The sequence below is a fragment of the Wolbachia endosymbiont of Oryzaephilus surinamensis genome (assembly GCF_025617515.1).
Classification (GTDB): domain Bacteria; phylum Pseudomonadota; class Alphaproteobacteria; order Rickettsiales; family Anaplasmataceae; genus Wolbachia.
In genome coordinates this window covers 1-57671 of the sequence record NZ_CP092526.1, presented here as the reverse complement: position 1 = coordinate 57671, position 57671 = coordinate 1, and the positions used below count along the sequence as shown (strand labels likewise).

The window sequence follows — 57671 nt, the reverse complement described above, 5'->3', positions numbered from 1 at the left end:
GCTTTGCTATTTTAAGGCCTCCAGCTTCACTATTATTTGTGATAACACACACAGTTTCAGCAGGGAAATTCTGATCTTGACATGCTTCTATTAAAGCCTGCATGTTTGATCCTCTACCTGAAATTAGTATTCCGAGTTTTATCTTTTTCATTTTAGTGCAGCCGTAAGAATGGATATTAATAAAATAGCTCAAAAGGAAAGTTTATTTTAGAATAAATACTATTGTGTAGCAATATTTTACACTGCTGAATAACATGGAATTAAAGAAATCATTCAGTTTGAAGTAACTTTAACATTTCATTTTAGGAATATTATACAATTTATGGTAAATAAATGCATATTTTTATGGCTGCGTTATTATTTATTTAACAAAGTATTAGTATAATTTACTACACTGAATTAAATGGAGAAAATTCAATGAATAAATTACCAAGCAATGCAAAAACAAGCAAGTCTCAGGTTACTCAGTGGGAGGTAATAAAAAATTGTGAATATTCTGATAATTGTTTATCAAAAGTAGTAACTTTATACGTCATTAAAATGGCAGAATTATCAGATATTTATACGAGTAATGAACCTGAAATTAATACTATACTTACAAGAATAAGCATAACAAGTGAAAATGCATTTTTAAATAAGGTTGTTGATATTGAAATTATGGAGGGCATTTTTCCGTACAAATTCAACAGCAAGAAGAAAAATAACATATCAAGGCTAGAAGATTTGTACAATTATTTATGTTCTACTGTTATTGATAGCCTTCCAAAAGAAATGCTTGAAAGCCTAAGAAGAGAATACAGAGACGCTGTTAACTTATTTAAAGCAATTACTTAACTAGGTGTAACATTTTTAAGACTTTACCTTCTATTTCAGAAATGCCACTTTCAAGATCTTTATCTATCAAACATATGGTAGATAAATATGTTTTCTGCTTCTTTTCAACATTGATAGTTAAAGTTCCAGGAGTAATCGTAACCGAGTTAGCAAATAATGCAATGGTCTTATCATTATGTCCTATGCATTCTCTTACAATAACAATTGGCTCAACTGTAGATTTGAATCGTAGCACCTTTTTTGTTACATAAATACTTGAAAAAATAATTTGGTAAATTAGCCAAGGTATATAACTTATAAGCTGATAAAGTGACAGCCTACCACTATCATTTAGAATTTGACTAAGGGCACTTTCAGCATCAATTAACCTTTTAAAGATAATCAATGTGAACACAGAAGAAAATACTCCACAGAGAATAAAAAAAGGCTCAAAATAACCAGACAATGTAATCCATAGAGAAGACAAAATCACAAATGATAGAGAAAAAAACTTAATATTTTGCCTGACTTTCATGATTTGGAGTATAACTTAAATGATTTTTTAGAAAAATAAAAAGTTCTTGATTTTTGTGTCAAAGAACATAATAACCAAGTTATTTTAATAAGTAGTGGAGATTATGACGCTTGATGATTTTCTAAAAATGCTTGAAGAAATAAATGATACTTCAGGTTTAAGCAAGAACAACATAGTTGAACGAATAAAAATAAAATTAGAAAGAATTGATTTACGGAGGTGGGAAGATAGTGGATTTAATATCAATCATATATTCACTACACATAGTGATCTAGATCCTGTAGAAACTACATTGTTGCATTTTGCTGCTAAGAGTGGCTATGAGAACATAGTAATAGCTCTAATTGAATATGGAGCATATGTTGATGCATGGGACAGCGATGGATGCACTCCTTTACATTTTGCTGCTGAATGGAACCACAAAGGCATATTAGATATTTTAATTGAAAGTGGAGCAAATGTTAATGCGTGGGACAATGATGTATGTACACCTTTACATCTTGCTGCCGAAGGTGGGAATGAAAGTGTAGTAAGAGCTCTAATTGCATGTGGAGCAGATGTTAACGCGCAGAACAATGATGGACACACTCCTCTACATTTTGCTACTAAGAGTGGCTATGAGAACATAGTAATAGCTCTAATTGAACACGGAGCATACGTCGATGCGTGGGATAATTATAGAAGCACTCCCTTGCATTTTGCTGCTGAAAGTGATAATGAAAACATAGTAAGAACTCTGATTGAACATGGAGCATGTGTTAATGTGTGGGATAGTTGTGGACGCACTCCTTTGCATTTTGCTAGCGATCATGAAAGTATAAGAGATATTTTAATTGAAAGTGGGGCATATGTTAGTAAACAGAACAATAATAGATATGCTCCTTTACACTTTGCTATTGAATGGGGCTGCAAAGATGTGATAAGTTCTTTGTCAGGTAATGCTAGTCCTAGGGCTGAAATGGCAGTAGGAAGAGTGGAACAAATTACACTTGCAGGAAGATTGGAGCTTTTTTAACCAAACTTGCATTTACTGAGATAATTGTTTTGTTATGAATTAAACCAAAAGTTCTGTAATATATTGAAGCTTAAAGATATCTTTAGATATGGAAGTTATTGCAGAAAATAGAAAAGCAAGGTTTGAATACTTTATCTTAGAAGAATTTGAAGCAGGTATGATCCTCTTAAGTAGTGAAGTGAAATCACTAAGGGAAAGAAAAGCAAACATTTCTGATGCTTACGTTACTGAAAAAAAAGGTGAAATATGGCTAAACAATATGCATATCGCAGAGTATAAAGCTGCAAACCAAAAGAATCACAAGCCAAAAAGAGAACGAAAATTGCTTTTGCATAAAAAAGAGATAAATAAGCTAATTGGTCAAATCAAAACCTCTGGAATAACTGTTGTGCCACTTTCTATCTATTTTAATGATAAAGGGTTGGCAAAAACTAAAATTGCCATTGTGAAAGGAAAAAAACTCTATGATAAGAGAGCAACCATAAAGCAGAGAGAGTGGGAACGTGAGAAAAGTAGATTGTCTAAGAATAATTTGTAGTAAAATATGTCTTTAAGTCCAGTTATTTTTAGCATCGGTCCTGTTTCTATATATTGGTACTCTTTAGCATATGTTTTGGGTATAGTTTTTGCATATTGGTATTTACATAAGCTAGACAATCAAAAAATATTTACTAAGAATTTTTACGATTCGTTATTAACAGCCGTTATTATAGGCATTATCCTTGGAGGTAGGCTTGGGTACGTATTGATATATGATCCAGTTCTCTATATAAGCAATCCTATCGAAATACTAAAGACCTGGGAAGGAGGTATGTCATTTCATGGCGGTGCTATAGGAGTTTTGCTTGCAGTAATAATCTCCTGTAGAAGACATAACATTCCTATATTTTACACACTGGATCTAATTTCTTGTGGAGTTCCGATAGGTTTACTTCTAGGCCGCATAGGTAATTTTATAAATGGAGAGTTATTTGGCAGGGTTACAACTATGCCGTGGGGTATGGTATTTCCAGAAAGTGGTGATAATTTATTGCGCCATCCAAGCCAACTTTATGAGGCATTTTTTGAAGGAGCGCTACTTTTCGTAGTTGTAAATTCACTATTTTACTTGAACAAAATGAGATTGTATTATGGTGCAACAACTGGAGTTGCAGTTATGTTGTATGGAGTAGCACGTTTTATGGTTGAATTTTTCCGCGAGCCAGACTATCAAATTGGCTATTTATGGTTCAATTTAACTATGGGACAGTTGCTTTCTATACCTATGATTTTGTTGGGAATGCTTATATATTTAGGTGCGTTGAATTTTAGGTTTAATACAAAATCTATTCAATAGACAAGAGGTAAGTTGAATAAAAAAATATAGTAGAAGTTTATCTACTACATAGCATGTACAACTGTACGAACTTTTCGTGTTGCAGAGAATAAACGTGAGGGCACAAACCTTTTGTTGCATAGCTATGAAACAAACTTAGTAGCTACTGACCAAATTCATTATTAAGTAGATATTCATTTTTCAACAAAATCCCCTTGATTTAGAAGCTACTCTATTAAAACATATTTTTAAACTTTTGCCAAAACCCTGGTTTATTATCATTAACCTTTGTGAAGGCTATGTTTAAACTGTATCTTGGATCGTTTGGCACATCATATCTAATATTCAGTATTGAAACTTCGTTTTTATTATGAACAGAAACATCGTCATATGATAACTTTGTCGTGTAGCACTTTATATGCTTTTGCTTATCATATACTATATCACCTGATTCCCCTTCTAGTTCTACAAATTTAGTTTTTTTCTGACATTCTTTTATTTTTATTAGATCCTTGTCTAGTGATATTGAAACCGGTAGTGTATTACCAGCATACTCTTTAGCTAAAAGCTCACTTTGAGGATACATTTTTATTTCCCTTCCAAAATGTGAGTCTATAAAATTATTGCTCCAAAATTTGTCTCCAGAATGTACATATTTGTCAGTAGCATACGGTACACCACCATAATTGCATTGAACTTTGTAATCTCCAACACCATTATTTTGAAAAAAATCATGAATGGCAGCGTAACTATCAGCAGCATCATTTATGTAATCCATTACCTACCCCTTAAAACCTTTTAATTTATTATATCACAAGAAATTAAATCTATCAATAAAAAGACTTTTTTTGATATCAAGTATCTAGGAAGCATATTGATAGGATTGTGACATTCGTATTTCCCAGTTCTTCACATACTGCTGGACTAATTCAGGATAATTTTCAATAATTAATAAATTTTCAGCGTTTCCCTTTTCAGCTGTCTTACTGAGGTTAAACGATCCTGTGATGACTTTTTGATTATCAACAATTATTACCTTATTATGAGCAATTTTTGGCTTATTATCGATCCAAATCGGTATTCCATTTGAAAACAATTCGCTTATGACACTATATTTTGAATGGAGTTGTGATTTATCTAAGACGACTTTAACATCAACACCACGCTCTTTGGCGTTAATCAAAGATTTTGCAACTGTTCCAAGAGTAAATGTATATTCTTGAACTAAGATAGATTCTTTAGATTGGTCTATCTCGCTGATTATCGGTACAGCACAGTCTTCTTCAGGTGAGAAGCAAACTGTTGCTTTTGGGCAAGGCGAGAATGTAGGACCCACATAGTAATACAGAGAAAAACATGCCGACAAAAATAAAAGATATAAAAGCCTCACAAACCACACCTAAATACACGGCGGTAGTCTACATCATAGTTTAATCATCTGTCAACCCATATTCCTTCCACTTCTCTGTAACTTTCTTTATTATTTCCTCGCTCATTTCAATTTTTCTTCCCCATTCTCGTTTGGTTTCAGGTGGAAGTTTGTTTGTTGCATCAAACCCTATTTTACCTCCGAGACCACTTTCAGGGGAAGCAAAATCTAAATAATCAATTGGGGCATTCTCTATCGTAATTGTATCACGCACAGGGTCCATTCTTGTTGACATTGCCCACATCACCTCTTTCCAATCACGTATATTTATATCATAATCAACAACTATAATAAATTTCGTGTATAAGAACTGTTTGAGAAAAGATAGTGTGCCCATAACAATTCTTTTTGCATGCCCTGGATAAGCCTTTTTTATCGACACTACCGCTATTCTATATGAACAACCTTCTGGGGGCAGATAAAAATCTACTATTTCCGGAAACTGATTGATAAGAATCGGCACAAAAATTTCGTTGAGTGCTTCACCAAGAATTGATGGTTCATCTGGTGGCTTGCCAGTGAAAGTGCTGAGATAAATTGGATCTTTGCGCATTGTAATTGCAGTAATGTTAAACTCAGGAAACTGTTCAACAGCATTATAGTAACCGGTATGGTCTCCATATGGCCCTTCATCTTGGTAATTATCCAAACTTACATATCCTTCCAAAACAATTTCTGCATGAGCTGGAACCTGAAGAGGAATAGTTTTACAATTTACAAGCTCAAGTGGTTTTTTTCGCAGCAGCCCGGCAAATTGGTATTCTGATAAAGTCTCCGGCACCGGAGTTACCGCAGCAATAATTGTTGCAGGATCGCTACCAATCACAGCAGCCGCAGGAAACTTCATATTTTGTCCCCTCTCCTTCCACCGTTTATGGTGACCTGCACCACCACGATGTGCAAGCCAGCGCATGAGAGTCGTTTTTTTATTCACAACCTGCATACGATATATTCCAAGATTGAAATTATCTTGCTTGTCTGCTGTTGGTCCTTTTGTTACCACAAGTGGCCAAGTGATAAGCGGTGCAGGCTCGTTTGGCCAGCATGTCTGAATAGGTAGCAAACTAAGATCCACCTCATCCCCAGTTAGCACCACCTCTTGACATGGGGCTTTGCTCACAACTTTGCTCCGCATCGACAATACAACTTTTAGTAGAGGAAACATTTTCACAGCATCTTTGAAGGTTTTTGGTGGCTCAGGTGATCGCAAAAATGCTAGAAGTTTACCCAGATCCCTTAATTCATCAGAATTTATACCAAGTCCGAATGCAATTCTCTCAATAGTACCAAATAAATTCACTAAAACGGGAATTGAATTTTTGCCATTTTCTGTGACAACATTTTCAAAGATGATAGCTGGTCCCTTGTTTGACAAAACCCTACGATGAATTTCTGTCATTTCAAGAATAGTTGAAACTTCTTTTTTAATTCTAATTAGATCTTTTTTTTCTTCTAATGCTCTGATGAAGTCGCGTAAGTTATTGTACATATTTTAAAAATTTTAAGCCTTTTAAGAAGTGCTTTTCCCAGCACAACTCATTCACTTATTATTATAGAGGCTCTAGAAAAATTATTCTCCAATTCGCTTTTTAAGTTTTTATATTCAGCAGTCTTTAATTCTTCATTGGTAATAAAGCTTTTCTTTATGGTTATTAAATTGCTAAATTCGGTTCCATCATTTTGATATTTACAGAACCTATTTACATATAACCAAGGAGAATTTATTTCAAAATTCAAATTTTCACAATTTTTAATTTTGATATCTTTTATTATCATATGGCTTTCCTTAGTTTTAGGAACACCAATAAAAAGATCTGACACTTGGTCAGAAGCTGTATTGACAACATCATTAAGCCAATTATCTCCTAAATTCAAAGCAGGTCCTAGATTTGTCTTAAAAATCTTATTTTTTTGCTGAAACTCATATTTGATTGTAAGATCTTCTACATTACGTAAAGTAAGGTCAGGCAATTCTAAGAACTTCTTTTCTTCTTCATCAAGATATACTCCACTAATCATACGAAAAACAGAATCCCTTAATTGCTCATTTGAATAATACAATCCAACCCCTGTTAAGCCTAAGGCTGCTTCCCCTTGCACGGTAAGCTGGCCATATTCATTTACAACATTATCTTCTATAGTTAATTCACTATGGGATATCACTTTTGAATTTTCACCTTGTACAGCAGGAATTTTTATGTAATCCGCTTCCTCAGAATCGAGTACTAAAGCGTTTCTATCAGCAATGTCTGGAAAAATACCCTGTGCCATACTGACGGTATTAGTTGGATCAATCCAATATATTTTCCCACCTCTATTTGTTACTCTGAGCATCACATGATTAAAATTACCCATATTAGGTAATGCTTCAGAGTTAGAAGTATTAGTAGTTCCTCTCATAACTAAAATAGGTTGAACTTTGTAACCAAGTTCTTGTAAAATAGCAGCTGTGCTGGCAGAAAAGTCCTTGCAATCCCCAACTTGAGAATCAGCAATTTTCTCTAAATCTCTCGGGAAATATTTTCCTGACACTGTACGCCAGTCTCCCATGTACTGAACTTTTTCATTCAATAAAGAAGTAACTGCATTAATTTTCTCCTCATCGGTACTCTCATTGGCAGCAAATTCTGCTATAGCTTCAAAAGTTGCAGGAAGCGGCTGATTGATGACGCTATGATATCCAGGAGCTAATTTTTTAGCTAAATCCTCCCATTCAGATAAGCTTGAAAGTGATACCCAAGTGTTGTGTTTTATGTTCAATATTCCATTATGTGGTTCATTTGTTGTGTTTTCATAAACTGCTCTCTTTAAAGCAATGCTTATAGAATGTACATCATCCTTTTTTTCCTCAGCAATTTCTAATACGCTTCTTGGATCATTAACTTTAATCTCTAGAGGCAATTCAGAATTGATTTTAGTATTTTCTGCTTGTAAATAATCCCCATAATACGAAAAGCTCAAGCCATAAAAATTATCAACGGGAACCTTTTTGTTAACTTGCTTATATCTTAAATATACTTCCGTACCAATTTCTATTTTAGGGAATGAGATGGTTACTTGCCTTAACTGATCGAAACCTTTGCTAGGGCTAGCCAGCGGTTTATCCTCCATCATGTCTTCAGTTACTATATATTCTTCTCCGTTGTAAGTTGTTTTAGCCTCTAAAACAGTAAAATCTGCACTATCATCATTGTAAACAAGACTGTATAGAGAGAACCTATCACGTCCGGATTCCTTGAGTATTTTTGCTTGTAGTTCTACTTCCGTTTCGTAGGTACCATCTCTATTAACATTAATGTTAACATTAGAAAACTTAACCTCGACAGAAGCATCTTCGTACTTACTCCACCTTGCTTCAGCTGTCGAAGCTACAAAAAATGCTAACATTGCTAAGTTAAAGACAGCTTTTAAAAACCTCATTTTTTACTTACATTTATTGAAAAATCATTCTATTATATCCGAACAACACTATCGGAAATGTAAGACTTAGTGTGTTCATATTACTTAGCGACGCGCTTACCGATATTATATGCAGCGATTACAAGATAATCAACTTTTTTGCTTACAATTTGCTAGAAATAGTGGTAAAGACTATCTAAATCTTTATAAATGCCTTACTCTGCAAAATTTTTCATCACCAAATCTTATGATGAACTTTACAAAAATATCTTAAATTTCATTTTATAAAGTTTGCATTTCTTGATAAAAATGTTTTAACATTAAGCATTTCTTTAATATTTGTATTCTTTAACTAAGTATATGTCTAAGATACCATTTTTATTGATTTTTATACTTGCAGTAGCAAGTTTACCAGTAATAAACAATTGGCTTTCACACCGCAGTCAGAACTTAAATGATGATTATATAGGTGAGAGATTGGATAATTACATCAGTAAAAATTTTGATAGAGTTCTAAAAGCTCTCCAGGAAGAGTCAGCTAAAAATAGTTATGCTAATGCAACCAAAAATAAAATTTCTCAGCATAAAAATGAAATATTCGACTCCACTTATCCTTACTCGGGAAATGAAAATAGCAATATCATAGCTGTAGGTTTTTTTGACTATTCTTGTGGATATTGCAAAGCTATAAAGAACGATGTAAAACAATTGATCAATGATGGCAAAGTTAAGTATATCTTTAGGGATGCTCCAATACTTGGTAACAATTCTTTAAAGGCAGCAAAAGGTGCTTTAGCAACTTATTTTATCGATAAAGAAAAGTACTTAGATTTTCACTATGCTGCACTAGATCACAGAGGAGAATTTTCAGACGAAACTATATTAGATATAGTAAAAAATATAGGGATCAACGAGAACGATTTTAATAACTCTATGAAAAATAATGCAGACAAAATTGAGCAAATGATAAACAACAGCAAACTTTTAGTAAGGGATCTAGGAGTAGGCGGTACACCTTTTTTGATAATAGGAGATAGTCTTTTTGTAGGAAAAACTGATTTGAATATATTACGCAAAAAAGTGGATGAGTTAAAAGATTAATAAATTCCCTGCTTGACAGCATAAGAGAGTTTAAGTATAGTTAAGATATAGTAAGTAACAATATGTATAGGCTACATATTAGTTCAAGAAAAGTAGGTGATGTTTGCTTGCAACACAGCACGACCTTAAGTAATTAGCCTTCCTAGGCTGATTAATCTATTAAAATACAATCATTATTTTGGAGTTATAACATGAGAGATTCTAACTATGTAAGAGAGCCAATTGCTCTTTTTCAACAAATCAAAGAAAATAAAAAATCAAGTGATTTATTGCATAATCTAAAGAGCGCTCATCCTGAAAAGCTAAAAATAGGAGCTGCTATAAAGACAGGGGATTGCTTTTTTGACTCTGTGGCTCAAGGATTGAATGAATTAAACATAAAACCTGATTATCGTTTTACTGCAAAATCATTAAGAAAAGACTGCGCAGATTATGCTAGAGCAAACAAAAAGCCAGATCAGTGGGTTTATAAAGCGGTAATAAGAGATGCCGGAGAGTATTTCGTACCTCAAAAAGATCCGGATGGAGAAGTAATAAGCGAAAATGGACTTAATAAGCAAGACAAGGCGAAGTCTTTTTTCAAATATTTAGAGTATATTACTAATACACATACAGCTGACGCACCTATATGGGGTCGTCCAAACATTGAAGGTAGAATGATATGCGACAAGTACAAAGTGGAACTTTATATTTATTCAATAGAGGAAGATAGTCAAAAAGTTACGGTAACTAAAATTACAGCACATGATGATGATCCAGAAGTTTTTATACAAGATATAAATCTCAATCAACTAGAGATAGATAGTAGCAAAAAAACTGTAGGAGTAGTGAATTACATGAGGCATTTTGTGCCACTTCTTAGCAAAATCCCTTCTGATATAACAGAAAATCAATCAGTTTCTAATGAAGAAATCTTTGGTGAGGTTACAGAAGCTTCTGCTTCTGATCAATCAGAGCAAGAAGAACAATATAATATCAGAACTAGCAAATCAGCAATTGTGCAAGATCATGAAACACAAAAAGAGAGAATTAATACCAGCGCTAGTGAGCCAATTCATACAGATACAGTAATTACTATTTCTCATCAACAAGGGCAAGAAACACAACAAGAGGAAATAGAAAAGAAATTAATCAATAGTTACAGAAGAGAAGCTATTTATAGCATAGCTGCTGTAATAACAGCTATAGCATTCACAGCATCTGCTATAGCTGCTGTTTTTACTCAACCAATGCCTTTAGCATGTTTTGCTGGAGTGGCTTTAGTTGTTGCATGTATTTGTGCATATCAGTTAACGCAGAGTCATCAAGACATTAACGAACTGAAAGGTAAGGTAGGAGAAAACAACACCTTTACTTTTTTAGAAGAAACGGGATTTAAAATTTATAGCCTGATTGATAAAGCAGCTTCAAAAATTTAAGATCTTTCCTACTTCATCTATATCAACTCAATTTTATTTTTACAGGAGGACATATGTCATTTACAGAAATTAGATTTACAGAAATTAGATTTCCAGAAAATATATCTTATGGCTCTACTGGAGGACCGGAATTTTCGACTGACGTTGTAACAACTCATAATGGTTGTGAGCAGCGCAATATCAATTGGTCTCGTGCACGTGCCAGGTATAACATAGCTTATGGAGTCAGGTCAAACGAGCAGCTAACAGAACTCATAACATTTTTTCAGGCACGAAAAGGTAAAGCAATAGGATTTCGTTTTAAGGATTGGTCAGACTTTACAGTTATCAATCAAGAAATTGGCATAGGAGACGATAAAAAAACGATCTTTCAACTGATGAAAACTTACATAAGTGGAAAAGACAAGCATATACGAACTATTAAAAAGCCAGTGCATGATACAATAAAAATTTACCTAGATGGTGAAAAGACAGAAAAATATTCAGTGAATTATTCAACTGGAGAAATAGCATTTATGAAACCACCAGCAAAAGGCACAATAATCACCGCAAGCTTCGAATTTGATGTACCAGTACGATTTGATACAGATTACCTAAACGCTTCTATTGATAACTATGGCAGCAATAGCTGGAACAATATTCCCTTGGTGGAAGTGAAATAAAGTTAAAGTATGCTCCATAAAAGTTAAGCGATACTGAGGCTCATATTTAAATGAGCCTTGCACATTTTAAAGTCTATCGCCCATTACAATGTTCCACACTCGAAATTTAAGGAAATTCTAATGTAGTGTTTTCTCTTTCTTGTAAAATAGAAAGTTTTAATAATTCTTTTAGAACTAACTTTACAAGTGTTGTACCATTTTCCTTAAAGAGGTAGTCCATCCTATTGGTTTTCTGTATGTGATTGACAAAATTTCTAGCTTCCTCATTAAAAGCCTCGATTGTGTTGATACAAGATAATACTAAATCCGAGCTATTTATTGCTAAAATTCCATTTACGAAAATATCTAATTTTGTTTTATCTTCAGTCAAATCTTCAGCTAACCTATTTCTAATATCATCATTCTCAAACAAAATGTACTCTAGGTACGAAGCAGACTCAATAAGTATAAAGTCTTCTAAAGGTACTGATTCTAAACATTCGTCAATATAAGTAAGTATTCCAAACTCAGTAATACACCCTTCTTTTCTCACAACATAGCACTTAGGAAGACCACGATACATTGATAGCAAAGAAAAAAGACGTATTATACTTGTACCTCTATCTTTCATTTCCTCGAGAAGCTTTCTATCATTTATTAGTTTGTGCAAAATGTAATCCGTAGCAGGACCTGGTTTACGAAAACGAAACATATTATTTTCTGCAAAAATAGCCTCAGCTAATTCGATAGACTTTTTATCCTCATCTATAAAAGCCTTTTTGTCTCTATTTAACCGTATGATTTTAGCCTTGCTATCGCTGCGTAGTCTAGTTTGCCCTATTAGCCTCTCAAATATTTCTGTCTTCATATATATCTTAATATAGTTAATATTAATATTAACTATATTAACTATATTAAGAAAAATAAATGAAAATGTTAATAAATATTATACTTTTATAAAAAAATAAAAGTCTTTTTATATTTGTATAAGTATATAAAAGGTTTGATTGTTGTAAGTTATCTAAGTGCTAGAGTCTAATTAATAAGTCTGCTTGAAGCCGCTCAGTGTTTGTACAGTTGTACCTGCGCAACTTGCTTCAAAATTTCTGCTTGTTGCTGAGCATGGATATTAGCATAACCACATGCAGGAGATGCAGCAGCAGGTCTTGCAATGCACTTAGGTCTTTTTGCTTGAGCATTGAGGCCAGACAATACCTCTTCTATCAATGGGTTGACAAAGAACCATCCTCCCATATTTTTTGGTTCCTCTTGACACCATATAATTTCAGCGTTCTTATATTTTTCGAGTTCATTGTTTAGTTTATCGGCCGGGAATGGATAAAATTGTTCTAAACGCACTACTGCTATATCGTTTATTTTTTGTGCTTCAAGCATTTCAATTATGTCGTAATAAACTTTACCACTACATATTACAACTTTACGTATTTTATCACTTGCAACTAAACCTGTTCTACACTCTGGAATTACCGTAAGAAATTTTCCTTCAAAGTCAGAAAGGTTAGAAACTGCGCTTTTATGACGCAATAGTGATTTAGGTGTAAACACCACTAAAGGCTTACGAAAATCTCGATTAATTTGTCGGCGTAAAGCATGAAAATAATTCGCAGGAGTAGAGCAATTAACCACCTGCATATTATCCTCTGCACAGAGCTGCAAAAACCTCTCTATACGAGCAGAACTATGCTCAGGCCCCTGCCCTTCATAACCATGAGGCAAAAGTAGAACTAGACCACTTGACCGCAACCACTTTGTTTCTGCAGATGAGATAAATTGGTCGATCATAATTTGCGCGCCATTTGCAAAATCACCAAACTGCCCTTCCCAGAGCACAAGTGAATAAGGAGAATCAAGGCTATATCCATATTCAAAACCCATCACAGCATACTCAGATAGTGCGCTATCTATAACTTCAAAGCGAGCTTGCTTCTCACTTATGTTGTTCAGTGGAATAAACGTTTCTTCTGTTACTTGATCAACAAGTCTTGAATGACGGTGCGAGAAGGTACCGCGACCAGAATCTTGTCCTGACAAGCGCACTCCTATTCCTTCTTTAAGCAATGACGCGAATGCAAGACTTTCACCAGTTGCCCAGTCTATGTTGCTACCGGAATTTATACTGTCTATTCTGCCATCAAGTATTCTTCTGACTTTATTATTGAGATTAAAACTACTTGGAATATTGCTATTTATGTGTACACCCAATTTTTTTAGCTCATCTGGTGAAACACCAGAGTCCGTATAATATTCACTCAAATCGTTCAACTTTGCTCTCCTGAGTTTTAACCACACTCCATCAAACCAGTCAGCTTTCTTCGGAGTATAAGTCGTTGACTCAGTAAGGCTTTTATCCAATCTTGTTCTAAATTCGCTGCGTAATTTACTTACTTCATCGCTACCTAGCACTTTCTCTGCAGTCAGCTTCTCTTCGTACAGCGTGCCTGGAGTTTTATGCTTTGATATTGCTTTATACATAAGTGGCTGAGTAAAATTTGGCTCATCGCCTTCATTATGGCCATATTTGCGGTAGCATATTATGTCAATCACCACATCCTTTTTAAATTTCTGCACATACTCCATTGCCAAATTCGCAACAAAACTCACAGCTTCTGGATTATCTCCATTAACATGAAATATTGGAGCTTCTATTGATTTTGCTACATCAGTGCAATAAAAAGATGAGCGTGCACAATTAGGATTTGCAGTAAAACCAACTTGGTTATTAATGACAATATGCACGATACCACCAACTTTATAACCTTCAATGTTGCTCAAAGTCAGGGTTTCAGCAACCACTCCCTGCCCGATAAAAGCTGCATCACCATGAATTGATATGCCAAGCACAGATCTCGTATTTTGTTTTGCTCTTACTCTTCCAGCTAGAACCGGATTTACCGCCTCAAGGTGAGATGGGTTAGGACATAAACTTAAGTGTATTTTTTTACCACCAGCAAGTGCTCGATCAGAAGAGTAACCAAGGTGATATTTGACATCACCAGACACCTCAAGACCACTTGGATATGCAAGGTTGCCTTGAAATTCAGACAGCATTGCCGCATAATCTTTTCCCATCACTTTGGTTAGAACATTGAGCCGTCCTCGGTGGGCCATACCAAGAACTATTTCTTCAATACCAAAAGCTGCAGAATCACTAATAACTCTTTCAATTGCAACAATGGCTGACTCCCCACCTTCGATAGAAAAACGCTTATATCCAGGAAATTTCATATGGAGAAATTGCTCGAACATCTCAGATTCAATCAAGTGCCTTAGTATTTCTTTTTTATCCTGAGGGCTTAGCGTATAGACCTGATTTTCAATTTTCTCCTGCAGCCAAACTCTTTCCTCATAAGAGGAAATATGCATAAATTCAAAACCGATATTCTTGCAGTAAATATCTCTGTAGATTCTAGTGTCACTTGTAGGAGAAAGATTCAAGTATTTTTGATAATCTATTTCCTTATTTACATGCGGTGATAATGGATTTAAGTCTGCAAAAAAGTGACCATAAAATCTGAAAAAATTTGCTAAATCATCAACATCTACCTTAGCTTCATTCTGTGCCCTGCAGGGTTCTGCTTTATTAACTTCTAAATTGCTCGAAAAAATTCTGTGCCAATCTTCTCCAATTGATTTATCGCCTTGCAAGTAACGGCTATAAATTTCTTCCACAAATTCGACATTATCGCCATAAAGGCAGCTTAAATTCGACATAATCACTACAAAAGATATCAAATACTTATAAGTATAACTTAAGTTTTTTAAAAAAGAACTCCTTTAGTTTCTAATTATTAAGTTATACAAACACTGTAATCCGAGTTTTCCAGAAAGGGTGTCATTCTAGACTGACATCTAATCTTTCCATAAATGCTGTATTTCAACATAAAACAACTATACTCATCAACTTGTGCCCAATCATAATTCCTAGATTCCAGTGTTAGCTACTTGTTTTTTGGATTTCTATACTATTGCTGATTGAAGATTATTGAAATTTTTTGCACATTAAGGAACGCAAGCGTTTATGAGTCAGAGGATAAGTCATATAACATTTACTCGGTCTTAATACTTTGAATTTATATTTAAGTAAACGATAAACAGTAATTGGTATGAGTGATCTATTTAAAAGTGACAATTATGATAAAAATCTCAATTCTTTGATAAGAGTCATAAAGCTGAAGGATACAAAAAAAATTAATGAACAATATGATGAAACACTGAAAGATTTATCTCAAGCTCTGAAGAATTTTACAAACAACGCAAAAGATGTAGCCAAATTTGTTATATATAGCGACTTGAATAATTATGTAGAACCTTTGAGCACAAAGCCACTCGGTTTTATTGGAACATTAAAAGGGATATTAGATAGAGTCTTGGGAAAAGATATTCCAACTAATGATAATGACATAAAAAATTTTGTTGGTGATGAATTATCAGGTTTCACTATAGAAAAAGCAGCCGAATACACAAATATTTTAAGTACAATTAATCTATTCAAGAAAGGACTTAAAGAAATTTTAGATTCGAAACAGAGTGGAAAAGGCAATAAAGAACATAAATCATACGAAGTAAGCACGGAAAATAAAACGACATCAAAGCAGAAGGAAGATACTCCTAAGCTGCAAAAAGGAAAACAGCCGGCAGGAAAATCAGGTATGAAGAAAATAAAACGGCCAACAACGGCACCTCCGCCACCTCCTACTGCCTCAAAAAAGGTACACTTTAAACCAGAAATAGAGAATGTATCTCCTGAAGATTCAGGCTATGAAAGTTCATTAAGTGAAGAGTCTGGAAATGAGGAAATATCAAATTATCAAGAGAAAAGTAGTAAATCTTCAACAAAAGATTCGGAAGACTCAAAGTTAGCTAAAAAGGAGCCAACTCACAAAACGAAACCTAAGAAAAATGCAGGAACAAGAAGAGGATATAAAAAGAGACAGGCTCCAGAGCCACCAGCGCTAAACGCTACCAATCAAGAAATTAAGCAAGAAACTAAAGAAGATAAATCTGAAATACTGTCAAATCCTAAAAGGCTAGATATTGTTGATCAACAAGTGAGCACGAAACCAATAATAGTAGAAGTGACTTCGCAAAAATCAGCTGAAAGTAAACCAATCCTGAAAAAATCTGCTGATAAAGCATCATCAGAAGTAAAAGCGGTTATTATAAAAGAAAAAGTAAATAGCAAGAAGGACGGTAGAGTAAAGTCAATAGTAGGAAAGTTTGAGCAAAATCAAGTTGCTAAGAGCAAAGCCACCCCTGCAACACAAGCAGATATCGGTATGAAGAAAGATCCTGCACCATCGCAAGAAACTGCCTCCCAATCTCACTCATTTCCGGTAGGAAATAAAAGATCTAAAATGAACCCCATAACAGCAAAGTCCGATTCTAAACTTCCGGTTAGTAAAAAACCTCTTCTCACTCATGTTAGTGTAAAGAAAATAGCTGCACGATTTGAAAGCCATGGGAAGAAATAGTTGTAACCTATTGAACAAACCCTATAATATCCTTGATCTTTTTTATATTGTTATTTGCAATCTCTGCTGCTTTTTCTGTACCTTCTTTTAATATTTTATGTAAATGGAGCTGATCCCTCAAAAGACCGTTCAACTTCTCACGTATGGGTGATATAACACTGATGATTAAGTCAGCTAACTCTTTTTTAAAGTGTTTCATATCATGTTTATTCACTTCTTCACACACTTTTTCCACATTTAAATCACTAAGCACTGAATAAACGTTTACCAAATTGTTTACTTCTGGACGGCACTTTAAAGTAGCAAAATCAAAGCCTAGAATTGAATCTGTTTTTGCTTTTTCTATTTTCTTGACAATCAAGTCATCTGTATCGTCAAGGTTAATGCATGAGTATTCTGAAGAATCAGATTTGCTCATCTTGCTTGCTCCATCTCTTAAGCTCATTATCCTTGATGTACAATCCAAAGTTAAGATTTCAGGTATGATGAAATGACTACATTTATAATGATTGTTAAAAGCTGATGCAATATCACGTGCAAGTTCTAAATGCTGTTTTTGATCATCGCCAACAGGAACATATTTAGTTTGATACAGCAATATATCCGCAGCCATAAGTACTGGGTAGCTATATAACCCAAGAGAAGCTTTTTGTCTATCGCTTCCAGCCTTATCTTTAAATTGAGTCATACGATTAAGCCAACCAATTGGTGTATAGCACCCTAGCAGCCAGCCCAATTCTGCATGACCACTAACTGCGGATTGATTGAAAATAATCGACTTTTCCGGATCTATTCCACATGCAATATAAGTTGCTGCTGCTTTAAAAATATTATTTTTTAATTCATTTGCGGGAAGCTTATTTGCTGTGATTGCATGCAGATCAACAACACAAAAAAGAGATTTATATTTATCCTGCAAGCCTATCCACTGCTTAATTGCACCAAGATAATTGCCCAAGTGTAATACTCCACTTGGCTGAATACCTGAGAAGACAACTTCTTCCATACCTTGAGTGTTTTATTAGTTACTTTCGCAATCAGCAGATTTTTTAGAAAGAATAACCATTGCAGGACGAAGCAACCTATTTTTAATGGTATAACCAGTTTGTAGTACTTCTACAATAGTGCCAGGCTCTTTTTCATTATCTTCTCTTTCCACAACAGCTTGATGTAAATTGCTGTCAAAAGAGTTACCTATTGGATCTATTTCTTCTATTCCATGTTTTTTTAGATCACTCACAATCTTTTGGTGCGCCACTTTTATTCCTTCATGAATAGGATCACCATCTTTCAAGTTTTCCATTGCTTTTTTTAAATTGTCACAAGAGTCGATCATATCACGTGCAAATTTTGTGACTGCATAATCACTTGCATCGCTAATTTGCTTTTGCATTATACGTTTAACGTTTTCATTATCCGCAACAGCGCGACGTAAATGATCTTCAAGCTGAACTGCACGTTCTTTTAATATATTAAGCTCTTCACTTAAATCACCTGTTTGCTGATCTTCTTGATCATCCCCTTTTCGTTTACTGACCATATCTGCAAATTTCTTTTTTTTCTCTTTATTACTATCTGACATATCATTCACCCTTACAAACTTAATAAATATATAACAATCAATCAAAAATATCAAGCGTTAGCTATCCTTGTCTTTCTATGCTTGCATTTAAAAAGTCAATCAAAGCAGTTTTATAAAGAGAATCAGAAAAAGTATCAATATTACTTTGCGCCATATTAATATAGTGTTTAGCTTCTTCCATAGAAACATGAATGGCATTATGATGATTAATATATTGTAATGCTTGGTCAAAATTGTGTCTAGCTGAAGAAAAAGATTTCTCCCAGAATTTTTGTTCTGATGGACTGCCTTTTTCATATGCTATAATAGAAGGTAAAGTAACTTTACCTTCAAAGAAATCTTTTCCAAGTTGCTTTCCTAAAGTGCCTTGATTAGCAGTATAATCTAGCACGTCATCAATTATTTGGAATGCCATACCAAAATTAAACCCGAAATTCCTTAGCCTCTCTGTTTCGTCACTTGTGGCTCCAGATACTACTGATGCAGCCTCGGAGCATGCAGAAAATAAAGATGCTGTCTTTTCTCCAATGATATTAAAATAATTTTTCCTAATTGTGTTAGGGTCAAAACGCGTTGTCATCTGCTTTATCTCACCCTTGACAAGCAAATTAGATGCCTTAGATAAAATAGAGAGAACACTTAAATTCCCACATTCTATAAGCCATCTAAATGCTAAGGTCAATAATAGATCACCAACTAAAATGCTTGATTTATTCCCCCAAATTTTATTTGCTGTTGCAACTCCATGGCGTGCCTTACTTTCATCAAGCACATCATCATGAAGTAAAGTAGCGTTGTGTATAAATTCTACCGATGCAGCAATGTTGACCCTACTCTCTCCAGAGTAATTCAGCATTTTACACATAATAAAAATGAGCTTAGGCCTTATCTTTTTTCCTCCTGAATTAATAAGATGAGATGTAATATCGGTAGCAAGCTTAGTACCTTCATCATTGACATTTTTGAAGATAAAGTCATTCATAGCCAATAAATCAGAAGATACAATATCATCTAATTTACTACTTTTTGTTAAATCAGTGTTTAGCATTTAAGAGGACTTATGCTTCTTGCCCTTGTACTTTCTCAACTTTTTTCTTTTCTATTTTTTTCGATTCTGTTTCTAAATCTACTATGCCTTTTTTAATGAACCACATTACCCTTTCAGTTGCTTGCGCTCCTACACTTAGCCAATGTTTTAATCTATCAGCTTTTACCACAACACGATTTTTATTGTCTTTTGGCAACATTGGATCATATTGTCCTATTCTCTCAATAAAGCGCCCATCTCTTGGTGCTCGTGAGTCGGCTACAACTATCCTATAAAAAGGACGTTTCTTTGCCCCAAACCTTGCTAACCTTATTTTAACTGCCATGTCAACCTTTATTCATATATTAATTACAATTTAAATACAATAAACAGCTCAAGTCAAACTAATTGTACCTCTTTTACCTAAAAATACAATATAGCCCCCTCTAATCACTCATAAAAGGAAGATAATAAACTTTTTTATATATCATCAATCATAGCATGATTAACTTCTACTCTATACTTTGATTTTAGATAGCTAATTAACTGTTCCTTTAGCGATATCATCACACGTTTTCCGGTGTCAAGCATGTTTAATTTACCATTTGATGAATGCATTTGTTTTAGAACGCCTATTATAATTTCATTATTGTATTGAATAGGATCTGTTACCGAATTAGTTGTTTTCATATTGAAAATCTCTTCTATGAAAGAAAAAGGGTAGTTTTGTTCATTGCGTTGTATTTGCTGGCCTTTAACCAATTTTATACCTTGCATTTCTTCCAAATCTGTCTTTTCTCTTAGTTGAACTGCTACTTCTTGTCCCATTTTAAACATTCTTTCTTTTATAAATTCACTACGCCAAAGCTTTATGGCTGATTCCCTACTTTCTTCAAAATTTTGTAATTTAGGAGGAACGATATCACTGATTTTTACACCAACAACAGTATCTCCAACACCCTTAAAATAACTCTTCTGATCTTTCTCGCGTGAAAAAATGAAAGAAATGAAATCACTGGAATTTCCTACTTCATTACCACTTTGGTCTTTTCCACTAGCATCTACTGGACCAATGGTTTGTATAGGTAAATTGTAATTATTGGAGATTTCTTCAATCGTTGCACCATTGTATATCTTATAATTCACTTGATTTATGAAATCATTGACTTTTTCAAAAGACTTTTGATTGGTTAAAACTGACCTTATGTCTTTTTTTAAATCAACCAAGTCTTCATCAGAGATTTGATGTATGCTTTCTACCTTTATTACGTGCCATCCAAAATTGCTTGTTAAAACTTCACTTACTTCACCTGTTTTGAGAGCAAATACCTTTTCTCTCATATTTTCAGGTAAGAAATCCTTAGTTATATTATTTACTCTGGTTTCATCGAGTTTCACTTTATTAAACTCTTCTATTATTTGTTCAAAGCTTGCTTTACTTTCTTCAAGTGCTCTTCTTGCTATTTCAGCTTTTTCTTTGGTAGGAAATATCACATTGAATATGTCTCTTTGATTTTTAAGTTCCTGATGTTCTATTATACTATCAACCTCTTCATCTGAAATTCTGATTTGATCTTCAAAATATTTTTGATCCAGAGAAATGTATTGCGCAGTTCGATACTCAGGGTAATAAAAATTGGACTTATTTCTTTCATACAAATCAAGTAAGGCTTGATCATCTGGTTCAGGAACGTCTGTAATTGCATCCTCAGTTATTTTAACAATATCAACTACTCTAGTTTGGTAGCGATTTTTGTATATCTGCTCATCAACACCCTCACCAAAAGTTACCGGATAATTATCTTTAAATAACGAAGTCATGAACATCATTGCAGGCAGGATTTTCTCTAGTTTTTCTATATATTCCTTTTCTGTTATATGCAGGCTATTTAGAGTTTGATGGAATTTATTATGGTCAAATTCTCCTTTATCGTCCTGAAAGTACTTGGTATTTTTTATGTGGCTTTTGATAGATTCTTCTCCAACTTTTAATCCAAGTTCGCTAATTAGGTTAAACAATAGTTTTTGCTCTATAAGTGCGTTAAGTAAATCATATTTCAGCTTTTTTACTTGTTCTTTACTTACATCAGATCCAGAAATTTGCTTTTTATAATTTTGATATAGTAATTTATATTCATCTGATGTTATAACTTCCTTTCCTACTTTAGCTAATTCTTTCCTTTCATCATCATTTGATAAAAGATTGCCAATCCCCATAAAGATTAATAAGCAAACTAAAAGGAGAACGATTGCCTTGGTAAAAAAATTTCTAATACTCATTGTAAACTTAGTTAACTAACACTTAAATTTAGAATAGCAATAATTTAATATTTGTAAATCTATTAACAAATTAGCTAATATATGTAATATTGTAGTGTATTAAATTGAATGGAAGCTTATATTAACCTAAGAGCCTGTAAGTGATCTCTGAATATGGTAAGATGAGGTATAGTTGACATGAGGTAAAGTATGAGGAATACATATCCAAGTGACATAAGTTGTGAAAAATTCGAAAAGATTAGACTAATTTTAGAAAGCGTGCGAAAGAAAACAAAGCCAAGAAGATTAGGTTTATATGAGTTATTTTGTGGTGTGCTTTATGTACTAAAAAGTGGCTGTCAATGGCGAATGCTTCCAAAAGAGTTTCCAAGATGGCGAAATTTTTACGATTACTTCAAGAAATGGAGTAAAAAAACGAATGAAGATAGAGAAAATGTTCTAGAAATTGTCTTTAAAAAAATTGGTTGGAGAGAACAGTGGTCGAAATACCAAAACAAGCTTCTGCATCATTGATGCCCAAAGTGTAAAAAATACCGATACTGCTGAAGAAAAAGGTTATGATGCTGGCAAGAAAATTTCAGTAATAAAGCGTCATATCGCAGTTGATACACAAGGTTTGACACAAGCAATTCATATAACAACGGCAGAAATAACTGATCGTAGCAGTGCTTTGACAATGGTTAAAAATGCTAAAGAAAGTCTCTCTGAAGTTAAAAACATACTGGTTGATGCAGGCTACACTGGAGAAAATTTTGCAACACAGATGAAAGTAACTATTGGTGCAACTGTTGAGGTGAAGCACCTTTGCTGTATTGCCAAAAAGATGGGTTGTTGAGAGATCTTCTTTTGCCTGGTTGGAAAAATGTAGGCGACTTTGGAAAAATTGCGAGCGTAAATTTAATACTAGCCTACAAATTTGCTTTTGCTTCTTTCCTCTTCAAAAGATTATGAACAGGTTCTAAGAGATAAGAAATATAAACCAAAAAGCCATTGGATGACAAAGTTAATGCTTTTTTAGTTTTAATGGTTTATATTTTATTTCTATAACAGCAAAGGAATATTAAAATGGGAGATGTTTTTTCGATGTCAATGGAATCTTCTAAAGACAATAAAGATAGAAATGAACAATTTCTCATGCAAGTAGCTGCTTGGTTGGTTGATAACACTAGCTTAACTTTTGATCAAATAGCACAATGTTGCAAGTTATCCCTTGAAAAAGTACAAGACATAGCTGATGAGGAAATAGAAGTTGAAAAGTATGACCCTATTATTTCTGAAATAATTACTGAAAAAGAAATCGATAATTGCAAAAAAAATCCAAATCGTGTACCAAATTTGATTATAAAAAATATGAAAAAAAGGGCAAAGACGATTAGCTTTCTTGCCTTTGCTTCCACAGCAAGGCGTAGAGATAAACCTAATGCGATTTATTATTTGGTAAAAAAATTTCCTATCTTGAACAATAATGTAATAGCTAAGCTAGTTGGTACAACAAATTACACAGTTGAGCAGGTAAGAGATAGATCTCATCATAACATACTCAATATCAAACCTCAAGATCCTGTACTACTTGGTTTATGTAGCCAGGAAAATTTAGAAGCGGAAGTAGAAAAAGCGAAAGTAGAAGAAGAGAAGAAACAAAGATTAAAAAATATAAATAATAGCTATTGATGATTCTCAAATTCTTGTACTTTGTTAATATTAAATTAACTTGACTTGTTAGTTTTTATCAGTATAATGCAAGTAAAGTATCTAGTTTAATAATAATTAAGTCTAAATACGCACTGAAAACTAGCTCAGCCTAATTTATTGTTTTATATTCACATTTTAGGTTAGTAAGCATCAATTAAAATTTTTGGAGGATTATGACAACAATCAATGAAGATGTCTTAGCAAAAGGAGGGGTTGTAGGTCAACCTGAAAAAAGCGAACAAATTCATAATGCTGACGCAGTAAAACAAATGACCAGTGAAGGTGATGAAAAAAACAAGAAAACATTGGACCTGAGCGAATTGAAAGAGAAAACAGCAGAAGAATTGTTAGAGCTAGCTGAAGAAAGAAAAATTTCAACTAGTGGTAAAGGCAATGGCAGGATGCTAAAACAGGAAATGATATTCAGTTTAATGAAGAAAATGAGTGAAGAAGGAGGCATAACCACAGGAAGTGGAGTAGTGGAAATATTGCCTGATGGTTTTGGTTTCTTACGTTCATCAAGTGCAAATTATGCTCCAAGTACCGATGATGTTTATATTTCCAATGGCCAAATAAAGAAGTTTAATTTACGTACAGGAGATATGGCATGTGGAGAAATAAGGCCACCTGGTGATAAAGAAAGATATTTTACTTTAACTAAGGTTCAAAGTATAAACTCTACTGAAATCAGTGAATTAAGAAAGTACGTCCATTTTGATAATTTGCTTCCGCTTTATCCTGAAAAAAGCCTCATCCTTGAAAACAACAGTAGCGGAGATAATAAAAAAGATATAAACATGCGTGCTGTAGATATAGTTACACCTCTTGGAAAAGGACAAAGAGCATTGATAGTTGCTCCACCTCGTACAGGAAAAACGATATTGCTTCAGCAAATGGCTCACTCTATAGCTACAAATCATCCTGAAATAGAACTAATAGTATTACTTATAGATGAAAGACCCGAAGAGGTGACAGATATGATACGCTCTGTAAAGGGTGAAGTGGTAAGCTCTACATTTGATGAACCTGCCTACCGTCATGTCCAACTTGCTGAAATAGTAATAGAAAAAGCTAAAAGAATGGTTGAACACAAAAAAGATGTAGTGATTTTGCTTGATTCTATAACTCGTCTTGCACGTGCTTATAATGCAGTCATTCCTTCGTCTGGAAAGGTTCTAACCGGCGGTGTAGATTCAAATGCGCTGCAAAGACCAAAACGCTTTTTTGGAGCAGCTCGTAATATTGAAAATGGTGGTTCTTTGACAATCATCGCTACAGCCCTTATAGAAACTGGTTCAAAAATGGATGATGTTATTTTTGAAGAGTTTAAAGGCACAGGTAATGCTGAAATTATACTAGATAGAAAACTTGCTGATAAACGTATATTCCCTGCTATTGATATTACAAAATCCGGAACAAGGAAGGAAGAGCTATTAGTTGATAAGGCCATACTAAATAAAATATGGGTATTGCGTAGGATACTTAACCCTATGGGATCTGTTGAAGCAATGGAGTTTTTACGTGACAAATTACTTTTAACAAAGAGCAATGCTGACTTTTTTAACTCCATGAATCACTAAAAGTAAGCCAATTCTGATGGAGCAAAAAAGCAAAGCTCTCTTATAGCTAAAATAATTTGGATTTATCAAAATATATTAAGCTGGCAATCTACCTTAAGTTGCTATTCCAACTTATAGCACTGATTTTGATCAAAAATTTTATGTAGTCAGTTTATTTACAATCGATTTTCCAGTGTCAGCCACTTAGATGACATCTTTTTGACTCTTAATATTAATATCAATTGTGTACCAGTGTTGAAATGACCCACTCAAAAGGGGATTGTATTTACTCTGAATCAGATGATAAATTAGATGCTTGGTAAGCGTAATTTGGAGCTTCCTGTGTAATGATTATATCATGAGCATGACTTTCTCTTAACCCTGATGAAGTAATAGTGACAAATTTGCAGTTTTTTTTCATCTCTTCTATATTACGGTTGCCAGTGTAACCCATTGCAGCTTGCAACCCACCAATTAACTGACAGATCACTCCTGAAGCTGGACCTTTAAAAGGAACTCTTGCTTCTACTCCTTGTGGGACTAAATCAAGTTTTGAATCTTGAAAATAACGGCTAGCTGACCCTCGTTTCATTGCACTAATAGATCCCATTCCTCGATATTCCTTATATGCTCTACCCTTATACATGATAATCTCACCTGGGCTTTCCTCAGTACCAGCAAAGATTGAACCTATCATCACAGTATCAGCACCAGCTGCAATAGCTTTTGCAACATCTCCCGAATATTTTATTCCACCATCAGCAATTAGTCTGACGTTTTTTGTTTTACAAACCTCTGCAATATTCTTGATCGCAGAGAATTGTGGCATACCAACGCCTGTAACTATTCTGGTAGTACAAATTGATCCTGGCCCTATTCCAACTTTCACTGCATCAACACCAGCATCAATCAACGCTTCAGCAGCCTCCTTTGTTGTAATATTTCCGCCGATTAATTGCGTATTCGGATACATCTTTTTTATTTCCTTAATAGTGCTGACAACGTTCTCGGAATGACCGTGAGCGGTATCTACAATAACCACATCAACTTCTTCTTCGACCAAAGCTTCACATCTTTCTATACCGTCTTTTTTACCAGTACCAATTGCAGCGGCAACTCTGAGTCGACCTTTACTGTCTTTACATGAATTTGGATATCTATTGTATTTTTCGATGTCTTTAACTGTGATTAGACCTATGCAACAAGAATTTTCATCAACAACCAAAAGCTTCTCTATTCTATTTGCATGCAACAATTTCATTGCTGAGGCGCTATTTACTGCCTGCTCTCGAACTGTTACTAACTTATCTTTTGTCATTACCTCGGAAACTTTTATATTCATGTTCTGGTCTTCAATAAACCTCACATCTCGATTAGTTAAAATTCCCACTAACTTGCGTTGATCAACTACAGGAATGCCGGAATAATTATACTCTCTCATTAATGAAACTGCTTCTGCAACTGTTTTATCTGGGGAAATTGTAATTGGGTTATACACGATCCAGCTTTCATATTTTTTCACCCTTCTTACTTCTAACACTTGTTCATCTATTGATAAATTCTTATGTATGCAACCTATTCCACCATGTTGGGCAATAGCTATTGCAAAGCCTGATTCAGTGACAGTGTCCATTGCAGAGGATATGAGAGGGATATTTAGTTCTATATTATTTGTTAGATAAGTTCTTGTGTCTGCATCACGAGGCAATACATCAGAATAGGCCGGTAAGAGAAGTACATCGTCAAACGAATAACAAGCTTCCATTTTTTTCATATGCTTTATTTAAAGCTTATACGCCAATTAATGAAATTGCAATAGAGCTTTTGCAAAATTAGCCTGGCTCCAGCTATTTTTAGATCAAAATAGGATAGAAGAGGTATGTAGCTCCTAATATATTTATCGCATAATTATATTATTTGCTAGCAAACAGAACTGCTCAATAGTTAAGCTTTCTGGACGTTCGTCTCCACTCAGTTTAGCATTCTCAAGAGTAGTTGAGACATCACTAGTTATACTTTGCAAGCTATTTCTCAGCATCTTTCTTCTTTGAGCGAACACAGCACGTGTTAGCTTTGTTAAGGTTTCTAAATTTACTGCAAATCTTGGAGTGGGTAAAGGTTTTACTGTAATTACTGAAGAATATACTTTTGGTCTTGGAAAAAATTCCTTAGGTTCAATATCAAATTCCTTTTTTATGTCGCATAGTAACTGGCTTAGCACTGATAGGGAACCATAATCTTTAGAATTAGGTTCTGCTGTAATACGCTCTGCTACCTCCTTTTGGAACATTAACGTCAAATTCGTAAAAAATTTTATATTATTTAACCACTTTAAAAATAACGCTACTGAGATATTGTAAGGCAAGTTAGCAATGACTTTGACTGGACATTCTACCAGCTCTTTTTCTACAACATTAAGTGCATCTGCTTCTATAATTCTATATTTTCCCTGATGCTCATTTAGCAATTGTTCGTGATGTTTCACTAAACTACTATCTTTTTCTATAGAAAGTAGAAACTTTGGATTATATGCCAATATTTCTCTTGTTAACGCACCATACCCAGGACCAATTTCAATAACATTAAAATCTTTCAGGCTACCAGCTAAGGCAACTATTCTTTTTATTATCTCATTCGATAAAATAAAATTTTGCCCTAGACTCTTTTTTGGCTTCAGTAAAAATTTTTTCATATGATCTTAGTATGCAGTATTTTAAAAATTAGTTGACGAAAATTCATCAATAATTGTATATTGTCAGTGTATTTAATGCCGGCTTAGCTCAATTGGTAGAGCAACTGACTTGTAATCAGTAGGTTGTCAGTTCAAGTCCGACAGCCGGCACTCTCATTCATATAAGAAAAATTGATGTCTTTTTTAATAGTAGCAAATTGGAAAATGAATGGAACACGTTCTTCATTTGTTAACTTTATAGGCAAACTTAACAACAAGAGCAACGAAATTACCTCTAAATTAGTAATTTGCCCTCCTTTTACATCATTTCCAAGCAATATAGAGTTGAACAACAATATTAAAATAGGAGGACAGAATTGCCATCATAAAGAGTTCGGTTCTTACACAGGTGAAATTAGTGCAGGAATGTTGAAGGAACTAGGATGTAGTTACGTAATACTTGGACATTCTGAAAGGGCTCATGAAAAAGATAGTGAAATAAAACTTAAATCGAAAACAGCAATAGAATCAGGATTACACCCAATCATCTGTGTAGGTGAAAACTCAGAAGATTATAAAAATAAAAAAACAAAAGAAGTAATAGAATATCAATGCAAAAACCGTTTGCCAACACAAGGTGAATATACCATAGCATACGAACCGATATGGGCAATAGGAACAGGAAATGTGCCAAATAATGACGCAATTGCTGAGGTGATAGAGATAATAAAATTGTGTACTGGTAAAAAACACATTATATATGGTGGCTCAGTCAGCTCAGAAAATATAGGAAACTTGCTCAGTATTCCAAATCTATTGGGAGTTTTAATTGGTAGTGCAAGCTTAGATTTTGATCACTTTTATCAAATTATACAACAAGTCGAGAAAAAACTTTCTCTTAATTAATTCTAAAGGATAAATACTCTTATTGTCATGGCAAGGGAGCTGGCAAAATGTGTCAAGGAGTTTTCTATTGGCTAAGGTTGTGACAATAAAGTTAAGCACTGCCAAAAACTATGGAAGAAGTCATTATAATTTGTATTATATCTTTATAAAATGGTTCGCATAAGTTATCTAGAAGTGCAACTAAACAAATACAAAAATCAAAGTGTTGCGGTTTTCGGCCTTGGTAAAACTGGTTTGTCCGTTATTAATGCTCTAACAAAAAGCAGTGCAAAAATATATGCATGGGATGATAATAAAGAGCAAATAGCAAATGCAAAAAAGATATATAAAGAGTGTAACTTTACTCATCCCAATGAGTATAATTGGCATGAGATAAGCACACTAATTTTGAGCCCTGGAGTGCCAATACCAACGCATTGGGTAGTAAAACTTGCAAGAAGCTTTGACTGCAAAATAAAATCAGACATTGAGCTATTTCTTGAAACTAAAACTACAAATCAGAAGGTTATAGGCATTACAGGAACAAATGGCAAATCAACCACCACGTCACTAATAGGGCACATATTAAAATCCACAGGGAAAAAAGTAGCTATTGGCGGGAATTTAGGTGTGCCTATTTTGGATTTAGAAAGAGATGCAGAAATTTATGTAATTGAATTCTCCTCTTTTCAATTGGAGCTAATAAATAAAATTAATGTAGACATTTCTGTATTGCTAAACATCACACCAGACCACATAGATAGACATGGAAGTATGAATAACTACATAGCAACTAAATTAAAACTGATAAACAGTAGCAAGATTGCCGTGATAGGATGTGATAACAAAATTACCGCTGATGTATTCAATAAATTCACTGGGAACAAAATTCCAATTTCAGTAACATATTCCCTGGTGTCATTCCAGCGCGTGACCAGAAAAGAAAAACCATTGCCAACTACCCAGATGACAGAGGGTAGTGCAAGAGATCTAATATCATTGGCAGATAACAATTTGCTTGATTATAGTGAACAGATTACTGGTATAGATCGAAATTATCTGGATCCCAGTGTCAGCTACTTGGATGACAAAAGGAGTGCTGAGATTCAGGAGATCTCGCTAAAACTAGAGAATCACAACTTATCAATGAGTGATATGAAAGTAAACCTAGTATCCAATGTAGAAAATATAGTAGCTGCACACGCTGTGTGCAAGTTACTTGGAGTAGATAGCAGCACTATTGTCAATGAAATCAAATCCTTTCCAGGGCTAAGACACAGAAATGAATTTCTTGGCAAAATACATAATGTACTTTTTATCAACGATAGCAAAGCAACCAATGCAGAATCGACCGAAAAGGCAATTTTATCTTATAAAAACATATACTGGATTGTTGGCGGAAAAAGCAAAAAAGGCGGAATAGAATCATTAAGCAAGCATTTCACCAAGATTAGAAAAGCTTTTCTTATTGGAGAATCAACTGAAGTTTTTGCAAACATTATGGAGAACAAAATAGATTATATGAAGTGCTATAATCTAGAAAACGCATTTAAACTGGCTTTTGAAGAGGCCATAAATAGCAAAGAAGAAGTAGCGATATTACTTTCTCCTGCATGTTCTTCTTTTGATCAGTGGAAAAATTTTGAAGAGCGCGGTGAAGCATTTTGCAGAATGTTTGAAAATCTCAGGTATAATTATATGTGATGTTTAGTATAATATTGTATGGAACAAAAGTTAATAGTAGATGAGCTGATTAAGGTTGTTCCATTTGAAGGAATAAGTGATGCAACCTTATTGAAAGTGTGCACGAACCTTAACCTAGCCAATAGTTTTTGTAAATTTCAAAATGGAATATATAGTGCTTTGGAGTACATAGCAGAGGACTTAAATAGCTCAATGGAAACTGAACTTTGGAATTCCAATTTAGAAGATATGAAGGTAAGAGAGCGGATAAAGTTAGCTGTCCAAATACGCCTTTCAAACTATGCTAAGTTACAAAATTACAGAGAGTTTTTAAAAAATGTTTTATCATTCTCTATATTACCCCAAAATACATATTTTTCTAGTAAACTCTTGTACAGAACTGTTAGCGCGATTTGGTATGGCATTCATGATCAATCAACAGATTTTAACTACTATACAAAAAGAGCAATATTAGCTGGAGTGTACTTAAGTACGATACTTTTTTTTATCAATGATTATTCAGAAGATTTTGCAGATACCCTGTCGTTTCTTGACAAACGTATCAACAATGTCATGACATTTCAAAAGTTTAAAACCCGTTTGAATAGAATGGTAAGAAACTTCTTATAGCCTCTTTACTTATACGAGTTACTCGTATTTATACCTAAAGCTGCCTTGATTTTTATGTTAAGATAATTGACACCCACTAACAGTGAGCTTAACAAAGAACTTGATTGAAAGCAATACATTAGAAAGTAGTTTTGCTGGAAACTTGAAGTAGACAGAATTGATACACATAAAGCTGATCCATGTACAAAAGTATCTGTTCAGATACACGACTAATGCTGTGTGATCCATAGAGGTTATTACAATAAGAATGTAAGATCAAATAGAAATTTGGATTTGCAGTAGTTTATAGACCTTATTACAATTGCAAAGGATAAATTCTAGGGTTAAACTACGTCTGAGTTGGATAAAACTATACAAAATGACTACTTTTAGCAGCAAACATTAGAGCAGTTTTTCCAAGAGAAGTTTTTTCATAGTCAAAATGAGGTAGACTAAGAGTACTAACTACATAATTAACACCTGCGTTTGCTATTTCTACTAAGTATTTTACTACATCCAAGTGACCTGCTTGAGCAGCATCAAGTAAAAAGAGTGGAGCAACTATCTCCATGAGGCTTCTTTTGCCTTTTTTTGCTTGCTTAATATTTATAGCTAAAGCTTCAGGGTGTCATTTCAGTGCGTGACGCAGAGATGTAGGGAGATTGAAGATCAGTGCTTGACACTGGAATGGCTTTGTTGCACCACTCAAGGAAAGAACAGGCAGTTACTGATGGAATTTGTTATAAAATAGATATTTAGCCGACAAAGGAAAAATATGCCAATAAGAATGAAAGTCAGTAACTGCAATGAATATAACAAATTTCTTCAAGAAAGGGGAAATGTTTTTCATTATATCAACGATGCCATTGAAAATTGGTACGAAAATAGTCCAAAAGTAGCAGGTGGCAACAATGTCTACAGCGACAAAGTAGTGATTCTAATTCACATAATAACCTATCTATTCAGGATTGGTCTTAGGCAAACAGTGGGATTTATAGAGAAATATCTTGAGCAAATAGGGAAAATTTTGCAAATTATCAGCTATTCGCAGGCTTCAAGAAGGTTTAAAAAGCTTAATATCAAAATCAACGACTGCAGAGTTGATAAGAACGATATGGAAGATATTGAAATTGCTATAGATAGTACAGGTATCAGCATCTACAATAATATTCCAGGCCATAGTAAGGCAAATGGTACAGATAGAAAGTATCGCCGCTATGAGCAAACAAGAAAGCTACATGTAATGCTAGAGATAGGTAGTAAAAAAGTTATAGCTGCAAAATACAGTAGTGGAGTTTATTCCGACCACTATGGAGCCTGTGATCTTATTGAAAGAGTGGATACCAAGTATAACATAAGCACGATATATGCAGATAGATCGAAAGAAGTTATACAAACTGTGCGATGAGCTTGACATAAAGACAAGGATTCCTCCGCAAAATAATGCAGTAGAGCATCCAAAGTTGGATTATATGAATGAGAGAAATTCTACAATCAAGCTCATAAAGTCATATGATGAAGATGGTATGAAGAGGTGGAAAAAAGAGATAAATTATTGGAAGAGATCTTATATAGAAAGTTTTTTCTCGCGACTGAAGCAAATATTTGGATTTAGTTTTAGGAATAAATCTGAGATTAATCGTGAGAAGGAACTGCTACTCAAGTGTTATTTGCTTAACAAATTTACTGAAATAGGCATGGCTAAGTTTGATATAGCTTCATGAATTTATTATACATTACCCACTATCCGAAGAGCTGTGCAACAAAGCCCACTGGAATCCAGAAATTTTTTGAGAACAAAAGTTATGCTAAGTTTTTGTTGGTAAGAAAGGCTGGATAGCTACTTGCATGACAAGAGGAGAACTACTGGGATGACAAGGGGAGAGCTACTAAATGACATCTTCAATTTCTATGTGTCAAGCACTGAAGAGGTCTCTCCTATTTTCTCTTGATGAATAAATCTAAGTAGAGTATAGTAAAAATGCATTTATGTAGCGATTAATGAGCAACTTAGTTTTAGTCTATATAACTTTTTCAAACCTGAAAGAGGCTAAGACTATTTCTGAAGAATTGTTAAACGAGAAGTTAATTGCATGTGTAAATATATTTCCCGAAGTAAATTCTCTGTATTTATGGGAAGGTAAAATTAATAGTAATTGTGAAATAGTGGCAATTATGAAGAGCAGGAATGATCAGACTGATAAGATTGTAGAAAAAATCGAGGCAATGCATTCTTATGATCAACCAGCCGTTGTGATAATACCCATAGGAAAAGCGAATAAATCTTTTACTAATTGGGTTAATAATGTTATTGATATAAACAATATTGGGGTGTAGCCAAGTGGTAAGGCAGCGGTTTTTGATACCGCCACGCGAAGGTTCGAATCCTTCCACCCCAGCTTTATTAAAGTGTGCGTGAAATGATATCACTTTTTTATAAATTAAGGTTATTTAATTATATACTGGGCAGCTTGAAAGATATAGTTGTCAAGCTATTTCTTTTCACTCTGTATCTTTATACATCGAGCATTATGCTCATGTTTCTCACCAGTGGCTTTTGGTATGCTGTAGAGTTTAGCTCTTTCAAAAATGCATTTTACCATTTGTATCAATATTTAAAATGGTATTATGAAAATAGAGATGATTTGGGTTATGGAGTTTCTATTAGAATATTAGTAGCGTTTCTTACTCCGCATTTTCTCTACAAATTATTTTCTGGCACAGGCTGGAAGTCTTTTTTCAAGGAGAAGATAGTTCAGATACTCAGCACAAGAAGAAAAATGAGTAATAAACCAAATGGCAGTAGTTATGGTTATAGTAATAAGAACAGTTACGGTAACAATAATCTTCAAGAGGCAGAACGGAAAGTGAATATGATAAAGCAGCTATTAATCCAAGATATAGATGAAGCTATAGAAAAAAGATTAAATGATATTTTTCTTGGTGAGAGGGGTAAACCTCATTAAAAGGGCTTTATCTTTTTTAGAATTGGCTGTATTTTGTTTTTTACGTATAATGGATCGCAATCAGCCAGTATACATGTTTCAACAAAATCTTGACTGAAGTCTGATAGCCAGGAAATTGCTTTACGTTTCTCTACCAAGCTTTCTGTTTTTTTACAGTTACTTGCTGCATCAATCATTGCCTGTGATATCACTGATTGCCACAGTATGCAGTACCTTTGTATATCATCTAAAGTGCTATTTGCTTCGTGATGGTGAAAAAATTCTTTGAAATTGAAGTTATTTGACATTACGTACCTCTTTAAGTTGAAAATTAGAATTTGAAGTAGTGCGAAAGTTGTCTGCTGCAATGAGTAGCCTTTATGACAGTCAGACCGGGTTTTATGTGAGCTATAAATGTTTAAGAAATTATATCTGTTCAGATCTATGTGAAACCAGTGCTTCTTTTCTTGTTATCCGAGCTGGGATGGCTTTGTTGCACAGCTCTTCGGATAGTGGGTAATGTATAATAAATTCATGAAGCTATATCAAACTTAGCCATGCCTATTTCAGTAAATTTGTTAAGCAAATAACACTTGAGTAGCAGTTCCTTCTCACGATTAATCTCAGATTTATTCCTAAAACTAAATCCAAATATTTGCTTCAGTCGCGAGAAAAAACTTTCTATATAAGATCTCTTCCAATAATTTATCTCTTTTTTCCACCTCTTCATACCATCTTCATCATATGACTTTATGAGCTTGATTGTAGAATTTCTCTCATTCATATAATCCAACTTTGGATGCTCTACTGCATTATTTTGCGGAGGAATCCTTGTCTTTATGTCAAGCTCATCGCACAGTTTGTATAACTTCTTTCGATCTATCTGCATATATCGTGCTTATGTTATACTTGGTATCCACTCTTTCAATAAGATCACAGGCTCCATAGTGGTCGGAATAAACTCCACTACTGTATTTTGCAGCTATAACTTTTTTACTACCTATCTCTAGCATTACATGTAGCTTTCTTGTTTGCTCATAGCGGCGATACTTTCTATCTGTACCATTTGCCTTACTATGGCCTGGAATATTATTGTAGATGCTGATACCTGTACTATCTATAGCAATTTCAATATCTTCCATATCGTTCTTATCAACTCTGCAGTCGTTGATTTTGATATTAAGCTTTTTAAACCTTCTTGAAGCCTGCGAATAGCTGATAATTTGCAAAATTTTCCCTATTTGCTCAAGATATTTCTCTATAAATCCCACTGTTTGCCTAAGAACCTGTACATGATCTCAAGAAAAGGATAAATTAAGAGATAGTGAATATAGATTAGGATATATGAGAAGTTTATACCCAAGCGACATAAGTCGAGAAAAATTCAAGATTATTCTACCAGATCTAGAGTCCTGCAGAAGAAAGACAAAGCCAAGAAAGCTTGATTTATATGAAGTATTCTGTGCAGTATTGTATGTCTTAAAAAGTGGCTGCCAGTGGAGAATGTTGCCACAAGAATTCCCAAGATGGAGAAGTTGTTACGACTACTTTAAAAAATGGAGTGAAAAACCAAGCGAAGACAAAAAAAGTACTTTGGAATGTGTGTTAAAAAAAATTAGTTGGCGTGGTCCGACAAAACAATGGTCAGAAAGAGAAAACCAGTTTCTGTATAATTGATGCTCAGAGCGTAAAAAATGCAGATACTGCTCAAAATAAGGGCTACGACGCTGGTAAAAAGATTTCAGGAATAAAACGCCATATTGCAGTTGATACTGAAGGTTTACCACACGCAATTTATATCACAACAGCAGAAATAACTGACCGTAGCAGTGCTGTAAAAATGATCGAAAATGCAAGAGAAAACCTCTCTGAAGTCCAAAATATACTGGTTGATGCGGGTTATACGGGAGAAAAATTTGCAACTCAAATAAAAGATATTATTGGAGCAACTGTTGAAGTGATAAAGCGCAGCGAATTACACACCTTTGCTGTATTGCCGAAAAGATGGGTTGTTGAGAGATCTTTTGCTTGGTTGGAAAAATGTAGGCGATTGTGGAAAAATTGCGAGCGGAAACTCAATACTAGCCTGCAAATGGTTGTTCTAGCCTTTACTGCTTTACTCCTGAAAAGATTATGAACAGGCTCTAAGACCAATCCTGAATAGATAGGTTATTATGTGAATTAGAATCACTACTTTGTCGCTGTAGACATTGTTGCCACCTGCTACTTTTGGACTATTTTCGTACCAATTTTCAATGGCATCGTTGATATAATGAAAAACATTTCCCCTTTCTTGAAGAAATTTGTTATATTCATTGCAGTTACTGACTTTCATTCTTATTGGCATATTTTTCCTTTGTCGGCTAAATATCTATTTTATAACAAATTCCATCAGTAACTGCCTGTTCTTTCCTTGAGTGGTGCAACAAAGCCATCCCAGTGTCTGGGGACTAGGATGACATCTTTCTTGATCTCTTGTATCACAATGTTCGTACAGCTATGTGCTTGTTAGCGGAATCTACAACGAGATACCGCAGTGGTATGACGTAGTAGCTATATATAGACAAATTTTCTTTTCTTAGATATAATCTTAAGAAACCTTCCATATGAAAATTAAAAGAGCTTTAATATCAGTATACGATAAGACAAATATAATTGAACTTGCATCGTTTTTGATGCAGCAACAAATAGAAATTCTCTCAACAGGGAATACTTATAAAGTGCTATCAGGTGCGGGAATAAAAACGCAAGAAGTTTCAGATTACACACAATTTCCAGAAATACTAGATGGCAGAGTGAAAACTTTACATCCTAAAATTCATGGAGGAATACTCTGTGATCGAAAAAGGCACGAAAAGGAAATGCAGAATCTAGAAATTAAGCCGATAGATCTGCTTATAACTAACTTATATCCATTTTGGAAAACGGTTAATAGCAACTCAAGTGAGAAGCAAATCATAGAACAAATAGATATAGGTGGAGTAGCATTAATTAGAGCTACAGCAAAAAACTTTCATTTCACTTCAGTGATTTCTAGCATTCAAGATTACGAAACACTGAAAGCTGAGATGATCAAAAATAACAATCAGACAACATTAGAATATAGAAAACATCTAGCAACTAAAGCATTTGCTCTGACTGCACAGTATGATTCTAATATTTACAATTGGTTTTTATCACAGGGTAAAAGCAATGAGTTACCAGAGTTTTTTACTTTATATGGATGTAAAGCACAAGGACTCAGATATGGTGAAAATCCTCATCAAAAAGCTGCATTTTATAGCAATCAATTTAGCAAGTATCCACTGGAGAAAATACATGGAAAAGAGTTGAGCTATAATAATATAGTCGACATAGAGTCTGCACTTAACATAATTTCTGAGTTTCAAGAACCTGCAGCAGTGATAATAAAGCACAATAATCCATGTGGCGCTGCTGTTAGTGATAGTGCTTTAAAAGCATATGAAAAAGCTCTATCATGTGATGAAATAAGCAGTTTTGGTGGAATAGTTGCTTTCAATCGGGAGATAGATTTAAAGCTAGCAGAGAAATTAAACGAGATATTTTTGGAAGTGATGATAGCACCATCGGTAAACAATGAGGCACTAAAAATTTTACAAAAAAAGAAAAATTTAAGAGTGATTATTCATCAATCTCTTCAGCAAAATGCAAAATATCAAATCAAAAATGTTGTTGGCGGGTTCTTAGTGCAAGAAAATAATAACCATACAGTAAAAGTAGAAGAAATAAACCGAGTGACAGAATGCACTACAACAAAAAAAGAGAAGGAAGATCTTATTTTTGCTTGGAAAATATGTAAACATGTAAAATCCAATGCAATAGTGATAGCAAAAGACGGTTGTGCTATTGGCATCGGTGCAGGACAAACAAGCAGAATAGATAGTGTGAATATTGCAGTAAAAAAAGCAGGTGAAAAATGTAAAGGCGCAGCGCTTGCTTCAGATGCATTTTTTCCATTTCCAGATAGTATAGTAGAAAGTGCAAAGCATGGAATTACAGCTATAATTCAGCCAGGTGGCTCATTGAAAGATCAAGACGTGATAGCAGCTGCAAATGAGAATAAAATTGCCATGTTTTTCACTGATGTTCGTAACTTTCTCCATTAAGCTTTGTATCCTGTCAAAATTATACCCACACAGGGCTTTGTTGCATAGCAGCTTATAGGTATGAAAATTGTAGTAAATTTATGTAGTTACTTTAAACTCAACTATACCTATCTGTAATTGTAAGCTGTACTCTTGAGCTCCTGATGCGATTTATAGCAAATCCTAAAATGCCTTGCTGTTTTTCCTTATAGACATTCAGCTTACCTTGTACATTAGCCTATCTGGATGACATTTTACTTTTTCTAGAATATAATAATTCCCTAGAAATTACCCTACTCAATTCTATTGTACCTTGTTTAACATTGAAACATGAGTCTGGAATCTAGAAATTTTTTAAGAACAAAAGTTATTCTAAGTTTTTGTTGGTAAGAAAGACTGGATTCCAGTGGGCTTTGTTGCATAGCTCAGATAAAAAGAACTGGAAGTTACTGACGAAATTCACTATAAAACAGGCATTTAACCTACGAAAGAAAAATATGTCACAAAAAATGAGAGTCAGTAACTGCCATGGATATAACAGATTTCTGCAAGAAAGAGGAAATATTTTTCATTTTATTAATGAGGCAATAGAAAATTGGTACGAAAATAGCCCCAAAATGCGAGGTGGAAATTATATTTATAGTAATAAAGTTGTGATTTTAGTGCATATAGTCGCTAGTCTCTTTAGAATTGGCTTAAGACAAACGGTAGGGTTTATAAAAGGATATTTGCAGCAAGTAGTTAGCAGTCATTAGCTATTCGCAGGCTTCAAGAAGGTTTCAATATTAAGATCAATGATTGCAGAGTTGATAAAAACAATATGGAAGATATTGAAATTGCCATAGACAGTACAAGTATCAGATAATACACCTGGTCACAGTAAGGAAAATAGCGAAGTATCGCAGTTATAAACAGGTAAGAAAGCTACACGTAATATTGAGTATAAATAGTAAAAAAGCTATAGCTGCACAATATAGCAATGGTGCCTACTCCGACCATTATGGTGCTTGCGACTTGCTCAGCTTTCAGCATGCTATAAAAGCATTATATGCAGACAGAGCCTATCAAGCTTTATAAATTGTGCAAAAAATATGATATAAAGACAAAATTTTACCGAAAAATCGTGCAGCGGAGCATACAAAATTGGATTATATGGCTGAAAGGAATGCTGCCATTAGATTATGTGGTAAAGACGGTGTGAAAGAGTGGAAGAAGGAAGCAGTTTATGGAAAAAGGTCATATATTGAAGGATTTTTTTCAAGATTAAAGCAAATATTTGGGTTTAGTTTTAGAAATAGATCTGAAGTAAATCGAGAAAAAGAGTTGCTAATAAAATGTTACTTACTCAATAAATTTACTGATATTGGCATGGCTAAGTTTTAGGTAGTTTCATGAATTTTTTATGCTTTACCCACTATCCGATAAGCGATGCAACAAAGCCATCCCAGTGTAAGCTACTCGGTTGACACCATCATAGAGATCAGCTACTTGGATGATAAAAGTAAGAAATATCGAAGTGTTGTGCTAGACTTTATACCTCTTGCATTCAAACTCACATAAATCATGAATTGTGCACGCTTCACACAAAGGTTTTTGTGCCTTGCAAATGTATCTACCGTGTAAAACTAGCCAATGATGAGCATAAAGTAGGTATTTTTTTGGCACTACATTCAAAAGAGACTGCTCTGTTTTAAGTACATCTTTTTCTTTCACAAGCCCAACTCTATTGCTCACTCTAAAAACGTGAGTATCAACTGCCAATGTTGGAATACCAAGCCCTGAATTTAAGAACACATTAGCGCTCTTTCTCCCAACCCCTGGTAAAGATACCAAATCATCGAAATTAGTAGGCACTTTGCTATTGTACCTCTCAATCAATATTTTGCTGAGCCCGATTATATTTTTTGCTTTGGAATTATATAAACCAATACTGCTTATGCATTTTCTCAGCTCACTTTGCCCAAGATTCAACATCTTTTCTGGCGTATCAGCGATACTAAATAGCTCCTTTGTAATTTTATTAACACTTATATCGGTCGTCCGCGCTGACAGAACTATTGCAACTAATAACGTAAAATGATTGGTATAATTTAGCTCTATTTTTGGCGCAGGATTTGACTGTTGAAATTTTTCAAATATTAATTCTACTTTTTTTGAGTCCATGCATAGAGCTAAAAGCTTATACTATACTGTTTGCTGTGCAAATTCAATTGCTTGAGGATTAGATAGTCCTTCAGTATTAACATCAGACATATCAGTTTTTACCTCATCAAAATTCCTCTCAGCAAATTTGCTTGCCACTTCTGCAAAACACTTTCTAACAAGAGGCATAATTATCGGCATTAATAGCCTTCGTGGATCATACCGTCCTAACAGATCAGTCTCCTTTTGCACTCTATCTCTTGGATCCTCTTCTAGTAAATCTTTTGTGTGCTTGTCAGCATATATTTCACAGCCTTTTGAGAAAACAGGAGCTAACATTTCAATTAATACTGCCAATAACAATAGTGGACCAAGTACAGCTCCACCAACAGTTAATCCATTAGCAATGAAATTTATTGTAACTAAATAAACAGAAAAAGCAGCTAAAGGATAGTTGATAAGAAGTTTACTGCTTAGCTCGATATAGCTCATCTTACTTATGAATTCATCAGTAGAAATTTCTGAATTGGCATACTTTTTCATATAATGACCTACTAATAAACGAGAGGCGTTATTAATAATGATATTAAGTGCTATGATCCACCATGAAAAATAGCAACCTATAGTAATTGTAGTTAATATAGCTAAAGGCAGAAAACTTATTTTTGGTACTAACATTAGAGCATTTTTGCGCTCTATAAATTTCAATGCTAATGTCTTTTTATCTTCTTCAATTAGGCTTCTCTTTTCTTTTAGAGGAGTAATATAATTGAATAATTGTATGCTTGGCTTTGCTATATATTGATATAACTCTTGCATTAACTTTGCACTTTGTACACTCCTCTGAAAATTATCTAAATTTGGATTTAGCAAAATCCTCTCTATTTGAGCCTGAAGTTCATTATAGCTTTTTAGGTCTTCTCCAAACGAACAATCATTTCTTTTTAGTATAGCAATCAACCCATCAAAATCTTTACCTACAGCTTCTTCCTCACTGATTTTTAGCTCGTTAAACAACTTTCTCCTATAGTGAAACTCTCTTGCCGTTAAACGTCCATTACTTTCAGCATCAACGCTGACTTTAACACAAGGATTTCCTGACTCCAAAGGTTTAATGTACTTTTTTAGCTCTTGATAAGCTTTATAAATCTGATCAAATCTATTTTTGTTTCCACCTTTGTCAGAATGGTTTACAAGTATCAATTTATTATATTGTTTTTTCAGAAACTTGCTAAGAGCTTGATAATCTTTACCTACAATTTGTTCAGCTTTTATCTCTAGTACGTTAAACAGACCATTACTATCATAAAACTCCTGACCAGTTAACTTAAAATGTTGACTCATTACTACACCTCACATAAATACACGATGCTATTAGTATAATATATTTAATGTTTCACACAAGCATAAAAATATCAAGCAACCACTAAGAGAAGAAACCCTCTTTCCCATCATACAAATACAACTTATCCATTCTCACCACATCAAAATTGTGTTCCTCAAATTTGATTAGCAAGTTATTCACATCACTATTTGTAATTTCATTATTTGCAATAAACCTGCAGATTATTTGGTCACTTGAAGACTTTGAGCCTCCTGGCCAAATTGCAAGTCCTTTTGAGTATATTGCTATCATTTTCAGATTACTCGATTCAAATAACCTAACTATTTGATCAAAATTGTTGGATTTGTCCCAAGCAAGCGTTATATCACTACCCACTAGCTTTTTAACTTTGTAATCTTGTTCGTAATTGTCTTGTACTTTATTTATTTTACTATCCGAATCACTGCTAATTATAAGCTCAGATAACGTTGTGGGTTTTTTCCCTAGATTATCTATAACAGCTTTTGCAAATTCTTTGGTACCAACTTTCTGCTTACTCCTTTTCTTCTTATATAAATCAGCGGTATGTACTCCATCTTCCAAAGTCTTGAGCCATGCATCGTAGATTAGTTTTGCAGTACTCACTTGACCAATATAGACCAACATATGTACTGCGGCATTTAAAAGACCAGAAGGATTAGCTATATTTTTTCCTGCAATATCAGGAGCAGAGCCGTGAACCGCTTCAAACATTGCATATTCATTACCTATATTGCTACTTCCTGCAAGCCCTACAGAACCTGAGGTTTGTGCTACTATGTCTGATAATATGTCGCCATATAGATTTTCAGTTACTATAACATCGAAATTCTCGGGTTCTGTGGCAACACGTGCCATTCCAATATCAACTATATAATGTTCCGCCTTTATATCCGGATATTCTTTTGCAATACGATCAAACGCTGCATGAAAAGCGCCGTCAGTCATTTTCATTATGTTGTCTTTAGTCAGGCAAGTTACTTTCTTTCTGTTATGTTTTTTCGCATATTCAAAAGCATACCTGCATATTTTTTCTGAGCCAGATCTAGTAATAATTTTAGTGCATTGGTACGAGTCACCAGTGAGCCTATGCTCTATTCCCGTATAAACGTCTTCTTCATTTTCACGTATTACAACAACATCAAATTTATCGAATTTATTTTCTATAACAGGGTGATACGAAATGCATGGTCTAATGTTTGCATACAGCCCTAAGTTCTTTCTGAGTGCAACGTTTAAGCTTTTGTGCCCTTTACCTTGAGGGGTTGTTGTTGGAGATTTGAGTAATATCTTTGTCCTTTCGATAGATTCCCAACCACTCGGAGAAATTCCATGAGACCATTCCTTACTATAAACACGCTCCCCTATTTCAATAATATCTATTGAGATCTCTGCTTTCGCTTCACGCAATATCGACAGCACCGCTTCCATAATTTCTGGTCCGATACCATCACCATACGCAACTGTGACTGATGTTGACATAACTTCCTTAACTGTAAATGATTTAATGTTAATTCAAATAATAAAGTGGGTCAATGTTGCTAAAATAGCATATTTACGGTTATTTAATAATGAACTTTTATACTGGTTATAGCATTGCAAAATATGGAAAGTGTATGGATACTAAAATAAGTTATGCAGGGATGTTTAGGCGAGTTTTAGCATGTGTGGTCGACGGTGTTTTATGGATGATAATAGCATTCGTTTCACTCCTTTTTGATCTAGATAATGTGGATAAAAACATGACAATTCTTATGGCAACACTGCTTATAACATATATAATATTTAATATATTAACAATAACAAAGTACGGTTGCACCCCAGGAAGATTACTGTGCAGTGTACGTATAAAAGATGCAAATACATTTAAAAACGTTACTCTAATGCAATCAACAATAAGATACATTTTTAGGGAAGGCATTTGGGTTATTTATAGTTTTCTGTCTTATCTTTTGCCTGGCTATGTTTCTGGATGCCTTTTTATTATACTAACTTTAGTTTTAATGTTTGCAATATTTGATCAACGCAAACAAACGTTTTATGACAAAATTGCAAAAACAGTAGTAATAGACTATAAACCTAGTTGATATTTTTCTTTAGTTGTTACCACCAAGGGTGTTATTCCAGCGCGTGATCCACATCTGTACGAACATTGCAAATTAGCAGGTAATTTGCATAATAGATGGTGTCATTCCAGTGCTTGACACTGGAATCCAGTTTTCCATATAATCTCATCGAAAACGTTGTAACCACTTTCTATGCTAGTGTGCTTTCATCAACCTGGATCCCAGTGTCAGCTACTTTCATGACAAGAAAAGAAGCACTGGTTTCACATGAATCTGAACAGACATCATGTTTTTCTTTAGTTTACTGCTTGCAAAGTGACTTTTTTCGTTTCTGCATGAGCTAAATTAACTACCAATATCATACCTGAAGAACCCACCTGACCATTCTAGAAAATTTAATGCTGAGTACACTTTACTTTTAGCTTCTTCCACAGTGTTTCCTTCTCCTACTATATTTAGTACCCTTCCGCCATCGGAAATCCAATTACCATTTTCATCTAGCTTAGTACCAGCATGAAATACTAGCACTCCAGGAATGTTTTCAATTTTATCCAATCCTTTAATTACCTCTCCTTTTTGATAATCACCAGGATAGCCTTTACTTGCAACGACTACACAAACTGTAGTTTTGTGATTAAACTCCACCATTTTTGTATTTAACTTGCCTTCTGCAACTGATAACATCAACTTTAGCAAATCACAATTTGGATCAAGTCTAGGTAACATAGATTGTATTTCCGGATCCCCAAACCTAACATTATACTCAAGAAGCTTTGGACTATCTTTGCAAATCATTAAACCAGCAAAGAGTACTCCTTTATAGGATGTTCCCATGTTAGTCAGTGCTTGAATTGTAGGATATATTATTTTTTGGATAATTTTTTGCTCCATCTCCTTACTTATAATCGAAGGTGATGAGTATGACCCCATGCCTCCAGTATTTTGTCCCTCATTATTTTCACTAACTCTCTTGTAATCTTTTGCACACCCAAGGGTTACTACCTTCAACCCATCAATAAGAGCAAAAAAACTTACTTCCTCTCCAATTAAAAACTCTTCTATGATTATTTCTTCACCTGACTCACCAAGATTTTTCTCCACTAGCATTGAATCTATTGCTGAAAAAGCCTCATTTTCTGTGTGGCATATTATGACACCTTTCCCTGCTGCAATTCCATTTGCTTTAATTACAAGCGGCAATTTTATTTTATTACTACGGACAAAATTTTTAGCTAACCTTTCATCAATAAAACGTTCATACTTGGCGGTCGGTATACCATATTGTTTACATAGTTCCTTCGTAAAAGACTTTGATGCCTCAAGTTTTGCAGCTGCTTGACTTGGAGCAAAAACGTTTATCCCCTCCGCAGTTAAATCATCAGCAAGCCCATTAATTATCGGCTGCTCTGGACCAATAATCACTAGCTCTATATTTTCTTTCTTGCAAAATTGTGTAACATCCACTGAATCTTGAATATTTATATTCACAAGAACTCCAAAATTTTCCATGGCCGGGCGACCAGGAGTAACATATAACTTAGTCAAGGTAGGAGACTTCTTTAAAGCCCAAAGTAAAGCATGCTCACGCCCACCAGAACCTATAACCAGAACCTTCATCTTTATTTCCTCGCTTTTCTATATGTCAAAATTATTGTTTGCTTATAACAGTATCATTACTCATGTATCTTTGCAACACGTTTGGTATTGTAACTGACCCATCGGAATTTTGATAATTCTCCATTATGGCAACAATTGTTCTTCCTATGGCTAAAGCTGAGCCGTTTAAAGTGTGAACGTATTTTTTTGTTTTTCTGTCATTTTCTAAGAAGTATTTAGTGTTCATTCTTCTTGCCTGGAACGTACCGCAATTTGAGCAGCTTGATATTTCTCTATATTTATTTTGCTCAGGTAACCATACCTCTATGTCATAAGTCTTTTGTGCAGCAAAACCCATATCGCCACTGCAAAGTAGCATTACTCTGTACGGTAATTCTAGTTTTTTTAATATCTCTTCGGCAACACTAGTCATACGTTCAAGCTCGTCTTTTGACTGGTCTTCAGTTGTGATGCTTACCAACTCCACTTTACCAAATTGGTGTTGCCTTATCATACCTCTTGTATCTCGTCCTGCACTGCCAGCTTCTTTACGAAAACATTCTGAATATGCAGTAAAACGAATAGGCAGTTCTTTTTCTTCTATTATTTTGTCAGCAACTAAATTTGTTAAAACTACTTCACTTGTGGGAATTAATCTTAATTTATCGGTAGTTAAATATGAGTCATCAGAAAATTTTGGTAGCTGACCAACGTTATACATCGCCTCGTTTTTCACCAGGGCTGGGTGATACACCTCAGTATAGGCAAATTCATTAACATGTGTTTCCAGCATAAAATTTATTAATGCTCGTCCAAGCTTAGCTAACTGTCCTTTTAGTATTGTAAACCTTGATCCAGAAATTTTTGCTGCTTGTTCAAAATCCATCAAGCCTAACCTTTCTCCGAGTTCATAATGAAATTTTGGTGTAAAATCAAATTTTCTTCTCTTTCCATATTTTCTGATTTCTACGTTGGAGCTCTCATCTTCACCTGTTGGTACATTTTGTGCAGAAATATTTGGTAAGTTAGATAAAATATCCACTAACTTATTTTTTTCTGTTTGCTCCTTGAGGCTGATTGTCTCTATCTCACTTGTGATGCTTTTTGATAACTTTACTTGTTCTTCACATGGGCTTTTGTTCATTTTAAGCCTCTTTATTTCTTCCGTGACCTCGTTTCGTTGCTTATTTAAAGCTTGCAATTTAGTAGTCAGTGATCTTTTTTTATGGTCAATCTCTAATATTTCTTCTGTAGTAAATTCTTTCACCCCTCTGCTTTTTATTGCTTTTTCAAATCCTTTAGGGTTTTTGCGTATATGTTCTATATCATGCATATGTTGTGCTATTACTAACATCATTACTCTACTTCAAAAGCTTTGAATGCTCAATATTTTTACATATAAATGCTAATATTGATTTTACCTTCATAATTTGCTAGAATTGATAAACGTAAAATATAATATGTTAGCCATCATAGAAAGATACAATAAATCTAAAGAGAGTACTCACTTCACTAAACTTAAGGCTAGTGGAAGATTTGCTGTCTACGCTTTTTGTATATATTTGGCGACTACATTTACCATTGGCTGTTTGGGATTAATAATGGGATCTTTCCTCTTAACCTTACCACTTGCTATGCTCATCTCCAACCCTATAGCTTGGATCTTAATGGGAATAGTGCTTGCAGCGACATACAAGATGGTTATTGAACCTTTATTTTACTTGGTAAAAGGTTATGTTGATGAAAAAGGAACTGTAAAGGAAGAAAAGAGTCCAAAAGAGCAAAAATTCACAAGAAGTAAATCACTGGATAGTGGACTAGATACTATATCAAGACAAACAAATGATTCGGATCAGAGGGTACGTAGAAATTCCTATTCTCCATCTACAGATAGTGGTGTGAGTATGGGCTCAATAGAAAGTGAGCAACCTAAACAAACAAAAATTGTTCGATATAATACTACAGGTGATGGAAACTGCTTTTTTCATGCAGTGTTTGGTGATAGCAGCTCCGGTCAATATAAGGCTGAAAGAGCACAAGATATGAGAATGGAATGGAACAAATTTTTAAGTCAATTTAAATCTTTAGGTGATTCAAGTATGCCAACTCCTTTAAAGGAGCAGCTAGAAAAGGTTTTTAATATGTTTTTAAATAAGCCAGGCGATTTAACTGGTAAGTCTGATAAAATAAGGAAGTTGGTTGAACAAATGAATAAGGAAATTAAAAATGCTGAAGATAATGTAGAAAAGTTAGTGAGTAAAGCTGTTAGTAAACTTAATATATCACGCGATCAAGCTATACATAATTTAAAAGAATATGCAGAAGCTCTTTATGGCCTTGGTGAAAATGAATACAATACCCAGTATAATAGTGAATTTATTACACAATCATTCCTTAACAAACCTGAACTCTATCAAGCTTATCTTGAAGCAATAAAAAGTCAAAGTTATTTTATTTTTATTGAAGAAATTAGTATATTAGCTTCTTTAGCTAATATTGAAATTAATGTTTACTATAAAGATAACAACAGCGAGGAGCAAAAAAAGTTTGAGCCAAATCTACAAATGATAAATGATGATCAACTAAATCAGATATTTAATCGTGAGAGTTATAAATTAAATGACGAGTTGTGGGGTGATAAAAAACAAGAAACGATATACTTAACACCTGGTCATTATGAGAGGTGCGAGGTGGTAGAGGTAGAGCCTTCTCTTATAGAGAAAGCAAATTCATTTGTGCAAGATGTTATAATAGCAGCTTGTAATAGTGTTAAAAATGCATTTTCTAGCGACTAGAAAGCCTATGTCCCTACAAATAGGAAGTTTGACGATTGATTCTCCAGTTATTTTAGCGCCAATGTCTGGAGTGACTGACTATCCATTTAGGAGTATTGTAAAGAAACTTGGTGCAAGTTTGCTAGTCTCAGAAATGATTGCAAGCAGAGCTATGATCATGCAAACTCGCCAGAGCATGCAAAAAGCAAAAGTCGATGAACTAACCGCTGTACAACTTGCTGGTTGTGAGCCTGATGTTATGGCGGAAGCTGCAAAGTTAAATGAGGGCATGGGTGCAAAAATCATAGATATAAATTTTGGTTGTCCAGTTAAAAAAGTTGTAAACGGTTACGCAGGGTCAGCACTTATGCGTGATGAAAAAAAGGCTGCTGAGATAATAGAAGCTGTAGTCAAGGCAGTGAGTGTGCCAGTTACAGTAAAAATGCGTACTGGATGGAATGACGAAAATCGTAATGCTCCGCGCTTGGCAAAAATTGCAGAAGATTTGGGAGCAAAGATGATTACTGTACATGGAAGGACAAGGGCACAGCTTTATAATGGTCAAGCAGATTGGAAATTCGTTAGAAATGTTAAAGAGCAGGTAAAAATTCCAGTTATAGTAAATGGAGATATTAAGAGTTTGAATGATGTTCAAAGTGCACTTAAAGAATCTGGGGCAGATGGAGTAATGATAGGTCGTGGTACTTACGGCAAACCTTGGCTGATTAATCAAGCAATAAACTTTTTGAGTGGAAATAAAGTTTCTGAGCCAACAGCCTCAGAGAGATTAAGCATAATACTCAAGCATTATGACAGTATTCTTGAGTACTATGGAAGCGATACAGGAATAAAGATGGCCCGCAAACATATAGGATGGTACAGTAGCGGGCTTCAAAACTCATCTGAATTTCGTGTAAGAGTAAATAACATAATAGACAGCACAGAGGTGAAAGAAAATATAATCGATTTTTTTAGTTAAAAACAGATTAAACATACTACCTCATTAGATATATTCAATTTGACTGATCATAGTGCGATGCCACCACACTCTCTTCTTCATCAGAATGTAATTGATAACTATTATCACTCAGCAATTTTTCGTCATAAGTCTCAATATCAAAATATTTTTCATATTTATCTATATTTTCACAAAGCGAAAGTGCTTTCACCTTATTCATAATCAGACCCGTACCAGCAGGAATTAACCTTCCTACTATAACATTTTCTTTTAACCCACTCAAAGGATCACTCTTTCCGCAAAATGCTGCTTCCGTAAGTACTTTTGTTGTTTCTTGGAAAGAGGCAGCAGAAATAAAGGAATTAGTTTCAAGGCTTGCTCTAGTAATTCCCTGCAGAATAGGAAGATAATGAGCAGGTCGTTTTCCAGAGTTATTCATAGCATCATTTTCTCTATCAATTTCCAGCCTGTCAATATTTTCTCCAATTAAGTACATAGTATCACCAGGATCGGTAATTTCTACTTTTTGTAGCATTTGCTTTAAGATCACTTCTAAATGCTTGTTATCTATGCGCACACCTTGCAATCTATAAACTTGCTGTATTTCAGAAATCATATAGTATGCTAACGCTTCTAACCCAAGCACACGTAGAATATCATGAAGATCAGGATCGCCATCCATCAATAAATCACCTTTACGCACAAAATCACCTTCATTAACTATTACATGCTTACTTCTTGATACTAAATACTCAACTGGAGAAGCTTGCTTATCTACAGGTTTAATTACTATACTGCGTTTTCCTCTACGGTCTTTTTCAGAGAACATTACATAGCCATCTATTTCACTAACGATAGCATGCTCTTTAGGACGACGTGCTTCAAATAATTCTATAACCTTAGGCAAGCCACCAGTAATATCACGAGTTCTAACTGACTCTCTCGGCGTTCTTGTGATAACATCACCTGCATGAACCTTTTGGCCATCCTGTACATTAAGCACTGCACCAACTGGTATAAAGTAACATGCTTCCACACCACTTGAAAGTGTTATTACTTTTTCATTATCATCAAGCAGTGCAATACGAGGACGTAAATTAGCTACACCAGAGTACAATTTCCAATCTTTTACTACTCTATTTGATATCCCTGTAGATTCATCCATCACTTCAGTGATTGAAATTCCATCTTTTAAATCCTGGTAAGATATTGTACCACTCTTTTCCGTAATAATAGGTAGTGTATACGGATCCCATTCTGCAACTTTATCACCAATTTTTACTAACTCACCCTCATTTACATAAAGTTTAGCACCATAAGGCACACTGTGCTTCAATTTTTCACTACCAAGGCTATCAATTAAAACGACTTCACAGGAACGGCTTATCACAATTTTATTTCCGTTTTTATCTATAATTATATTACTATTGTTTAATTTTATTCTAGCATTAATAGAAGCTATAATATTTGAGGATTCAACACCTCTAGTCATTACCCCACCTATATGGAAAGTACGCATCGTTAACTGAGTACCTGGCTCTCCAACAGATTGAGCAGCGATAACACCAACTGCTTCACCTATTGAAACAATTTTACCAGTTGCAAGGTCTCTTCCATAACACAAAGAACACACACCAGGACTTATTTCACAAGTTAAAGGCGATCTAATTTTTATAACATCAAGACCTGCAATGTTGATTTGCTTTACTTTACCTTCATCAATTAGTTCCCCTGCTTTTAATAATAACTCTTTGGTTACTGGGTTATATATATCATTTGCAGCTGTTCTACCCAGTACAACACTCTCTAGAGATGCAACTATAGTACTACCTTCAACTATAGCTCTTACAATAAGGCCATTTTTCGTTTTACAGTCATGTTTTGTAACTATGCAATTTTGAGATACATCAACCAAGCGACGAGTTAAGTATCCAGAGTTTGCAGTTTTAAGTGCAGTATCAGCTAAACCTTTACGCGCACCGTGAGTAGAATTAAAGTATTCAAATACATTTAATCCTTCGCGAAAATTAGAAATTATAGGTGTTTCTATAATTTCACCAGAAGGTTTGGTCATTAACCCTCGCATTCCTGCTAACTGCTTCATCTGGGAAGTAGAACCTCTTGCACCGGAGCTAACCATCATATATATTGAATTGTACTTACTATTTTCATCATACAGAGATATCGCTTTTAACATATCATTCGCTATTATATCTGTGCACTTAGACCACTCATCTATAACTTTATTATACCTCTCACTTTTAGTGATTAGTCCGTCTTGATACTGTGCAGAAAATTTCTTAATTTCACCCCTTGTATAATCAACGTGTGTAGCTTTAGTTTCAGGTATGACCATATCGCAACGACTAAAAGAAGTACCAGAAAATGTAGCATACTCAAAGCCAAGTGTCATCAATTTATCAGAAAATACCACTGTAGCACTTTGACCGCAGCTACGATATACTAAATCAACAATACTAGTTATTTCCTTAACTGTTAATACCTGATTTATTAAATCGAAGCTTAGATTCTCATGTTTAGGAAAAATCTGCCATAATATTAAACGTCCAGGAGTTGTACAAATAGTTTTATACTGAATGTTTCCATCGCTATTGATGTGTTCCATTTTGTACTTTATATGAGAATGAATATGCAGAGTACCGTTGTTTAAGGAATGCTCAACTTCACAAAAAGCACAAAAAAGTGGTAAATCATCCTTCTTAAGTTGCTGTAAAGTTAGGTAGTATATACCAAGCACTATATCTTTACTAGGAACTATAATCGGTCTTCCATTAGAAGGACTTAAAACGTTATTAATTGACATCATCAACACTCTAGCTTCAAGTTGAGCTTCCAATGAAATTGGCACATGTACTGCCATTTGATCACCATCAAAGTCAGCGTTAAATGCTGTACAAACAAGTGGATGAAGCTGTATTGCTTTACCTTCAATAAGGACTGGCTCAAAAGCCTGAATACCAAGCCTATGTAGCGTAGGCGCTCTATTTAGCAAAACAGGATGCTCTTTTATTACTTCTTCAAGCATATCCCAAACTTCTGGCTTTTCTGCTCTTATTAACTTACTAGCAAATTTAATAGTTGGAGCCATTCCATATATTTTAAGCCTTGAGTAAACAAAAGGCTTGAATAGCTCAAGAGCCATTCTTTTCGGTAATCCACACTGATTTAGTTTCAAAGTTGGACCAACAACTATTACAGAACGTCCAGAATAATCTACCCTTTTTCCTAAAAGATTCTGACGGAAACGACCTTGCTTTCCTTTCAGCATATCGCTAATAGACTTTTTATATCCAGTAGCGCCAGCTTTATTTACCAGAGCATTACGACGACTATTATCAAAAAGAGAATCAACTGCCTCTTGTAACATTCTTTTCTCATTACGAATCATAATCTCAGGAGGATTTAAACTTAACAATTTTCTCAATCTATTATTTCGATTAATAATAGTTCTATAATGATGATTTAAATCAGAAACTGCAGGTCGACCACTTTCAAGCGATACCAAGGGACGCAAGTCAGGTGGTAAAATAGGTATAGCTGTAAGTATCATCCACTCAGGTCTGTTTCCAGACTTGATAAAATTTTCAACAATACGTAATCTCTTTATAATTTTCTTTCTTCTCATTTCAGAAGCAACAGACTCTAACTCCTGTCTTAAATTCTTCCTAATTTCATGTAAATCAAGGCGTATTAGCAATTCTCTTATAGCTTCAACACCTTGCATAGCTATAAAGCTATCGACCCCATAGCTATCTTTAGCTTCATTATAAGCTTTCTCACTAATAATTTCACCTTTTTCAAAAGAGGAAACAAGAGGATCTATTACAACATAATTATCACTATACAAAATACTTTCGATATCTCTAAGAGACATATCTAATAATGCTCCAATTCTTGAAGGAAGTGACTTCAAAAACCATATATGAGCAACAGGAGATGCAAGCTCTATATGACCCATTCTTTCTCTTCTTACTTTAGAAGATGTAACTTCTACTCCACATTTTTCGCATATACGGCCCCTATGTCTTCTTTTTTTGTACTTTCCACATAAACATTCATCATCATTGACAGGACCAAAAATTTTAGGACAAAATAATCCACCTTTCTCAACTTTGAATGTACGGTAGTTTGCAGTTGAAACATCTGTTATCTCTCCATAAGACATACGTTTAATACTTTCAGGGCTAGCAATGGAAATGCTAACCTCATTAAAAGATTGCGCGATGTTAGTATGAGATATATCTTCAATTACTATGTCATTTTGCTTCAAATCCACATTAAAACACAAGGAACGCAACTCTTTTATCATGACATTAAAGGATTCAGGAATTCCACATTCAAAGTTACTGTCACCTTTTATTACCGATTCATAAATCTTAACCCTGCCATTAATATCATCAGACTTCACAGTTAACATTTCCTGCAAAGTGTAAGCAGCACCATAGGCTTGCAATGCCCAACATTCCATTTCACCAAAACGCTGACCACCAAAATGAGACTTTCCTCCAAGAGGTTGTTGAGTAACTAAGCTATAAGGTCCTACTGAACGCGCATGAATTTTACCATCTACTAAGTGATGCAACTTAAGCATGTACATGTAACCAACTGTAACTTTGCGATCAAACTTCTCACCCGAGCAACCATCATATAATACAACTTGCCCAGAGTTATCCAATCCAGCAAGTTCAAATAGCTTTACTATTTGTTCATCTTTTGGACCTTCAAATACAGGTGCAGTAACAGGAATGCCATCACGCAACTTATACGCAAATTCAATGAGGTGATTATCATTAATATCGCGAATGTTATTACAAATAGATAAATTACTGCCACAACTATAAACCTCAATCAGGAAGTGACGTAAACTACTGTGTGCATCTTTACAAGAGTTGAAATAATTCTCTACTAATGTAGTCAATTCATTATTTAATTCATCCTTATTAGGCGTATCTAAAATAGAAGCCGTTATTTCATCATCATTAATATCCTCAAATTTTTTATTATCAAGATATAATGCTGCAAATTTTTCAAAATCATCATCACTGAGAGATCTAATTGCCTCACAAAAAGCACGTTTGATTTTATTGATCTCATCAAGAATATTGCCTACTTTTTCTCCTAATTTTTTACAAGCCCAACCTACATGCGTTTCCAATATTTGACCTACATTCATTCGCGAAGGAACGCCAAGAGGGTTAAGAATAATATCAATAGGAGTACCATCTTCTAAATAAGGCATATCTTCTACTGGAACAACTCGAGAAATCACACCTTTATTTCCATGTCTACCAGCCATTTTATCCCCTGGCTGCAAACTATGTTTTACAGCAATAAAAACTTTTACTGACATCGACACACCTTGAGGCAGATCATAGCCTTCATGCAATTTTTCTACTTTTCGCTTAAAGTTTGCTATCGCATGTGATACTTTTTCATCAAAATCTTTTTTTAAGCTCTCAACTTGCTTAGAAATAGATTGGTTTTTCAATCCTATATCCCACCATCCCTCACGTTCAATAAAATTAATACTTTCTCGATCTTGAGAGCCAGAATTAATAAGAATTTTTCTTAATTCATCATAGAAATATTGATTAATAACATTGATTATATGGTCTCGTTCTTTCTCAAAGTCGTTTGCCTCTTTTTGTTTAATAAGAAACGCCCTTTCGTTTTCTTCTTCCCCTCTGCGTGTAAAGACCTGCACATCAATCACTATCCCTTCAATATCTGGAGATGTATATAAAGAGGAATCCACACAATCAAATGACTTTTCACCAAAAATTGTCATTAACAATTTTGTCTCAGGAGGCAATGAAAGAGAATGCTTAGGTGTAACTTTCCCCACCAAAATATAACCTGGACCAACTCTTGTACCAACCTTTACTATACCACTATCATCCAAGTGATAAAGATTTTCTTCATTAACACCGGGTATGGCACGAGTTATTTTTTCCGACCCTAAAGGAGTGTCATGTACAACACATTCAAATTCTTCTATATGAATAGAAGTAAATAGATCTTTTTTAACAACTTCACTAGAAATAATGATTGAGTCTTCAAAATTATAACCTTGCCAAGACATAAAAGCGACTAGCAAGTTTTGGCCAAGTGCCAATTCACCGTTATTAATAGCAGGACCATCAGCTATCACATCACCTTCCTTAACACAATCACCTACATGCACCAGTGGTTTCTGGTTAATACAAGTATTATGGTTAGAACGCTGAAATTTTCTTAGATGATAAATATCTACATCCAAGTAGTTAATTCCTCCTTTGTCAAAAGCACGTATAACTATAGAGTTACTATCTGAGCTGTCAACTATGCCACCACGTTTTGCTAAAACTACAGCACCAGAGCCAGAAGCTACGAAAGATTCCATGCCAGTAGCAACCAAAGGAGCAGTAGGCTTCAATAAAGGTACAGCTTGACGCTGCATATTTGAACCCATTAACGCTCTATTAGCATCATCATTTTCTAAAAATGGAATTAAAGAAGCAGCAACCGATATTACCTGCTTAGGAGATAAATCAATGTAACTTACTTGATTACTATTTACCATTACAAAGGTACCAGCATACCTACAGTATAACATATCATCAACAAAGCAGTTGTTCTCATCAAGCTTTGCGCTGGTATCGGCTATATAATATAAACCTTCATCTATAGCAGACAGATACTCAATTTGATCAGTAACAACCTTATTAACTACTTTCCTATAAGGACTTTCAATGAACCCATATTTATTAATACGAGCGTATATAGCTAAGCTATTAATTAAGCCTATATTCTGCCCCTCAGGAGTTTCAATAGGGCAAATTCTTCCGTAATGAGTTGGATGAACATCACGCACTTCAAATCCCGCCCTCTCTCTTGTTAAACCACCAGGACCTAACGCTGACAACCTTCTTTTATGTGTTATTTCAGATAATGGATTAGTCTGATCCATAAATTGAGATAATTGGGAAGAGTTGAAAAAATCTCTTAAGACATTGGTTAACACTTTTGGATTTATAAAATCAGATGGAGAGACTTTATCTAAACTAGAAGTAGACATAGAATCAACTACTGCCCGTCCCAATTTTAATAATCCAGTTCTAAATTGATTTTCTATAAACTCTCCAACTGAACGGACTCTTCTATTTGCTAAATGATCAATATCATCTACAGATCCTTGACCATCACGTAACAATACTATTTTTCTTATAATTTCAATAATGTCTTCATGTGTTAAAGTAGTTAAATTTTCCTCATAATTTAACCCAAGGCAAGAGTTAAGTTTTAATCTACCAATGTTAGACAAATCATAATATTCCGAACTGAAGAAAAGATTACGAAAAAACTCCTCTACTATCTTTAAAACAGGAACTTCACCAGGACGCAAAACCTTATATATTTCATATAGAGCGTTCTCATAAGACATGTTTTCATCTAAGAAAAGTGTGTTTAATATGTAAGGTCCAACAGAAACATTATCTATGTTCAACACTGATATTTTATCTATAGATAATAATTCAAGCTTTTTTATATCCTCTAATTTTATAGATTCACCAGCAGATAAGACTTTTGTAGAACTAGCACTATCTATTAAATCTTCTGCAAGAAATAAACCACATATAGAATCATAAGGAATTAGATACTCTTTCAATCCGTTATCATATAGATTTTTAGCTAATTTTGAAGTAATACGAACATTGGCTTTAAGTAACACATTGCCTTCAACATTCTTTAAATCAAAAGGAAGCCTCACTCCCTTGAATTTATCAGGGGAAAAAGGTACTCTCCAGCCACTTTTATGTTTTATATACTCTATTTTTTCATAAAATTTATTAAGTATGTCATTATTTGATAAGCCCAAAGCCTTTAATAAAACTGATATTGGCAACTTTCTCTTTCTATCAATACGAAAATACAAATGATCTTTAACATCAAACTCAATATCAAGCCAAGAACCTCTATAAGGAATAACTCTAGCAGAATAGATCAATTTGCCAGAATTGTAAGTTTTTCCCCTATCACTATCAAAAAACACTCCAGGAGATCTATGCATTTGTGAAACGATAACTTTCTCTACGCCATTGATGATGAAAGTACCTTTATCAGTCATCATAGGCAGTTCACAAAAGCGAACCTCCTGCTCTTCAGCAGATTTTATAACAGTTGCAAGCTTAGAATGATCATCATCTTCTTTAATCTCTTGATATTTTTCAAGAGAAACACCATCCTGCATAATAACAAGACGTATAGAAGCAATAACCTGAGCAGAAAAAGTTATACCACGTTTTATACATTCAGATTCACTATACTTAAGATCATCTACCCTACAATTCAAAAATTCGATAGTAGCCCTATGCAAAGGATCAGATATTGGAAAAATTGTATGAAAGATAGCTTCAAGTCTTTCATTACTCTCATTATTAGGAGTAAAGGAATTATATGACCCCTTTTGGACTTTAACCAAATCCAACAAAGAATCTTTTAAATCAATCGACCTGGAATAAGAAACTCTAGGAACAAAAGCACTAGAAGCACACATATAAGAAGAATCAACCAT

43 protein-coding genes, 2 tRNA genes and 6 pseudogenes (1 of these 51 running past the window's edge) are annotated in these 57671 nt (G+C 34.3%); 25 read left to right on the top strand and 26 right to left on the bottom strand.

Annotation, left to right across the window (positions count from 1 at the left end; all coding sequences use genetic code 11):
• On the bottom strand, positions 1-151 hold the beginning of the coding sequence (gene purN, locus MJ631_RS00265) for a phosphoribosylglycinamide formyltransferase (RefSeq protein ID WP_007301943.1). It extends 416 nt beyond the left edge of the window; the window shows 151 of its 567 coding nt (coding positions 1-151); its start codon is at positions 149-151; its stop codon lies beyond the left edge, outside the window.
• Positions 152-417: 266 nt separating this feature from the next.
• Between purN and MJ631_RS00260 the strand changes: the two genes are divergently transcribed.
• Positions 418-834, top strand: a complete 417-nt coding sequence (locus MJ631_RS00260) for a hypothetical protein (protein ID WP_007301944.1) — start codon at positions 418-420, stop codon at positions 832-834.
• On the opposite strand, the gene MJ631_RS00255 is transcribed toward MJ631_RS00260, so the two are convergent.
• Positions 827-1348, bottom strand: a complete 522-nt coding sequence (locus tag MJ631_RS00255) for a Na+/H+ antiporter subunit E (RefSeq protein WP_006015458.1) — start codon at positions 1346-1348, stop codon at positions 827-829. The genes MJ631_RS00260 and MJ631_RS00255 overlap by 8 nt on opposite strands.
• 103 nt (positions 1349-1451) lie before the next feature.
• Between MJ631_RS00255 and MJ631_RS00250 the strand changes: the two genes are divergently transcribed.
• The 3 genes from MJ631_RS00250 (at position 1452) to lgt (ending at position 3699) form a co-directional block, all read left to right on the top strand.
• Positions 1452-2363 carry an ankyrin repeat domain-containing protein gene (locus MJ631_RS00250; protein WP_007301945.1) on the top strand — a complete coding sequence of 304 codons (912 nt, stop codon included), beginning with the start codon at positions 1452-1454 and terminating at the stop codon, positions 2361-2363.
• 88 nt (positions 2364-2451) lie between these two features.
• Complete coding sequence (gene smpB / locus MJ631_RS00245) at positions 2452-2901, top strand: SsrA-binding protein SmpB (RefSeq protein ID WP_007301946.1); 450 nt, start codon at positions 2452-2454, stop codon at positions 2899-2901.
• Between the two features lie 6 nt (positions 2902-2907).
• Complete coding sequence (lgt, locus tag MJ631_RS00240; protein WP_007301947.1) at positions 2908-3699, top strand: prolipoprotein diacylglyceryl transferase; 792 nt, start codon at positions 2908-2910, stop codon at positions 3697-3699.
• Between the two features lie 214 nt (positions 3700-3913).
• On the opposite strand, the gene MJ631_RS00235 is transcribed toward lgt, so the two are convergent.
• The 4 genes from MJ631_RS00235 to MJ631_RS00220 form a co-directional block, all read right to left on the bottom strand.
• Positions 3914-4456, bottom strand: a complete 543-nt coding sequence (locus MJ631_RS00235) for a hypothetical protein (protein WP_007301948.1) — start codon at positions 4454-4456, stop codon at positions 3914-3916.
• A gap of 84 nt (positions 4457-4540) precedes the next feature.
• Entirely contained in the window at positions 4541-5068 is a 528-nt protein-coding gene (locus MJ631_RS00230; protein ID WP_139686392.1) for a phospholipase D family nuclease, read from the bottom strand.
• Positions 5069-5108: 40 nt separating this feature from the next.
• Positions 5109-6596, bottom strand: a complete 1488-nt coding sequence (locus MJ631_RS00225) for a UbiD family decarboxylase (RefSeq protein ID WP_052264652.1) — start codon at positions 6594-6596, stop codon at positions 5109-5111.
• A 47-nt stretch (positions 6597-6643) separates the two neighbouring features.
• Positions 6644-8527: a DUF3857 domain-containing protein gene (locus tag MJ631_RS00220; protein WP_214303273.1), complete on the bottom strand. Its 1884-nt coding sequence runs from the start codon at positions 8525-8527 to the stop codon at positions 6644-6646.
• Between the two features lie 339 nt (positions 8528-8866).
• On the opposite strand from MJ631_RS00220, the gene MJ631_RS00215 reads away from it, so the two are divergent.
• From MJ631_RS00215 to MJ631_RS00205, 3 genes are all read left to right on the top strand, one after another.
• Positions 8867-9607, top strand: a complete 741-nt coding sequence (locus tag MJ631_RS00215) for a DsbA family protein (protein WP_214303272.1) — start codon at positions 8867-8869, stop codon at positions 9605-9607.
• A gap of 191 nt (positions 9608-9798) precedes the next feature.
• Positions 9799-11025: an OTU domain-containing protein gene (locus tag MJ631_RS00210; RefSeq protein ID WP_246485253.1), complete on the top strand. Its 1227-nt coding sequence runs from the start codon at positions 9799-9801 to the stop codon at positions 11023-11025.
• Between the two features lie 68 nt (positions 11026-11093).
• The gene (locus tag MJ631_RS00205; protein WP_214303455.1) at positions 11094-11687 is read left to right on the top strand and encodes a TIGR02217 family protein; all 594 of its coding nucleotides are present in this window, start codon (positions 11094-11096) and stop codon (positions 11685-11687) included.
• 106 nt (positions 11688-11793) lie between these two features.
• Here MJ631_RS00205 and MJ631_RS00200 read toward each other — a convergent pair whose 3' ends face one another.
• Together MJ631_RS00200 and MJ631_RS00195 are read right to left on the bottom strand one after the other, a co-directional pair.
• A complete protein-coding gene (locus MJ631_RS00200; protein WP_262986374.1) occupies positions 11794-12534 on the bottom strand; it encodes a hypothetical protein in 741 nt (246 codons plus the stop codon).
• A 194-nt stretch (positions 12535-12728) separates the two neighbouring features.
• The gene (locus MJ631_RS00195) at positions 12729-15398 is read right to left on the bottom strand and encodes a 2-oxoglutarate dehydrogenase E1 component (protein WP_007301957.1); all 2670 of its coding nucleotides are present in this window, start codon (positions 15396-15398) and stop codon (positions 12729-12731) included.
• Positions 15399-15790: 392 nt separating this feature from the next.
• Between MJ631_RS00195 and MJ631_RS00190 the strand changes: the two genes are divergently transcribed.
• On the top strand, positions 15791-17158 hold the full coding sequence (locus MJ631_RS00190) for a hypothetical protein (protein WP_007301958.1): 1368 nt from the start codon (positions 15791-15793) through the stop codon (positions 17156-17158).
• A 7-nt stretch (positions 17159-17165) separates the two neighbouring features.
• On the opposite strand, the gene trpS is transcribed toward MJ631_RS00190, so the two are convergent.
• The 5 genes from trpS to MJ631_RS00165 form a co-directional block, all read right to left on the bottom strand.
• The gene (gene trpS, locus MJ631_RS00185) at positions 17166-18164 is read right to left on the bottom strand and encodes a tryptophan--tRNA ligase (protein ID WP_007301959.1); all 999 of its coding nucleotides are present in this window, start codon (positions 18162-18164) and stop codon (positions 17166-17168) included.
• Positions 18165-18179: 15 nt separating this feature from the next.
• Complete coding sequence (locus tag MJ631_RS00180) at positions 18180-18740, bottom strand: nucleotide exchange factor GrpE (protein ID WP_007301960.1); 561 nt, start codon at positions 18738-18740, stop codon at positions 18180-18182.
• Positions 18741-18801: 61 nt separating this feature from the next.
• Positions 18802-19788, bottom strand: coding sequence for a polyprenyl synthetase family protein (locus tag MJ631_RS00175; protein ID WP_214303271.1), 987 nt, complete (start codon positions 19786-19788; stop codon positions 18802-18804).
• Positions 19789-19798: 10 nt separating this feature from the next.
• Positions 19799-20113 carry a 30S ribosomal protein S16 gene (gene rpsP, locus MJ631_RS00170; protein WP_006015540.1) on the bottom strand — a complete coding sequence of 105 codons (315 nt, stop codon included), beginning with the start codon at positions 20111-20113 and terminating at the stop codon, positions 19799-19801.
• Positions 20114-20247: 134 nt separating this feature from the next.
• Positions 20248-22047, bottom strand: a complete 1800-nt coding sequence (locus MJ631_RS00165) for a peptidylprolyl isomerase (RefSeq protein ID WP_012481850.1) — start codon at positions 22045-22047, stop codon at positions 20248-20250.
• Between the two features lie 189 nt (positions 22048-22236).
• On the opposite strand from MJ631_RS00165, the pseudogene MJ631_RS00160 reads away from it, so the two are divergent.
• The 3 genes and pseudogenes from MJ631_RS00160 to rho all read left to right on the top strand — a co-directional run bounded on the left by MJ631_RS00160 (position 22237) and on the right by rho (position 25319).
• Positions 22237-23009: pseudogene (locus MJ631_RS00160) on the top strand (IS5 family transposase).
• A gap of 103 nt (positions 23010-23112) precedes the next feature.
• Complete coding sequence (locus tag MJ631_RS00155) at positions 23113-23718, top strand: cell cycle transcriptional regulator TrcR (RefSeq protein WP_007301964.1); 606 nt, start codon at positions 23113-23115, stop codon at positions 23716-23718.
• A gap of 194 nt (positions 23719-23912) precedes the next feature.
• A complete protein-coding gene (gene rho, locus MJ631_RS00150) occupies positions 23913-25319 on the top strand; it encodes a transcription termination factor Rho (RefSeq protein ID WP_214303270.1) in 1407 nt (468 codons plus the stop codon).
• A gap of 265 nt (positions 25320-25584) precedes the next feature.
• On the opposite strand, the gene guaB is transcribed toward rho, so the two are convergent.
• Positions 25585-27072: an IMP dehydrogenase gene (gene guaB, locus MJ631_RS00145; protein WP_213863782.1), complete on the bottom strand. Its 1488-nt coding sequence runs from the start codon at positions 27070-27072 to the stop codon at positions 25585-25587.
• 123 nt (positions 27073-27195) lie between these two features.
• Positions 27196-27990: a 16S rRNA (adenine(1518)-N(6)/adenine(1519)-N(6))-dimethyltransferase RsmA gene (rsmA, locus tag MJ631_RS00140; RefSeq protein ID WP_019236635.1), complete on the bottom strand. Its 795-nt coding sequence runs from the start codon at positions 27988-27990 to the stop codon at positions 27196-27198.
• A 77-nt stretch (positions 27991-28067) separates the two neighbouring features.
• Here rsmA and MJ631_RS00135 point away from each other — a divergent pair.
• The 4 genes from MJ631_RS00135 to MJ631_RS00120 all read left to right on the top strand — a co-directional run bounded on the left by MJ631_RS00135 (position 28068) and on the right by MJ631_RS00120 (position 31167).
• Positions 28068-28140, top strand: a tRNA-Thr gene (locus MJ631_RS00135).
• 24 nt (positions 28141-28164) lie between these two features.
• The gene (locus MJ631_RS00130) at positions 28165-28875 is read left to right on the top strand and encodes a triosephosphate isomerase (protein ID WP_052264645.1); all 711 of its coding nucleotides are present in this window, start codon (positions 28165-28167) and stop codon (positions 28873-28875) included.
• A 150-nt stretch (positions 28876-29025) separates the two neighbouring features.
• Entirely contained in the window at positions 29026-30558 is a 1533-nt protein-coding gene (locus MJ631_RS00125) for a Mur ligase family protein (protein WP_052264644.1), read from the top strand.
• 18 nt (positions 30559-30576) lie between these two features.
• Positions 30577-31167 (top strand): COQ9 family protein, encoded by a 591-nt coding sequence (locus MJ631_RS00120; protein WP_052264643.1) that lies wholly within the window; start codon positions 30577-30579, stop codon positions 31165-31167.
• A gap of 349 nt (positions 31168-31516) precedes the next feature.
• Here the strand turns inward: MJ631_RS00120 and MJ631_RS00115 are convergent, their stop codons facing one another.
• Complete coding sequence (locus MJ631_RS00115) at positions 31517-31717, bottom strand: ankyrin repeat domain-containing protein (RefSeq protein ID WP_230609266.1); 201 nt, start codon at positions 31715-31717, stop codon at positions 31517-31519.
• A gap of 204 nt (positions 31718-31921) precedes the next feature.
• Between MJ631_RS00115 and MJ631_RS00110 the strand changes: the two are divergent.
• The 4 genes and pseudogenes from MJ631_RS00110 to MJ631_RS00090 all read left to right on the top strand — a co-directional run bounded on the left by MJ631_RS00110 (position 31922) and on the right by MJ631_RS00090 (position 34112).
• Positions 31922-32870, top strand: a pseudogene (locus MJ631_RS00110) (IS5 family transposase).
• Positions 32871-33147: 277 nt separating this feature from the next.
• Positions 33148-33483, top strand: a complete 336-nt coding sequence (gene cutA, locus MJ631_RS00100) for a divalent-cation tolerance protein CutA (protein ID WP_082241857.1) — start codon at positions 33148-33150, stop codon at positions 33481-33483.
• A tRNA-Gln gene (locus MJ631_RS00095) sits at positions 33474-33545 on the top strand. Before cutA ends, MJ631_RS00095 begins: the two co-directional genes overlap by 10 nt.
• Positions 33546-33683: 138 nt before the next feature.
• Complete coding sequence (locus MJ631_RS00090; RefSeq protein WP_227738357.1) at positions 33684-34112, top strand: hypothetical protein; 429 nt, start codon at positions 33684-33686, stop codon at positions 34110-34112.
• Here the strand turns inward: MJ631_RS00090 and MJ631_RS00085 are convergent.
• Together MJ631_RS00085 and MJ631_RS08195 are read right to left on the bottom strand one after the other, a co-directional pair.
• Positions 34109-34399 carry a hypothetical protein gene (locus tag MJ631_RS00085; RefSeq protein WP_007301973.1) on the bottom strand — a complete coding sequence of 97 codons (291 nt, stop codon included), beginning with the start codon at positions 34397-34399 and terminating at the stop codon, positions 34109-34111. The two genes, MJ631_RS00090 and MJ631_RS00085, sit on opposite strands and share 4 nt — an antisense overlap.
• Before the next feature lie 224 nt (positions 34400-34623).
• Positions 34624-35374 (bottom strand): annotated as a pseudogene (locus MJ631_RS08195) (transposase); the annotation flags it as partial.
• Between the two features lie 61 nt (positions 35375-35435).
• Here MJ631_RS08195 and MJ631_RS00070 point away from each other — a divergent pair.
• Positions 35436-36228 (top strand): IS5 family transposase gene (locus tag MJ631_RS00070; protein ID WP_395460333.1). Its coding sequence is split into 2 segments (ribosomal slippage): positions 35436-35699 and positions 35701-36228, totalling 792 coding nucleotides; the frame shifts between segments, so codons are not numbered across the junction.
• Positions 36229-36234: 6 nt separating this feature from the next.
• On the opposite strand, the pseudogene MJ631_RS00065 reads toward MJ631_RS00070, so the two are convergent.
• Positions 36235-36438, bottom strand: a pseudogene (locus MJ631_RS00065) (IS5 family transposase); the annotation flags it as partial.
• 259 nt (positions 36439-36697) lie between these two features.
• Here MJ631_RS00065 and purH point away from each other — a divergent pair.
• Positions 36698-38218, top strand: a complete 1521-nt coding sequence (gene purH / locus MJ631_RS00060) for a bifunctional phosphoribosylaminoimidazolecarboxamide formyltransferase/IMP cyclohydrolase (protein WP_007301976.1) — start codon at positions 36698-36700, stop codon at positions 38216-38218.
• A 476-nt stretch (positions 38219-38694) separates the two neighbouring features.
• Positions 38695-39580, top strand: a pseudogene (locus tag MJ631_RS08190) (IS5 family transposase).
• A 141-nt stretch (positions 39581-39721) separates the two neighbouring features.
• Here MJ631_RS08190 and nth read toward each other — a convergent pair.
• The 3 genes from nth to icd all read right to left on the bottom strand — a co-directional run bounded on the left by nth (position 39722) and on the right by icd (position 43184).
• A complete protein-coding gene (gene nth / locus MJ631_RS00045) occupies positions 39722-40360 on the bottom strand; it encodes an endonuclease III (RefSeq protein ID WP_007301977.1) in 639 nt (212 codons plus the stop codon).
• A 21-nt stretch (positions 40361-40381) separates the two neighbouring features.
• Complete coding sequence (locus MJ631_RS00040; protein ID WP_262986372.1) at positions 40382-41683, bottom strand: hypothetical protein; 1302 nt, start codon at positions 41681-41683, stop codon at positions 40382-40384.
• 82 nt (positions 41684-41765) lie between these two features.
• The gene (gene icd / locus MJ631_RS00035; protein ID WP_214303269.1) at positions 41766-43184 is read right to left on the bottom strand and encodes an isocitrate dehydrogenase; all 1419 of its coding nucleotides are present in this window, start codon (positions 43182-43184) and stop codon (positions 41766-41768) included.
• Between the two features lie 134 nt (positions 43185-43318).
• On the opposite strand from icd, the gene MJ631_RS00030 reads away from it, so the two are divergent.
• Entirely contained in the window at positions 43319-43789 is a 471-nt protein-coding gene (locus MJ631_RS00030) for an RDD family protein (protein ID WP_214303268.1), read from the top strand.
• A 29-nt stretch (positions 43790-43818) separates the two neighbouring features.
• On the opposite strand, the pseudogene MJ631_RS08185 reads toward MJ631_RS00030, so the two are convergent.
• The 3 genes and pseudogenes from MJ631_RS08185 to serS all read right to left on the bottom strand — a co-directional run.
• A pseudogene (locus MJ631_RS08185) lies at positions 43819-43930 on the bottom strand (WPE palindromic element domain-containing protein); the annotation flags it as partial.
• A 183-nt stretch (positions 43931-44113) separates the two neighbouring features.
• Positions 44114-45385 carry a phosphoribosylamine--glycine ligase gene (gene purD / locus MJ631_RS00025; protein WP_214303267.1) on the bottom strand — a complete coding sequence of 424 codons (1272 nt, stop codon included), beginning with the start codon at positions 45383-45385 and terminating at the stop codon, positions 44114-44116.
• A gap of 31 nt (positions 45386-45416) precedes the next feature.
• Positions 45417-46697 carry a serine--tRNA ligase gene (gene serS, locus MJ631_RS00020; protein WP_214303454.1) on the bottom strand — a complete coding sequence of 427 codons (1281 nt, stop codon included), beginning with the start codon at positions 46695-46697 and terminating at the stop codon, positions 45417-45419.
• Positions 46698-46824: 127 nt separating this feature from the next.
• Here serS and MJ631_RS00015 point away from each other — a divergent pair, with 127 nt between their 5' ends.
• Both MJ631_RS00015 and dusB read left to right on the top strand, forming a co-directional pair.
• Positions 46825-48159, top strand: coding sequence for a hypothetical protein (locus MJ631_RS00015; RefSeq protein WP_026097231.1), 1335 nt, complete (start codon positions 46825-46827; stop codon positions 48157-48159).
• Between the two features lie 7 nt (positions 48160-48166).
• On the top strand, positions 48167-49117 hold the full coding sequence (gene dusB / locus MJ631_RS00010; protein WP_012481856.1) for a tRNA dihydrouridine synthase DusB: 951 nt from the start codon (positions 48167-48169) through the stop codon (positions 49115-49117).
• 34 nt (positions 49118-49151) lie between these two features.
• On the opposite strand, the gene MJ631_RS00005 is transcribed toward dusB, so the two are convergent.
• Positions 49152-57671 carry a DNA-directed RNA polymerase subunit beta/beta' gene (locus MJ631_RS00005; protein ID WP_262986370.1) on the bottom strand — a complete coding sequence of 2840 codons (8520 nt, stop codon included), beginning with the start codon at positions 57669-57671 and terminating at the stop codon, positions 49152-49154.

Coding starts and splice junctions, on each gene's coding strand:
- MJ631_RS00040 (WP_262986372.1), bottom strand. CDS start 41,683: ATGAGTCAACATTTTAAGTTAACTGGTCAGGAGTTTTATGATAGTAAT.
- MJ631_RS00220 (WP_214303273.1), bottom strand. CDS start 8,527: ATGAGGTTTTTAAAAGCTGTCTTTAACTTAGCAATGTTAGCATTTTTT.
- MJ631_RS00235 (WP_007301948.1), bottom strand. CDS start 4,456: ATGGATTACATAAATGATGCTGCTGATAGTTACGCTGCCATTCATGAT.
- rho (WP_214303270.1), top strand. CDS start 23,913: ATGACAACAATCAATGAAGATGTCTTAGCAAAAGGAGGGGTTGTAGGT.
- MJ631_RS00115 (WP_230609266.1), bottom strand. CDS start 31,717: ATGGAGATAGTTGCTCCACTCTTTTTACTTGATGCTGCTCAAGCAGGT.
- icd (WP_214303269.1), bottom strand. CDS start 43,184: ATGTCAACATCAGTCACAGTTGCGTATGGTGATGGTATCGGACCAGAA.
- MJ631_RS00255 (WP_006015458.1), bottom strand. CDS start 1,348: ATGAAAGTCAGGCAAAATATTAAGTTTTTTTCTCTATCATTTGTGATT.
- MJ631_RS00085 (WP_007301973.1), bottom strand. CDS start 34,399: ATGTCAAATAACTTCAATTTCAAAGAATTTTTTCACCATCACGAAGCA.
- MJ631_RS00225 (WP_052264652.1), bottom strand. CDS start 6,596: ATGTACAATAACTTACGCGACTTCATCAGAGCATTAGAAGAAAAAAAA.
- lgt (WP_007301947.1), top strand. CDS start 2,908: ATGTCTTTAAGTCCAGTTATTTTTAGCATCGGTCCTGTTTCTATATAT.
- MJ631_RS00165 (WP_012481850.1), bottom strand. CDS start 22,047: ATGAGTATTAGAAATTTTTTTACCAAGGCAATCGTTCTCCTTTTAGTT.
- cutA (WP_082241857.1), top strand. CDS start 33,148: ATGAGCAACTTAGTTTTAGTCTATATAACTTTTTCAAACCTGAAAGAG.
- MJ631_RS00030 (WP_214303268.1), top strand. CDS start 43,319: ATGGATACTAAAATAAGTTATGCAGGGATGTTTAGGCGAGTTTTAGCA.
- MJ631_RS00015 (WP_026097231.1), top strand. CDS start 46,825: ATGTTAGCCATCATAGAAAGATACAATAAATCTAAAGAGAGTACTCAC.
- nth (WP_007301977.1), bottom strand. CDS start 40,360: ATGGACTCAAAAAAAGTAGAATTAATATTTGAAAAATTTCAACAGTCA.
- MJ631_RS00260 (WP_007301944.1), top strand. CDS start 418: ATGAATAAATTACCAAGCAATGCAAAAACAAGCAAGTCTCAGGTTACT.
- MJ631_RS00200 (WP_262986374.1), bottom strand. CDS start 12,534: ATGAAGACAGAAATATTTGAGAGGCTAATAGGGCAAACTAGACTACGC.
- purD (WP_214303267.1), bottom strand. CDS start 45,385: ATGAAGGTTCTGGTTATAGGTTCTGGTGGGCGTGAGCATGCTTTACTT.
- rpsP (WP_006015540.1), bottom strand. CDS start 20,113: ATGGCAGTTAAAATAAGGTTAGCAAGGTTTGGGGCAAAGAAACGTCCT.
- guaB (WP_213863782.1), bottom strand. CDS start 27,072: ATGAAAAAAATGGAAGCTTGTTATTCGTTTGACGATGTACTTCTCTTA.
- MJ631_RS00090 (WP_227738357.1), top strand. CDS start 33,684: ATGTTTCTCACCAGTGGCTTTTGGTATGCTGTAGAGTTTAGCTCTTTC.
- MJ631_RS00250 (WP_007301945.1), top strand. CDS start 1,452: ATGACGCTTGATGATTTTCTAAAAATGCTTGAAGAAATAAATGATACT.
- MJ631_RS00120 (WP_052264643.1), top strand. CDS start 30,577: ATGGAACAAAAGTTAATAGTAGATGAGCTGATTAAGGTTGTTCCATTT.
- MJ631_RS00125 (WP_052264644.1), top strand. CDS start 29,026: ATGGTTCGCATAAGTTATCTAGAAGTGCAACTAAACAAATACAAAAAT.
- purH (WP_007301976.1), top strand. CDS start 36,698: ATGAAAATTAAAAGAGCTTTAATATCAGTATACGATAAGACAAATATA.
- MJ631_RS00180 (WP_007301960.1), bottom strand. CDS start 18,740: ATGTCAGATAGTAATAAAGAGAAAAAAAAGAAATTTGCAGATATGGTC.
- trpS (WP_007301959.1), bottom strand. CDS start 18,164: ATGGAAGAAGTTGTCTTCTCAGGTATTCAGCCAAGTGGAGTATTACAC.
- MJ631_RS00155 (WP_007301964.1), top strand. CDS start 23,113: ATGGGAGATGTTTTTTCGATGTCAATGGAATCTTCTAAAGACAATAAA.
- smpB (WP_007301946.1), top strand. CDS start 2,452: ATGGAAGTTATTGCAGAAAATAGAAAAGCAAGGTTTGAATACTTTATC.
- serS (WP_214303454.1), bottom strand. CDS start 46,697: ATGCATGATATAGAACATATACGCAAAAACCCTAAAGGATTTGAAAAA.
- MJ631_RS00175 (WP_214303271.1), bottom strand. CDS start 19,788: ATGCTAAACACTGATTTAACAAAAAGTAGTAAATTAGATGATATTGTA.
- rsmA (WP_019236635.1), bottom strand. CDS start 27,990: ATGAAAAAATTTTTACTGAAGCCAAAAAAGAGTCTAGGGCAAAATTTT.
- MJ631_RS00215 (WP_214303272.1), top strand. CDS start 8,867: ATGTCTAAGATACCATTTTTATTGATTTTTATACTTGCAGTAGCAAGT.
- MJ631_RS00190 (WP_007301958.1), top strand. CDS start 15,791: ATGAGTGATCTATTTAAAAGTGACAATTATGATAAAAATCTCAATTCT.
- dusB (WP_012481856.1), top strand. CDS start 48,167: ATGTCCCTACAAATAGGAAGTTTGACGATTGATTCTCCAGTTATTTTA.
- MJ631_RS00005 (WP_262986370.1), bottom strand. CDS start 57,671: ATGGTTGATTCTTCTTATATGTGTGCTTCTAGTGCTTTTGTTCCTAGA.
- MJ631_RS00195 (WP_007301957.1), bottom strand. CDS start 15,398: ATGTCGAATTTAAGCTGCCTTTATGGCGATAATGTCGAATTTGTGGAA.
- MJ631_RS00130 (WP_052264645.1), top strand. CDS start 28,165: ATGTCTTTTTTAATAGTAGCAAATTGGAAAATGAATGGAACACGTTCT.
- MJ631_RS00210 (WP_246485253.1), top strand. CDS start 9,799: ATGAGAGATTCTAACTATGTAAGAGAGCCAATTGCTCTTTTTCAACAA.